The 56,596-nt window shown below is 37.0% G+C and carries 69 protein-coding genes (1 of these 69 cut by a window edge); 59 read left to right on the top strand and 10 right to left on the bottom strand.

The features are described from left to right. The 6 genes from QM928_RS04645 to QM928_RS04620 all read left to right on the top strand — a co-directional run. Positions 1-441 carry the 3' end of a LysM peptidoglycan-binding domain-containing protein gene (locus QM928_RS04645; RefSeq protein WP_414276369.1) on the top strand. It extends 693 nt beyond the left edge of the window, so only the last 441 of its 1,134 coding nucleotides appear in the window; the start codon falls outside the window, past its left edge; it ends in the stop codon at positions 439-441. Positions 442-674: 233 nt separating this feature from the next. Further along, positions 675-1,091 carry a MarR family winged helix-turn-helix transcriptional regulator gene (locus QM928_RS04640; protein WP_153225644.1) on the top strand — a complete coding sequence of 139 codons (417 nt, stop codon included), beginning with the start codon at positions 675-677 and terminating at the stop codon, positions 1,089-1,091. Between the two features lie 10 nt (positions 1,092-1,101). After that, positions 1,102-1,464 carry a DUF1304 domain-containing protein gene (locus tag QM928_RS04635; protein ID WP_153225645.1) on the top strand — a complete coding sequence of 121 codons (363 nt, stop codon included), beginning with the start codon at positions 1,102-1,104 and terminating at the stop codon, positions 1,462-1,464. Between the two features lie 355 nt (positions 1,465-1,819). Then, on the top strand, positions 1,820-3,598 hold the full coding sequence (locus tag QM928_RS04630) for a phosphotransferase (RefSeq protein ID WP_153225646.1): 1,779 nt from the start codon (positions 1,820-1,822) through the stop codon (positions 3,596-3,598). Position 3,599: 1 nt separating this feature from the next. Next, positions 3,600-3,785 (top strand): hypothetical protein, encoded by a 186-nt coding sequence (locus QM928_RS04625; RefSeq protein WP_153225647.1) that lies wholly within the window; start codon positions 3,600-3,602, stop codon positions 3,783-3,785. Continuing rightward, on the top strand, positions 3,785-5,212 hold the full coding sequence (locus tag QM928_RS04620; RefSeq protein WP_153225648.1) for a cytosine permease: 1,428 nt from the start codon (positions 3,785-3,787) through the stop codon (positions 5,210-5,212). The genes QM928_RS04625 and QM928_RS04620 overlap by 1 nt, the downstream gene beginning before the upstream one ends. 52 nt (positions 5,213-5,264) lie before the next feature. Here QM928_RS04620 and QM928_RS04615 read toward each other — a convergent pair whose 3' ends face one another. The 5 genes from QM928_RS04615 to QM928_RS04595 form a co-directional block, all read right to left on the bottom strand. Next, entirely contained in the window at positions 5,265-6,122 is an 858-nt protein-coding gene (locus tag QM928_RS04615) for a DUF975 family protein (RefSeq protein ID WP_075228139.1), read from the bottom strand. Between the two features lie 106 nt (positions 6,123-6,228). Then, the gene (locus tag QM928_RS04610; protein ID WP_414294625.1) at positions 6,229-7,374 is read right to left on the bottom strand and encodes a tyrosine-type recombinase/integrase; all 1,146 of its coding nucleotides are present in this window, start codon (positions 7,372-7,374) and stop codon (positions 6,229-6,231) included. Positions 7,375-7,736: 362 nt separating this feature from the next. Continuing rightward, complete coding sequence (locus tag QM928_RS04605) at positions 7,737-8,549, bottom strand: HIRAN domain-containing protein (RefSeq protein WP_414294624.1); 813 nt, start codon at positions 8,547-8,549, stop codon at positions 7,737-7,739. Positions 8,550-8,586: 37 nt separating this feature from the next. Further along, entirely contained in the window at positions 8,587-8,970 is a 384-nt protein-coding gene (locus tag QM928_RS04600) for an ImmA/IrrE family metallo-endopeptidase (RefSeq protein ID WP_414294623.1), read from the bottom strand. A gap of 12 nt (positions 8,971-8,982) precedes the next feature. Beyond that, positions 8,983-9,345 carry a helix-turn-helix domain-containing protein gene (locus tag QM928_RS04595; protein WP_414294622.1) on the bottom strand — a complete coding sequence of 121 codons (363 nt, stop codon included), beginning with the start codon at positions 9,343-9,345 and terminating at the stop codon, positions 8,983-8,985. 286 nt (positions 9,346-9,631) lie between these two features. On the opposite strand from QM928_RS04595, the gene QM928_RS04590 reads away from it, so the two are divergent. Continuing rightward, positions 9,632-9,841: a helix-turn-helix domain-containing protein gene (locus QM928_RS04590; RefSeq protein WP_000082680.1), complete on the top strand. Its 210-nt coding sequence runs from the start codon at positions 9,632-9,634 to the stop codon at positions 9,839-9,841. A 3-nt stretch (positions 9,842-9,844) separates the two neighbouring features. Continuing rightward, positions 9,845-10,075 (top strand): hypothetical protein, encoded by a 231-nt coding sequence (locus QM928_RS04585; RefSeq protein WP_414294621.1) that lies wholly within the window; start codon positions 9,845-9,847, stop codon positions 10,073-10,075. 11 nt (positions 10,076-10,086) lie between these two features. On the opposite strand, the gene QM928_RS04580 is transcribed toward QM928_RS04585, so the two are convergent. Further along, on the bottom strand, positions 10,087-10,296 hold the full coding sequence (locus QM928_RS04580) for a hypothetical protein (protein ID WP_075230933.1): 210 nt from the start codon (positions 10,294-10,296) through the stop codon (positions 10,087-10,089). Positions 10,297-10,355: 59 nt separating this feature from the next. Here QM928_RS04580 and QM928_RS04575 point away from each other — a divergent pair, with 59 nt between their 5' ends. The 39 genes from QM928_RS04575 (at position 10,356) to QM928_RS04385 (ending at position 39,655) form a co-directional block, all read left to right on the top strand. Beyond that, positions 10,356-11,060 (top strand): ORF6C domain-containing protein, encoded by a 705-nt coding sequence (locus QM928_RS04575; RefSeq protein WP_414294620.1) that lies wholly within the window; start codon positions 10,356-10,358, stop codon positions 11,058-11,060. A gap of 97 nt (positions 11,061-11,157) precedes the next feature. After that, positions 11,158-11,448: a hypothetical protein gene (locus QM928_RS04570; RefSeq protein ID WP_414294619.1), complete on the top strand. Its 291-nt coding sequence runs from the start codon at positions 11,158-11,160 to the stop codon at positions 11,446-11,448. A 10-nt stretch (positions 11,449-11,458) separates the two neighbouring features. After that, complete coding sequence (locus QM928_RS04565; RefSeq protein ID WP_414294618.1) at positions 11,459-11,887, top strand: hypothetical protein; 429 nt, start codon at positions 11,459-11,461, stop codon at positions 11,885-11,887. 18 nt (positions 11,888-11,905) lie between these two features. Beyond that, entirely contained in the window at positions 11,906-12,730 is an 825-nt protein-coding gene (locus tag QM928_RS04560; RefSeq protein WP_414294617.1) for a phage replisome organizer N-terminal domain-containing protein, read from the top strand. Further along, positions 12,718-12,876, top strand: a complete 159-nt coding sequence (locus QM928_RS04555; RefSeq protein ID WP_254725451.1) for a hypothetical protein — start codon at positions 12,718-12,720, stop codon at positions 12,874-12,876. The genes QM928_RS04560 and QM928_RS04555 overlap by 13 nt, the downstream gene beginning before the upstream one ends. Then, positions 12,870-13,640 (top strand): ATP-binding protein, encoded by a 771-nt coding sequence (locus QM928_RS04550; protein ID WP_212575604.1) that lies wholly within the window; start codon positions 12,870-12,872, stop codon positions 13,638-13,640. The genes QM928_RS04555 and QM928_RS04550 overlap by 7 nt, the downstream gene beginning before the upstream one ends. A gap of 14 nt (positions 13,641-13,654) precedes the next feature. Continuing rightward, entirely contained in the window at positions 13,655-13,885 is a 231-nt protein-coding gene (locus tag QM928_RS04545; RefSeq protein WP_265531342.1) for a hypothetical protein, read from the top strand. Positions 13,886-13,988: 103 nt separating this feature from the next. Beyond that, complete coding sequence (locus QM928_RS04540; RefSeq protein ID WP_371608286.1) at positions 13,989-14,465, top strand: Cas9 inhibitor AcrIIA9 family protein; 477 nt, start codon at positions 13,989-13,991, stop codon at positions 14,463-14,465. Then, the gene (locus tag QM928_RS04535; RefSeq protein WP_371608285.1) at positions 14,462-15,817 is read left to right on the top strand and encodes a PcfJ domain-containing protein; all 1,356 of its coding nucleotides are present in this window, start codon (positions 14,462-14,464) and stop codon (positions 15,815-15,817) included. The genes QM928_RS04540 and QM928_RS04535 overlap by 4 nt, the downstream gene beginning before the upstream one ends. A 19-nt stretch (positions 15,818-15,836) precedes the next feature. Then, a complete protein-coding gene (locus QM928_RS04530; protein ID WP_414294616.1) occupies positions 15,837-16,163 on the top strand; it encodes a hypothetical protein in 327 nt (108 codons plus the stop codon). Continuing rightward, entirely contained in the window at positions 16,156-16,650 is a 495-nt protein-coding gene (locus tag QM928_RS04525; RefSeq protein WP_414294615.1) for a DUF1642 domain-containing protein, read from the top strand. Before QM928_RS04530 ends, QM928_RS04525 begins: the two co-directional genes overlap by 8 nt. Beyond that, positions 16,650-17,036: a hypothetical protein gene (locus QM928_RS04520; RefSeq protein WP_414294613.1), complete on the top strand. Its 387-nt coding sequence runs from the start codon at positions 16,650-16,652 to the stop codon at positions 17,034-17,036. The genes QM928_RS04525 and QM928_RS04520 overlap by 1 nt, the downstream gene beginning before the upstream one ends. After that, positions 17,033-17,293, top strand: coding sequence for a DUF1372 family protein (locus QM928_RS04515; RefSeq protein WP_075231270.1), 261 nt, complete (start codon positions 17,033-17,035; stop codon positions 17,291-17,293). Before QM928_RS04520 ends, QM928_RS04515 begins: the two co-directional genes overlap by 4 nt. Next, on the top strand, positions 17,290-17,775 hold the full coding sequence (locus QM928_RS04510) for a MazG-like family protein (protein WP_414294612.1): 486 nt from the start codon (positions 17,290-17,292) through the stop codon (positions 17,773-17,775). The genes QM928_RS04515 and QM928_RS04510 overlap by 4 nt, the downstream gene beginning before the upstream one ends. Before the next feature lie 40 nt (positions 17,776-17,815). Beyond that, positions 17,816-18,052: a DUF3310 domain-containing protein gene (locus QM928_RS04505; protein WP_414294611.1), complete on the top strand. Its 237-nt coding sequence runs from the start codon at positions 17,816-17,818 to the stop codon at positions 18,050-18,052. Further along, the gene (locus tag QM928_RS04500; protein ID WP_186822536.1) at positions 18,042-18,206 is read left to right on the top strand and encodes a hypothetical protein; all 165 of its coding nucleotides are present in this window, start codon (positions 18,042-18,044) and stop codon (positions 18,204-18,206) included. The genes QM928_RS04505 and QM928_RS04500 overlap by 11 nt, the downstream gene beginning before the upstream one ends. Positions 18,207-18,222: 16 nt before the next feature. After that, positions 18,223-19,086, top strand: a complete 864-nt coding sequence (locus QM928_RS04495; protein ID WP_414294610.1) for an SPFH domain-containing protein — start codon at positions 18,223-18,225, stop codon at positions 19,084-19,086. Positions 19,087-19,131: 45 nt separating this feature from the next. After that, a complete protein-coding gene (locus QM928_RS04490; RefSeq protein WP_414294609.1) occupies positions 19,132-19,596 on the top strand; it encodes a hypothetical protein in 465 nt (154 codons plus the stop codon). Between the two features lie 108 nt (positions 19,597-19,704). Beyond that, positions 19,705-20,247, top strand: coding sequence for a site-specific integrase (locus tag QM928_RS04485; RefSeq protein ID WP_001028147.1), 543 nt, complete (start codon positions 19,705-19,707; stop codon positions 20,245-20,247). A gap of 429 nt (positions 20,248-20,676) precedes the next feature. Further along, a complete protein-coding gene (locus QM928_RS04480) occupies positions 20,677-20,994 on the top strand; it encodes an HNH endonuclease (RefSeq protein WP_414294608.1) in 318 nt (105 codons plus the stop codon). 137 nt (positions 20,995-21,131) lie between these two features. After that, the gene (locus QM928_RS04475; RefSeq protein WP_000601030.1) at positions 21,132-21,617 is read left to right on the top strand and encodes a hypothetical protein; all 486 of its coding nucleotides are present in this window, start codon (positions 21,132-21,134) and stop codon (positions 21,615-21,617) included. Beyond that, entirely contained in the window at positions 21,610-23,322 is a 1,713-nt protein-coding gene (locus QM928_RS04470) for a terminase TerL endonuclease subunit (RefSeq protein ID WP_414294607.1), read from the top strand. The genes QM928_RS04475 and QM928_RS04470 overlap by 8 nt, the downstream gene beginning before the upstream one ends. Before the next feature lie 8 nt (positions 23,323-23,330). Further along, positions 23,331-24,473, top strand: coding sequence for a phage portal protein (locus tag QM928_RS04465; RefSeq protein WP_414294606.1), 1,143 nt, complete (start codon positions 23,331-23,333; stop codon positions 24,471-24,473). Between the two features lie 46 nt (positions 24,474-24,519). Next, complete coding sequence (locus QM928_RS04460) at positions 24,520-25,062, top strand: HK97 family phage prohead protease (RefSeq protein WP_050253681.1); 543 nt, start codon at positions 24,520-24,522, stop codon at positions 25,060-25,062. A gap of 13 nt (positions 25,063-25,075) precedes the next feature. Beyond that, positions 25,076-26,329, top strand: a complete 1,254-nt coding sequence (locus QM928_RS04455; protein ID WP_414294605.1) for a phage major capsid protein — start codon at positions 25,076-25,078, stop codon at positions 26,327-26,329. A 25-nt stretch (positions 26,330-26,354) separates the two neighbouring features. Then, positions 26,355-26,690 (top strand): hypothetical protein, encoded by a 336-nt coding sequence (locus QM928_RS04450; protein WP_414267714.1) that lies wholly within the window; start codon positions 26,355-26,357, stop codon positions 26,688-26,690. Next, on the top strand, positions 26,687-26,992 hold the full coding sequence (locus QM928_RS04445) for a head-tail adaptor protein (RefSeq protein ID WP_414294604.1): 306 nt from the start codon (positions 26,687-26,689) through the stop codon (positions 26,990-26,992). Before QM928_RS04450 ends, QM928_RS04445 begins: the two co-directional genes overlap by 4 nt. Continuing rightward, complete coding sequence (locus QM928_RS04440; protein ID WP_001074487.1) at positions 26,992-27,339, top strand: hypothetical protein; 348 nt, start codon at positions 26,992-26,994, stop codon at positions 27,337-27,339. The genes QM928_RS04445 and QM928_RS04440 overlap by 1 nt, the downstream gene beginning before the upstream one ends. Next, complete coding sequence (locus tag QM928_RS04435) at positions 27,326-27,670, top strand: HK97 gp10 family phage protein (protein ID WP_414294603.1); 345 nt, start codon at positions 27,326-27,328, stop codon at positions 27,668-27,670. The genes QM928_RS04440 and QM928_RS04435 overlap by 14 nt, the downstream gene beginning before the upstream one ends. Before the next feature lie 13 nt (positions 27,671-27,683). Further along, the gene (locus tag QM928_RS04430; RefSeq protein WP_414294602.1) at positions 27,684-28,352 is read left to right on the top strand and encodes a phage tail protein; all 669 of its coding nucleotides are present in this window, start codon (positions 27,684-27,686) and stop codon (positions 28,350-28,352) included. Position 28,353: 1 nt separating this feature from the next. Further along, the gene (locus QM928_RS04425) at positions 28,354-28,830 is read left to right on the top strand and encodes a hypothetical protein (RefSeq protein ID WP_038804320.1); all 477 of its coding nucleotides are present in this window, start codon (positions 28,354-28,356) and stop codon (positions 28,828-28,830) included. A gap of 186 nt (positions 28,831-29,016) precedes the next feature. After that, a complete protein-coding gene (locus QM928_RS04420; RefSeq protein ID WP_414294601.1) occupies positions 29,017-31,755 on the top strand; it encodes a phage tail tape measure protein in 2,739 nt (912 codons plus the stop codon). Then, positions 31,752-32,474 (top strand): phage tail protein, encoded by a 723-nt coding sequence (locus QM928_RS04415; RefSeq protein WP_414294600.1) that lies wholly within the window; start codon positions 31,752-31,754, stop codon positions 32,472-32,474. Before QM928_RS04420 ends, QM928_RS04415 begins: the two co-directional genes overlap by 4 nt. Beyond that, on the top strand, positions 32,475-37,301 hold the full coding sequence (locus QM928_RS04410; RefSeq protein WP_414294599.1) for a phage tail spike protein: 4,827 nt from the start codon (positions 32,475-32,477) through the stop codon (positions 37,299-37,301). Beyond that, entirely contained in the window at positions 37,298-37,507 is a 210-nt protein-coding gene (locus QM928_RS04405) for a hypothetical protein (RefSeq protein WP_414294598.1), read from the top strand. The genes QM928_RS04410 and QM928_RS04405 overlap by 4 nt, the downstream gene beginning before the upstream one ends. Next, positions 37,497-38,132, top strand: a complete 636-nt coding sequence (locus QM928_RS04400) for a hypothetical protein (RefSeq protein ID WP_414294597.1) — start codon at positions 37,497-37,499, stop codon at positions 38,130-38,132. Before QM928_RS04405 ends, QM928_RS04400 begins: the two co-directional genes overlap by 11 nt. A gap of 9 nt (positions 38,133-38,141) precedes the next feature. Further along, on the top strand, positions 38,142-38,420 hold the full coding sequence (locus QM928_RS04395; RefSeq protein WP_006154951.1) for a hypothetical protein: 279 nt from the start codon (positions 38,142-38,144) through the stop codon (positions 38,418-38,420). 14 nt (positions 38,421-38,434) lie between these two features. After that, the gene (locus QM928_RS04390; protein ID WP_414294596.1) at positions 38,435-38,665 is read left to right on the top strand and encodes a phage holin; all 231 of its coding nucleotides are present in this window, start codon (positions 38,435-38,437) and stop codon (positions 38,663-38,665) included. 3 nt (positions 38,666-38,668) lie between these two features. Then, positions 38,669-39,655, top strand: coding sequence for an N-acetylmuramoyl-L-alanine amidase (locus tag QM928_RS04385; protein WP_414294595.1), 987 nt, complete (start codon positions 38,669-38,671; stop codon positions 39,653-39,655). 100 nt (positions 39,656-39,755) lie between these two features. Here the strand turns inward: QM928_RS04385 and QM928_RS04380 are convergent, their stop codons facing one another. Further along, positions 39,756-39,947, bottom strand: a complete 192-nt coding sequence (locus tag QM928_RS04380) for a hypothetical protein (RefSeq protein WP_000109864.1) — start codon at positions 39,945-39,947, stop codon at positions 39,756-39,758. Between the two features lie 704 nt (positions 39,948-40,651). On the opposite strand from QM928_RS04380, the gene tgt reads away from it, so the two are divergent. The 3 genes from tgt to QM928_RS04365 all read left to right on the top strand — a co-directional run bounded on the left by tgt (position 40,652) and on the right by QM928_RS04365 (position 44,351). Then, on the top strand, positions 40,652-41,794 hold the full coding sequence (gene tgt / locus QM928_RS04375; protein WP_248035875.1) for a tRNA guanosine(34) transglycosylase Tgt: 1,143 nt from the start codon (positions 40,652-40,654) through the stop codon (positions 41,792-41,794). A gap of 132 nt (positions 41,795-41,926) precedes the next feature. Next, on the top strand, positions 41,927-43,744 hold the full coding sequence (locus tag QM928_RS04370; RefSeq protein WP_414294594.1) for an acyltransferase family protein: 1,818 nt from the start codon (positions 41,927-41,929) through the stop codon (positions 43,742-43,744). Positions 43,745-44,009: 265 nt separating this feature from the next. Then, positions 44,010-44,351: a metal-sulfur cluster assembly factor gene (locus QM928_RS04365; RefSeq protein WP_049530778.1), complete on the top strand. Its 342-nt coding sequence runs from the start codon at positions 44,010-44,012 to the stop codon at positions 44,349-44,351. Between the two features lie 43 nt (positions 44,352-44,394). Here QM928_RS04365 and QM928_RS04360 read toward each other — a convergent pair whose 3' ends face one another. Then, positions 44,395-44,763 carry a glyoxalase gene (locus QM928_RS04360; RefSeq protein ID WP_414294593.1) on the bottom strand — a complete coding sequence of 123 codons (369 nt, stop codon included), beginning with the start codon at positions 44,761-44,763 and terminating at the stop codon, positions 44,395-44,397. Positions 44,764-44,868: 105 nt separating this feature from the next. Continuing rightward, positions 44,869-46,572 carry a dihydroxy-acid dehydratase gene (gene ilvD / locus QM928_RS04355; RefSeq protein ID WP_414294592.1) on the bottom strand — a complete coding sequence of 568 codons (1,704 nt, stop codon included), beginning with the start codon at positions 46,570-46,572 and terminating at the stop codon, positions 44,869-44,871. Between the two features lie 183 nt (positions 46,573-46,755). Between ilvD and QM928_RS04350 the strand changes: the two genes are divergently transcribed. From QM928_RS04350 to QM928_RS04315, 8 genes are all read left to right on the top strand, one after another. Further along, complete coding sequence (locus QM928_RS04350; RefSeq protein WP_414294591.1) at positions 46,756-47,763, top strand: SPFH domain-containing protein; 1,008 nt, start codon at positions 46,756-46,758, stop codon at positions 47,761-47,763. A 2-nt stretch (positions 47,764-47,765) separates the two neighbouring features. Continuing rightward, entirely contained in the window at positions 47,766-47,966 is a 201-nt protein-coding gene (locus tag QM928_RS04345; RefSeq protein ID WP_000796543.1) for a PTS ascorbate transporter subunit IIC, read from the top strand. Positions 47,967-48,113: 147 nt separating this feature from the next. After that, a complete protein-coding gene (gene rpmF, locus QM928_RS04340; protein ID WP_000290417.1) occupies positions 48,114-48,296 on the top strand; it encodes a 50S ribosomal protein L32 in 183 nt (60 codons plus the stop codon). A 15-nt stretch (positions 48,297-48,311) separates the two neighbouring features. Beyond that, positions 48,312-48,461, top strand: a complete 150-nt coding sequence (rpmG, locus tag QM928_RS04335) for a 50S ribosomal protein L33 (protein WP_001265622.1) — start codon at positions 48,312-48,314, stop codon at positions 48,459-48,461. A gap of 598 nt (positions 48,462-49,059) precedes the next feature. Next, positions 49,060-50,439 (top strand): hypothetical protein, encoded by a 1,380-nt coding sequence (locus tag QM928_RS04330; RefSeq protein ID WP_414294590.1) that lies wholly within the window; start codon positions 49,060-49,062, stop codon positions 50,437-50,439. Then, positions 50,432-51,967, top strand: a complete 1,536-nt coding sequence (locus QM928_RS04325) for a hypothetical protein (protein WP_414294589.1) — start codon at positions 50,432-50,434, stop codon at positions 51,965-51,967. The genes QM928_RS04330 and QM928_RS04325 overlap by 8 nt, the downstream gene beginning before the upstream one ends. A 955-nt stretch (positions 51,968-52,922) precedes the next feature. Continuing rightward, entirely contained in the window at positions 52,923-54,920 is a 1,998-nt protein-coding gene (locus QM928_RS04320; protein ID WP_414294588.1) for an NACHT domain-containing protein, read from the top strand. A gap of 104 nt (positions 54,921-55,024) precedes the next feature. Continuing rightward, on the top strand, positions 55,025-55,729 hold the full coding sequence (locus tag QM928_RS04315; protein ID WP_414294587.1) for a hypothetical protein: 705 nt from the start codon (positions 55,025-55,027) through the stop codon (positions 55,727-55,729). Positions 55,730-56,165: 436 nt separating this feature from the next. On the opposite strand, the gene QM928_RS04310 is transcribed toward QM928_RS04315, so the two are convergent. Beyond that, on the bottom strand, positions 56,166-56,339 hold the full coding sequence (locus QM928_RS04310) for a FanG protein (protein WP_083936654.1): 174 nt from the start codon (positions 56,337-56,339) through the stop codon (positions 56,166-56,168). A 28-nt stretch (positions 56,340-56,367) separates the two neighbouring features. On the opposite strand from QM928_RS04310, the gene QM928_RS04305 reads away from it, so the two are divergent. Next, positions 56,368-56,596, top strand: a 229-nt coding sequence (locus QM928_RS04305) for a cadmium resistance transporter (protein WP_353505222.1), incomplete at its 3' end; no start/stop codon positions are given.

The raw sequence follows: 56,596 nt of genomic DNA, 5'->3' as shown, positions 1-56,596 counted from the left end.
CCATCAACTTATCAAGCTGAAGCAAGCCAAGGTTCATCAGCAACTTATGCAGCACCAGTAGCACCTGATTATGCAAGTATTGCAGCTTCAAAATCAGAAAATGCAGGTCTTCAACCACAAACTGCGGCCTTTAAAGAAGAAATTGCCAACTTATTCGGCATTACATCCTTTAGTGGCTACCGTCCAGGAGATAGCGGAGACCACGGAAAAGGCCTTGCTATTGACTTTATGGTTCCAGTAAGCTCAGCTCTTGGAGACCAAATTGCAGATTATGCGATCCAGAACATGGCGACTCGTGGAATTAACTATATCATCTGGAAACAACGTTTCTACGCACCATACCCAAGTAAATATGGACCGGCTTACACTTGGAATCCAATGCCAGATCGTGGAAGCATTACAGAAAACCACTATGACCACGTTCACGTATCGATGAACTAAGAATAATAAGAGGTTGGGAACTTGAGTTTCCGCTTCTTTTTTTATTTTCAAACTCTTAGATAGCGTAAATAAACTCCAGGCATAAAATAGAAAAACATAGCCTTGAGGGATTGTGACTAGGAGACTAATTTAACGGAGTAAGCAAAAGACTTGCAAAGTCAATTTATTTGTATTACACTTGATAAGTCAATAATTGATAAATCAAATGTTTGTAAAAGGAGAAAATACTAAAAATGCATGAATTACTGTACCAGCTCCATTTAACAGATCAGACCATCACTCAACTTTTTGAGAAACAATTGGGAATTAGTTTGACCCGCTATCAAATCCTGCAATTTTTACTGCAACAGTCACCCTGTAACCAGATTGCCGTTCAGGAGAAGTTGCAGATTGACCAGGCAGCCTTGACCCGTCATTTTAAGATACTGGAGTCAGAGGGCTATGTCAGTCGCAATCGGAATCCAATCAATCAGCGAGAAGTCTTAGTTGAATTAACCCAAGAAGCCAAGAATCAACTCTTGGTCAATCCGCCTAAACATCACTTGCGAGTGAAGGAGCAGATGGAGAACATCTTATCCTCTACTGAGCAGCAAGACCTGACAGCTTTGTTGACAAAACTAGTATCAGGATTAGAAAAAATAGAATTTTAAGGAGAAAACGATGTCAATCATTACTACTATTTTAGCAACTATTGTTGCCCTCGAACATTTTTATATCTTTTATTTGGAGAGTATGGTAACCCAATCAGACGCAACTAGCCGAGTCTTTAATATGGAAATGGAAGAGTTGACTCGACCATCTGTAACCTCACTTTTCAAAAACCAAGGAATTTATAATGCCTTGATTGGGGTATTTCTTATTTACGGAATTTATTTCTCACATAGCTTAGAAATCGTAACAATCTTTGTTTTATTTGTCATAGGAGCAGCGACTTATGGTGCCTTAACAGCAGATAAAAAAATCATTCTCAAGCAAGGTGGACCAGCAATCCTAGCACTCTTGAGTATCCTTTTCTTGAAATAAAAAGAGGAGGTGGAAAAAATATTGGATTTAAGAATCCATTATTATAAATCCTTATGCTTGATAAATTAAATAAAAAAAGCGGACAAGATAGAATTCTGAGTATCAGAAACAAGTATGGTTCGCTTTTTTATTTACGATTAGACTTTTATACGAATTTTTGTTTTTAAGTTGGTTCACTTCAGTGTGGTTAAGGAAGTGCTGTTTGTAAATTTTTTAAAACTAATGGAAATGCGTGGTCATGTTATTCAAGACTACTTCTTTACTATTAAAGTTTATTTGGATAATACTTGACAAAAGTGAATGTTCATACTATAATCTTTTTTAAACAAGCATTGAACAAAAAGAGGTTATCAATATGATTTCAGAAAAACAATTTAAACTACTGTCTTTTTTGCAAGAGCATCCACAAGAGGAGTTTACACAAAGACAGTTAGCGGAACAGTTGGAAGTTTCTTTAGGAACAATTAATTCCCTGCTTAAAGAAATGAAAGAAGCTAATTGGATTGATCAAGAAGGTCACCTATCTGAGTTAGGAAAAGAAGCTTTAGAGCCTTATCGAGTACAAAATGCAGTGATTATGGCTGCAGGAATGAGTAGTCGATTTGCACCATTGTCTTACGAAGTACCAAAAGGATTGTTAAAAGTCAAAGGGGAACGCCTGATTGAAAGGGAAATTGAACAACTACAGGAAGCAGGTATAGAAGATATTACGGTTATTGTAGGTTATTTACAAGAAAAAATGTTTTACCTTGCTGAAAAATATGGTGTAAAAATCGTTGTCAATAATGATTACTATAAATACAATAACTGTTCTTCATTAATGTTGGTTAGAGATCAACTATCAAATACTTATATTTGTTCATCGGACAATTATTTTGCCGAAAATCCATTTGAGAAGTATATTTATAGGGGCTACTATTCAACAATATTTGTGGAAGGCGAGACAGACGAATATTGTGCTACCGAAGACTCCAACAACATGATTGTTGACATACAGATTGGTGGTAAAGACACTTGGGCTATGGTGGGACATGTGTATTTTGACCGTGCCTTTAGTGAAAAATTCGTAAAAATTTTAGAAACTGAGTTTAAACACGAGCCCTATAAAGAACAGCTCTGGGAAGATTACTATACCCGTAATGTTCATGAATTGCATCTAGAAGCTCGTCATTATTCAGCGGATATTGTTAAAGAATTTGATTCCTTAGATGAGTTGCGTCAATTTGATGACCGCTACTTGATGAATTCTAATTCTGAGATTATTGATAACATCTGCAAGACCTTGAATTGTGATGCTTCGGATATTGTTCATATTAAACCACTCAAAGATGGTTTGACCAATACATCCTTTAGCTTTGATTGTCTTGATAAAAAATATGTTTATCGTCATCCTGGAAGAGGAACTGAAAAATATATCAACAGATCAAGTGAAGCGGCTTCTATGGAAATTGCAGCAAAACTGCAAATAGACAGAACATTTGTTGCAATGGATAAAAACGAAGGGTGGAAGATTTCAGAATTTATCCCTAACGCTAGACCGCTTGATTATGATAATTGGGATCATGTAGAAAAAGCTATGGGGCTCTTGAGAAAACTACATCAGTCTGGAGAGAAGACAACTCATAATTTTGATTTATTTGTAGGAATTGATGATTTTAGAGAAAAATTGAAGGCTAGCAATCGTTTTGAGTTTGATGGACTTGATGAACTCGATAAAAACATTTCAACTATTAGAGAATTTTTAAAACAGGATGACACTGAGAGAGTTTTATGTCATGGAGATTCCTATAGTCCTAATTTTCTCCTAAACGAACAAGAGGAGATGAGTCTGATTGATTGGGAGTATTCTGGTATGGGGGACCCTGCAGGGGATTTAGGTACCTTCATTGGTTGTTCGAATTATACTGTTGAACAAGCTGAGAAAGTACTTGAGATTTACTTGCAAGAAGTTCCAGATACAAAAACGAGACGTCATTATTTAGCCTATGTGGCAGTGACATCTTATTATTGGTTCTTGTGGGCCTTATTCCAAGAGAGTGTTGGAAAACCTGTGGGAGAATTTCTTTATACTTGGTATCGATTTACCAGACAATACGGACAACTTTCATTAGAGTTATATCTAGGAGAAAAATAAGATGAAATCTGTATCTGAAATTGAACAATTGGTAGCAGATGAAACGAAACGAAGACTGGAAGAAATGGAATCTCCAGACTATGATTTTGCGCAACCATTCTTAAAAAAAGATTTTGCTTTGATTGGTGTCATCATTGGAATTAATCTAATCTTGATTATCTTAGCTATGACAGGAGGAATTAAATAATGTCGAAAACGACCGACTTTATTCAACAAGAAACCATAACTGGGATTGTTCCAATGACTAGTAAGGATCGGCAATATTCCTTCTGGGATTTATTCTTATCAACAAGTGGTTTTGCGATTGCAACTTGGTGTTACACACAAGGAGCGTATGTTGCTCAATATTTGACCTTTAGCCAGATGTTAATCAATATTTTTAGCTTTAATATTATTTGGGTCTTTATCGAGTGTCTTCCCACCTTGTTTGCAGTGAGATACGGAATTGATTTATGGATTTGGCTTCGAGCGGTTTTAGGGAAGCGTGGAGTGGCATTTTTGTCAACAACTATCAGTTTAGCAAATTTTGGTTGGTATGCAGTTACTGCAAATCTTTTTGCCAGTTCTATGATTCATCTAGCTAATAATTTCGGCCTTGGACTGGAGAAGGGGATTTGGGCACCAATTCTTGGGACACTTTGTGTCTTATTAGGGACCTTGATTGCCCTTGGTGGACCGGAGGTTATAAAAGGTATTAATCGGTTTATGGTAATTGCTTTGCTAGTTGTTGGATTGATTATCGTTGGAATTTGTTTTGTAGCAGTTCCGATTACTGACATTATGAACGTTCAACCAGCGGTACAAGGAGATTTGAGCCCGCTAGAGCGATTTATGATTTCAGGAGAGGGGAATGTAGCGACTGCCTTTTCTTGGTCGACGCAAGCATTAATTTTACCACGTTTAGCAAAATCAGAACGTAGTGGGTATTGGGCTACTTCTTTATCTTATGGCGTGGTAGCACCATTCTTTGCTGCGACGGGTGGTGTTATGGCTCTAGCTATGTTTGTAAGAACAGGGGTTTACGAGAGTGATCCAACTGCGATGCTTTCAACCTTGAGTACTCCTACCTTTGCTCTTTTGAGTTTATTATTAGTAGCTTTTGCAAATATTGGAACTCAAGGGACAGGATCCTATGTGAACTGTATGATTGTTAAAAGCGGTATGCCTAAGGTGAGTTATAAACTAATGGTTTGGATTGCCATGATTTATGTGAGTGCGTTAACAATTTGGGGTGGCGTAGAAGAATATTTTGGTTCTTTTATCTCGCTTGCAGCTTATATTCAAGGACCTATTATTGGAATGATTGTTGTTGATTATTTCTTGATAAGAAAACGGAAATTAGATTTACGATCAGCTTATTTCTTAGATGGACATCAGGCTTATGAGTTTACTAAGGGATTTAATTTAGTTGGTTTGTCTTGTGTATTCGTATCTCTGTTAGTTGCGGTACTCTTTGTTTACAATCCCCTAACTAAACAAATTCAAAGTTCGATCTTCTTAATCACAACAGGTAGTGGCTTTACGGCGATTTTTGGTGGCTTCCTATATTGGTTGGCAAGCCTAACTCCATTAAAACACTATATGATTAAAGACAGAGATCAAGTAACCATTTAAATAAAAACAAACCAGCACTTTCTATTGAAGGTGCTGGTTTTAATCATTCACATTAAACTTTTCTCCGCTTGATTTCGAGTAATCTTTGATAAAAGAAGAATTGACTACTATAGATATAAGGGAAAGTAGGGATGCTCGCAATTCCGAAGCTGATCCAGATAAGGAGATACCAAGGAAGTAGCTGTAAATCAAGCACGAAGCGTTGGAATTTATAGCCTTTCATAAGGAAGCGACTGGTTTTGAGTACGCGGCTTGGCTTGGCAATTCCAATTGCAAGGGTATCACATAGGAGCAGCTCTACTTGGGAATAAGCGTAGTATTGCGGCAGATAGGCAATGGTTCCCAAAATCATCAGAAAGACGCTACCAAAGAAGTAGAGTGCAAAAGTGAGCAGAAAATGTTCGATATCTGAATTGGTGACGTCTACGGCTGGAAATTCGGGATGAAGTTCTACAAATTTACGGGCCATGGCACTGCTATAGAAGAGCAAGTAGACACCAAAAAGATTAGGGATGCTCCACAAAAAGAGATAGAAACGCTTGAGCAAGAGAGTCAAAAAGGTCTGGGTGAAGAAGCGATTGTCAAGTAAGGACAGACTATCTTTAAAGGAAAGCTCTATCTCGGAAATTCTGTAAAGATTAATGGTTGTAAAAAGAGCACCAGCTAGGATAATAGAACTTGTAAATCCGACTGCTAGAGGAAAGAGTGAAGACTGGATCAAGCTCATCAAAAAAGTAAAGAAGGATTGCTCAAGAATCCCCTCATCAAGTAGGGATAATGGACTTATAAAGCTGGATAGAATCAGGAAAATGCTTGGTAATAAAAAGACAAGCAATAGACGTGGATGTTCAGCTTGAAACTGTTTAGCTTGTTGACGAACTTCTTTTAAATCAATTTTTGGGTATTTCATTCTTTCATTATACCATAAATAGTACACAGCTTGCTAATCCTTTGAAACCAGTGGACTTCTAGCGTGTTAACCAAAAGTGAATACGATATTGAATACGACTTTACTTTTAGCTGGAGCGGATGAAATCCATGAGCTGGTCAACTACTTCAACACGTTGATTATCATTGATGTGGGTATACATATCAAGGGTGATTTGAACATTATTGTGACCAAGTCTATCTGAAATGATTTTCGCTGTAACACCAGCTTCAAATAGGAGAGAAGCATGTGTGTGTCTAAATCCGTGAGGTGAAATTTTTTTAAGTTCTTTGTGTTTACAAAAGAATCTGCTAAGCTTCACTTTCATAGTTGCAGCTAAAAGCCATCCCCCTATGTCATTCGTAAAAATATAATTCAAATCATGTTTGTAAGGCACACCAGCCTGAAAATATTCTTTTATTTGCTGTCGTTTCCAGAGTTTCAAAACATTCAGAGTTTCATCATCTAGGGTGATAACCCTCTTACTCCTTTTGGTTTTAGGATCCTGCACAGTTTGTTTTTTGTCAATCACGACAGCCGTGCGAGAAATGCTTAATCGTTTATTTTCAAAGTCAACATCTGACCACATGAGTCCGATAGCTTCTCCAGTTCTCAAGCCAGAAAAAGCGAGTAAGTGAAAAAAGGTATAGTCTACTGGCTTACAATTTGCTTTGTAAACTTTAAGGAACTCGGTTAGTTCCTGTTTTGTATAGTAGTTTTCTTTGCCTTTTAAGGGTTTATTTTTAGGCTTGATAATCTTGTCTAAGGGATTTGACTTAATGATGTCAATAGAAGTGGCATACTTGAAAATACGGCTAATGACAGAGTAGTAATTGGAATATAGGATATAGCGTTTACTTAACTTGATAGCAACCTTTTGACAATAAGCTACACTGATTTGCTGAATCTTCATATCTGTAAAATATGAGTCAATCATAACATCAAGTTTCTTCTTAGTGTTCTGATAAGTTGTTGGTTTTACAGTGCTCTTGTAGCTTTCAAGCCATAACTCAGCGACTTCGGCAAAAGTAGGGTTCTGGAAATCTTCATTGTTTGAAAAACCATTCTCTTCAATGTCTAAGAGAAGGTCACGTTCGGCAGCCTTTGCCTCTTTTATAGTTTTAAAACCACGTCTTGTTGTGCGTTTTTCTTTTCTAGTAGCTGGGTCTATGCCCAGGTATGTTTGAAAGAGATATCTAGTCTCTCCTTTTTTGGTAATGTATTTTTTTATCATAAAAAGTCCTTTCTTTTCGATTGCTTGCCCGCATAGTTGAAAAGGTGTAGAATTTATGATAAACTGTAAGTGTATTTTTTTATCATCTTTTCCATTGCTTGCTAGATGGAAGGTTGAAACCTCACACTCAAAAACTTGGCGGTCGGAGAGTGTGGGGCTTTTTTTATTTTTTATTCAACAAAAAACGGTAACTAAATTTATAGTTACCGTTTCTGCGTGGCAGCTTGTGCCAACCAGATTATTTGCACTAGGATTTCTCCTAGGTTAGTAACTATATATTATCAAATATATTTCATTTTGTCAAAAATGGAAAGTTGAATCCTTATATTCAAAGATTGCTGTTGGAGATTGTGGGGCTTTTTTTATTTTCTGAATAGTTTGTATAATTTATACAAACTCCAAACTGTCAAAGGGACTGCAAGGAATGGAGCAATTGGAATACCAACAACTCCAAAAAAGACTAAGAAAATATACAGTGCTGAAAATATGATTTTATTGGCATGAAGCTTTTTCTTAGGAGGTGTTTCTGAAAGATTAATCTCATTTACTATATCAGCGAAACTGTCACTAACAATATTTTGTTCAATATGTTCAGCTTCAGTTGTTTTAGTTTCAATAGATTCAATTTTCGTAACTTCTTGATTGGAAAGTTTATCATCAATTATCTCAGATGATTCACTCTGAATTACTTCTTTTTGTGAAGAATCAACAATTGTGAGGTAAATTTCAAAACCAACATCCAAATCATTATTTGTGACAACTTTTTCTTCATACTCGTCCCATTCTTTATATGGACCGCCCTTTATTTCTGCTTCAGAAATAAAAATATATTTATCATCATCAAAATAATGCCTAATATTTTTTGCTACCTTACCAGGAATGTATCCCACAAAATTATCAAATATTAGAACTTTGATGGCATTGGAATCATATTTATTAGTAGGTTCTGGGATAAGTTCAACTTCAGTAGTAGATAAATCTTGATACTTGAAAATTTGTCCACCAATTTCTTCAAGTTCTTCTCTAATTTCTTGTGTCGTAAGGTCTCCATAATATCTGGAATATTCTGGAATGTCATTATCTTCAGCAATATCATTGCACGCTTGTTTTACAGCTTTTTTATAATTTGTCACTCCAGCGACTCGGAATAATATTTTTTCAACAGTCTTTTGCATATATTTCCCCTCTATATAAATATCTTCAATGCAATTTTTAATTTACTAATGCCAAGTACTCTTCCTTGACCATGATTTCATTCGTCATAGTTTTTAGATCATAGTAGGACATGAATTTGAGGTAATCAAACTCTTTGGGGTCGTCTAAGCTTTCTAGTGCGTCTTTTACGAGATGATGGATCATATTCCTATCAGCTTCGTTTTCACAGCGTAGTCGAGCGTTCTGGTACTCTGAGCGTGTGTGATCCTTGTGTCCTAATTCATGCAGTAGGACTTTAACTCTCTCTTTTTTGCTGAGTTTACTCGACAGGAAAGCTGTATTGGTTTCTTTTTCGTAAAATCCAAGTTCATCAGGCATCAAATCTCCATCAAAATCGATAATACGAATCTGAAAATGACTTATAATTTCTTTTTCAGTCACTAAGCAATACCTCTAATCACCAGCTTCTTTTAGATAACCTTCAATGATAGACTGGATGATTTTCTTCTTTTCGTCTGTTAATTCTCGACCGCCGAACATCATGACATTAGATGCCATCTCTTCAACATTTAGTGCCTTCCCTTGCCAAGTGTACTTTGAATCACCAGCGATGGCAGGATTATCCGTGCGACCAAGCAAATAATCTAAAGATACATTTAAATAATCAGCGATTTCTTGCATTCTTTCCGTACTAGCTTTTTGTTTTTTCAAGGAGTAGAGTGTATTTCTACTATATCCAAGCTTTTCTTCTAATGCATTTATTGAAAGTCCTTGTTTATTTGCAAGTTCTTTTATTCTTTCAAATGTCAGAAACATTGTTTTATCAACCTTTCTAAGCATTACGAAAAAATAATTAAATTATTTAATTAAAACTGTTGACAAAATTAAATAAATAATTTAGAATTATATTCGTAAGCTAAAGAGTTAGCGAACAAGACAACTAAAAAATAAAGCCTAATGAAACTGATTGGCGTCCGTTTTTCTAGGTATAACCTTACTTTTAGTAGGTCTTTTCTCTATGTTTTGATTTTAAATCATTTATTTAAAAATGTCAAGAAGTTCGCTAACTTTTTAGGTAATTTTTTAAAAAAGGAGGTCAGGAATGAGCCAACAACATAAAAAATGGATTCGGTTAGTTAAGGATAAACTGAATTCAGAAGGAATGACACAAACACACCTTGCTCGTGCTTGTGGAGTGAAGAAATCTACCATTTCAGAATTATTGAAATACGGTAAAGGTAGCGACAAATTAAAGAACCGAGTTTGCGACGTTTTAAGAATTGACGAAACTTGGGTTGAGTTAGGAGAGTAGGATATGAACGAAAAGAAACAAAATAACGATCTTATCAAAGAAATCATTGAGAAACATTTTGAAAATATGGTTGATGATATTTTGGGACACACAGAGACCTACTATGAAGCTTTGGGTGCTGTTTCTTGCATCAAGGGAAGCAAGATTCCAAACATGACTCAACTAGCTGATTGTTTGGGGAAAGCTATCAGAAAACGTGCTATGCAACAAAAAACACCTAATCATCAAAATTAGGTGCTGGAAGATTACGCATTTGAACGAATGTGTACTACATAATCAAGATTGACTAGATGTCGAAAATCCGTTTCAACTTCTACAAGAACTATATGATTCGCAGTGTCAGAGCAATCATCATATACTTGGAAAAAATCAATCTTATCACCATTTGAGAAAGTGATTGTGATTGAATCATTCTCATCACTCTCATCAAAACAATCTTTGATGAATTGTTTCATATTCTCACCTCCTTTCTGCTTATATTATAGCAAAAGGAGGGAGCCTAGAAAGGAATACTATGAACGAAATTTTTAACTTTCACGGACAGGAAGTCCGTACTATGACAATCAATGACGAGCCTTGGTTTGTCGGGAAGGATGTTGCGGATATTCTAGGATACCAAAACGGTAGTCGAGACATAAACCGTCACGTAGATGAAGAAGATCGCCAAAACTACCAAAACGGTACTTTTGGAAATAGAGGTGTTACCGTTATTAACGAATCTGGGCTTTACTCTCTCATTCTTTCAAGTAAGCTTCCTCAAGCCAGAGAGTTTAAGCGTTGGGTGACATCAGAGGTCTTGCCAGCTATTCGAAAACAAGGCGGATTTATTCGAGAGGATTTGGACGAGGATGCCTTTATTGCTTTATTTACTGGGCAAAAGAAATTGCGTGAGCAACAAGCGACCATGCTGGAAGATATCGACTATCTCAAGAGTGAGCAACCGATTCATCCAAGCTATGCTCAATCGCTCCTGAAGAAGCGTAAGGCTAGGGTTGTGGCATGCCTGGGTGGTATTGATAGCCCAGCTTATGCGGATAAGATTTTTGCTCAGTCGGTATTTAGACAAGCTGAGATTGATTTTAAAGACCACTTCAACATTAGTCGCTATGACCTGCTACCGAAAAAGTTTGCAGAAGCTGCATTGGCTTACTGGATGACGTGGGAGCCAAGCACCAATACCAAGATGAAGATTATGGAACTGAACGCTTATGCTTCGTAGAGCAAAAAAGCACCTGACAGCAATCAGGCGCATACTTAAATAATTTAAACCATTATATCACAAAAATGCTTGCCCGCATAGTTGAGAGGATGAAAAAATGGAAGGTATAACGTTACAATTACGATTGGACGGCGAAAGTGCTGAATTGTTCACGAATCAATTATTGGCCTTTGCTGAAAAGCAGGTCAAGGAACAGTTAGAGAATGATCGCATGCCAATCAATCAACAGGCTTTGATGAAAAAGTTTGGCTTTACTCATAGCTATGTTAAGATGCTAGAACGCAAAGGATTAAGATTTCGTAAGCAGGGGAAAGATACTATGTACGATGTCAATGATGTTTATGAAATTTTGGAATTAGAAAAAGAAGTACGAAAATTGAGAGCATAAGGAGAACGAAATGACAGAACCAACTTTATCAAGCCAGTTGCTTGGCCTAGTGGCAATCTTTATTGGGATCTTTATCCTCATGCTACTGACTGCTAAAAATGAAAAATCGGATGAACAAAATGTAGTAGTCATTATTGAAAAAACAGAAGATTTCAGAGAAGTTGCTCGAAGAAACCTGAGAATGTGTGACAGAAAGTCAACCTATGACACACAACCACCTGTCGGACTTTCTTCAACGATTGAGGACGTGCCACAAGTTTTTCGGACATGTATCGAAGACTATGACAGGCTAGCTCAGGACTACCTGGAAGAAGCAGGTAACAATGATCTTCTAAGAAGTCAAAATGCGAATCTCTTAGAAGAAAATGGGCGTTTGCTTTATCAGGAAATGACCATGGATTTCCGTCAGAATCCAAGAAAATGGGGAGCTAGGGCATAATGCAGATTGGAGGAGACTATGTCTGACAATAAAAAATATTATTACTTAAAATTGCGAGAAAATTTTTTTGATAATGACGATGTAGCAATCCTTGAAAGCATGCCTGACGGGATACTTTATTCAAATATTCTACTAAAGCTTTATCTCAGGAGCCTTAAAAACAATGGGAAACTAATGTTTAATGACCGCATACCTTATAATGCGCAGATGTTATCTACGATTACTAGACAACCCGTTGCAGTTATAGAAAAGGCAGTAGGGATATTTAAGGAGATGGGATTGATTGAGGTATTAGATAACGGTGCCATCTACATGCTTGATATCCAAAATTTTATTGGTTCATCAAATACTGAAGCGGATAGAAAGCGTGAATATAGACGAAAAATCGCTTTAGAAAAAGACCAAAAACTTTTGGGACATTTGTCCGGACAAATGTCGGACGAACAGGCACCAGAGATAGAGAAAGAGATAGAGATAGAGAAAGAGATAGATACAGAGATAGAGATAGATTCCGCAAAGGACAATTCTCCTGCTGCTATTGCTGAATATTATCAATCTCGTATCGGGGTGCTTGATGGGAAACAATTTCAACAACTACTTGACTACATTAGATTTGATCATATGGAGTGTGAATTAGTAAAACTTGCGATTGAAAAGGCTGCTGATAATTCAAAACGAAGTTTTGGATATGTAAATAGTATTTTGAAGAATTGGGCGCAAAATGGCATCAAGACTACTGCACAACAAGAAGAAGAACAATTAAACTTTAACAGGTCAAAGGGATTTAGTACTTCTCGTGGGAATCAATCAGGACAGGGGGCTAAGGACGAATGGGGATTTTAGAACTTATCGAGCAATTTGAAGATGACTTTTATCCGATAAGCGAAGAAAAGAAGTCACTGCTTGCAAAACAATCTCTTTCTACCGTTACTGCTTGCCTGTCAGATATGGCTAGCTGGAAAGCTTGTGGAGGTAAGGTATCATGGTAACTGATGCACTCGAGGAGATGGCCTTATCTTACCATAGAAATACTGAACAGCAGGCTGAAATTTGCGAAAAGCATGGGATTCCCTTGATCAAAATCCTCCGGACAAATGATGTCCTTTGTCGCTTATGTGAATCGGAACGGATCCATGCAGAGAATCAAATAAAGGTCAATGAGCTGGCTGATGCAGAACATGAGCGAGAGCGGAGGTTTTATCTTGAGAAATTCTCTCTCTATGATGATGTGCTGAAAAATGCTACTCTTGACAACTTCGACACACCGACTGAAAAAGAGGCGGAAAAGCTAGCTTTTGCAAATAGGATTTGCCAGGAGTGGTCTGAAGGGGCCAGAAATAATGTTGTTTTTCAGGGAGAAGCTGGAACAGGTAAAAGCCATCTTGCTTTTGCGATAATGAAAAAGTTATCCGATGTAACAAAAGAAATTGCTATCTTTATCAATGTCACTGACTTACTTATGAAAATCAAGGCGGACTTTAGTCAGGAAGAGTTCCTGGTCAATAAAATCGCTAGTGCAAAGTTTTTGGTATTGGATGATCTTGGTATGGAGAAGGACAGTGAGTGGTCCTTCAGTATTCTTTACAATATTCTCAACAAAAGGGCTAATACGGTTATCACGACTAATCTGACTGCACAAGAAATTCAGAAACGATATGGTCGGCCGTTTATGAGTCGGTTGATGAAGGGTGTAGACAATGATCATCTGATGGTATTTAATGACTTGAAAAACAAAAGGAAAGATTATTTCTAGAAAGGCGGTGTCTCTTGTTATTAAAACTATATTTCATCTACAACGGGCACCGCAAGTTTTTCCTTGGAAGTTTTAACAATGTGGATGAGCTTATCGAACGGATGAAAGACCATCAATGGGCTTTCTCAGGCATTACCAGACCAAGATTCAAAAAATATATCGGAAAAGACGATGTACGTTTTGATTATGGCGCTGTAGATTGCTACTACTTAGCGACTAAATCAACGTGCCGCGAACCACGTTAAAAGCGAGCTAGGAATGTGTCAGTAAAGGTCATGTGACCTTGGACGAGCGGCTGCCCGTATTTAGCCAAACTCACAAAGGCAGTCGCATTTTTTGGAAAATGATATGAATGACATTAAAGAAAAAGCTCTGGCTAAGTTGCTGGATGAATTAAATCAACCACATGATACCGCCCTTGACCGTGTTCATAACTGGATATGCGATCAGGAGGATGAGGAATTATTTAAAGGAATCTTAAAAGAGCGATACTCTCTGAAGTGTGCTTTAAGCCATGCTAAAGAAAAAGCTCGTAAATTTGCTGAAAACGGAGTCGCTTGCATCGATGATGCTACTGTCTTCAGATGGGTTAGAGAGTACTTTATCTCAAATTCACAAGTATCTAACATCAAGCAGGTGCCTGTTGAGCCCGTCAAGAAGAAAAAGGAAGACAAATCTCAGGCTTCTCCTGAAGAAAAGGTTGATGTCGCCAAAATTAGGAAAGGCGCTGGTCCAGATGATGATATCATCATGAAACCTAAAATTAAAAAAGAGAAAGGAGTAGTCGAAAAGCAAATGAGCATTTTCGATTTCTTGGATGAATGAAACATGAACAATGCAAGCGAGAAGCCGATAGACGATTGAAACCACCTGCAAACTTCTGGAGCTGGTGCTATTCGCAAATTACAACGTACAAATGGACCAATAAGGACAAGACTATAATCGCTTCAGATTTAAACCTTGGCCATTGTATCGAGAAACGACTGACAAAGTCGTCACGGCTCACTTTTTATGACAAGGCTTATTTTTTCTCTATCATTCTCAGCACTTCGAAACGTATCGAGATTCAATCTTATGTATTTTGGTCGAAGTTGGTTGAAGGGAAACAGTTTATCGATTGGCAACTTACTAATCTAGAGCGATTCGAAAATGACAAACACACAAAGATTGGCCAAGGTTACAACGGACAATTTTATCCGTGTCTATTCGCTAATTCATTTAGTAGCGGTTTTTACACAGGAAATATTTTTTATCCAAACAATTGGGAAAAGAGACTTCAAAAAGTATCCGAACTCAAGTATTTGAAGTTTAGGAATATCCGATACTGGGAAATTGAACGGTTTTACAAATATAAGTTTGAAATTGAATTTGCTCAGAAAATTCATGCTTATAAACTGGCCAATGAAATTATGTACCCAGGTTATACTGGATTCACCAAAAATGTAGATATGCGAACCTTAAACCGCAGATGGCTTCAGAAGAATAAACAATTTTTCAAGAATTCAGATCGTAGTTTTAATGAATTTGAGTTGAGCCGTCGATTAAAAGAACGGAACGGCCAGCTGATACCTGGCATTGAGTCTTATCTGACTTACCACGATATCAAGCATATACCGAAAGGTATCGGGATCAATAAGTTTCAGAATTGGGTTATCAAGAATCATATTGACTTCAATGAATATCTTGACTATCTCAAGATGCTACGAGAAATGGGCATTGAGCCTGAAGGTGATGCTATGCTTGTGCCAAAGGATTTCACGTCCATGCATAATCACACGGTTGGATTATACAATCAATTCGTCGAAGAAAAACAAAAACTGGAAGATAAGAAGAAACGCAAGCAACTTGAAGCTGAGTTTAAACTTAGAGAAGGAATGGATAAGACAATCAATGGATACGCATTCCATGTCCCTAGAAAAGTGGCTGAGCTGATCTATGAGGGCAAGAAGCTACATCACTGCGTAAGCTCATACACAGACAAGCATTTTAAAGGTAATACCTTAATAGTGTTTGTCCGCCTGTCAAATCAACCTAAAAAACCTCTTTACACACTCGAAGTAAGGCAGGGGAAGATAGCCCAATTTCGTGGCAAGTATAACCAAGATGTGCCAGCTGAAGTCTGGGACATAGCCAATGAATGGATGAAGCAAACGAAATTAGTACCAAAGTCATCATAAAGGAAAAAGGAGTAGGAAGATGATGGAAGATTTAAAGAAAAAAGTTAATGGAGTATACGGCTGGTCGGTAGAAGATGGGAAACCTAAACCTCCCAAGCAAGATTTACCACAAGCGGTAAGAGACAGAGCAGACTATTTCTGGGAAATGACAGAAGATGGCATGACGTTTATGGGAGCGATGGAATGTATCTTCGCTGATGAAAAACCTAAAGACTATGATTTAGGAGCCACTAAGGATTGGTTGCCAAAATCTAAGGAGTTTGATGATTGGATTGGCTATTCACCAAGCATGTCTCAGTTAGTTATGGCAGTCTATTTGATTTATGGAGGAAGGGAAGATGAATAAGCAGGAATTGATTGAACGGATAGAAGGATTAAAAAACATTTTTGGCAACAAAGTAGAATATATTGAGATAGACCTGGCAATAGAACTTGTTTCTAAACTAGACGAACCAGAAACAGTCGCAATCCCTCAGTACGTGGCGGATTATATAGAGTTTAAAAAGGCAAACAATTTTCATGTTTATGGGGCGATGAGAGTGATTGAAGATCATTACGATAAGAGAGTCCCTGAGTGGTTTTACGAAGACAATATCGAAAAATTCTGTCTTGCTTGGATTCTAGGCTATGAGGTCGAGAAAGAGAGGAAATATATTGTAACTCTGAAATCAAGTGGACAAAAGTTGTACTATCACACTGAAGATGAGGATTATATTTTCTCTAGTTATGATGAAGTATTCTATTCAGGATATCATACTAAAACCGATCTAGAAGAAAATGACATGAGTTGGGTATTTGATTGCCCTGGTATGGAAATTCAAGAGGTGGAGTGATGAATAATGAAGTCTTTGAAGAATTAAAAAAACTCATGAGTTATTTTCCCGACTCTTTCATAAATAGACAATTGGAACTTATCCTCATCCCAAAAACGAACACATACTTTCCCTTAAAAGATTGTTTGACAAAGAAGGATGTCATTTCAAATGTCTTGATGTATTGCACTAGAGATATTACCAAAGCTATGCCTTATCAACAACAGAAAAGAAACATTGACTTCTATGTAGATAATAGAACACGCTTAGAAAAATATTTAGGGTTAAGTATTAATGTTAATGTGGTTTATCATTGTTTAGGGAATGGAATTAATAAAGAACTCACACACAGATTTATCGAAAGTGGTTTTGATATGAATTTACTTTATAAGGAGGTCATAGATTGAAACGATTCATAGCTATCTGGATTCTTCTGTCTGCTGGATTGAACATCTGGCAGATGGATAAAATCCGGAATTTAGAAGAGAAGAAGCCAGTGGTTATCTACAAGGCTGATAATCAAGGAGCAGAGATATTCGGAAAAGTCCTTGAAAAAGGACGACACGGAAAGCTATACACGCTTACGATTCGTGACTACGGGGTGTTCGTGGTTACGAAAGAAGTGTATGAGAAAGTGAAAATTGGGGATGAGGTGAGATTATGAACACATTAGAAAATGTAAAACAATGGTTTATAGACCGTGACCTTGAAAACGGTGGCCGGCTGAACAAGCAGTCATTAAAACTTAGCGAAGAGTTCGGTGAGTTATGCGCAGGCTATCTCAAAAAGAATGAGCAACTGACCAAGGACAGCATCGGAGATTGCGCAGTCGTGATTGTCGGTCTGGCCTTGCTGATTAAGGTAGACGTGCAGGAGATTTTTAAATCATCAGAAAATGATAGAGATGTAATGACATGTTTTGGTTTTTTAAATAAAAATATAAGCGAATTTCAATTATATCAAGATTACTTTGCTAAGGAAGTTCGTAAATCAAGCTTGATCCGTACAGTAATCTGGTTAAAATCAATCAGCAATGCTCTCGGTTATGATTTTGAAGAGTGTTTTGAACTAGCTTACCAAGAAATCAAAGACCGCAAAGGCCGTTGGATTGACGGAACTTTCGTAAAAGAGGAGGATTTGGCATGAGACCAAAATACAGAAATAAGGAGCTTTTGGAGGATAAAAAATGGAACTAGAAATAATTGACAACGTAAACAAGCCGAGCCACTACCAAGGTCGGTACGGTATGGAGTCCATAGATGCTTTAAGGAACTTCATGACACCAGAACAATTGAAAGGCTTCTTTTTAGGTAATAGCTTAAAATACCTACTAAGACACCAAAAGAAAAACGGTCTTGAAGACCTGAAAAAGGCTCGCAAGAACCTTGATTGGTTGATTGAGGAGATGGAACATGAGAATTAAGACATCAAATGGATCCATCATCAATGTTGACAAAATAAAGCATAGCATCACGATTGATGGTGTTGAATATGGTTCAGATTGTCGTGCTTTGGTCTCTAAGCATAGAGACGGGACAGGAACTATTACATTAGTATTTGAAGGAAAAATGATTTAAAAAAGGAGTAAAAACAATGTTTACACAATACGATCACGAAACAGGGAAAACTAAACTTACGAAACTTGCAAAAGGTGGCATCATCATGGTTGTTGCTATTACTTCACTTGGAATTTTTCGTCTCACGGCCGTGAAGCGCATCCCAGCTAATACGGTTGGAGTAAAGGTCAGTGCGATCGGAGGTGTTCAAGAAAACACCCTACAAACAGGCTATCATCTTAAAATTCCTTTCATCGATACCGTCTATACTCTTTCGACTTCAGTTCAGACGAAGACTATGGAAAAAATCACAACTCAGACCAAAGATGGTCAATGGTTGAATACTAATATCGATGTGAAATATCGTGTGAATAAAGAAAAGGCTATGACGATATTTTCAAACTACACAAAGCTAGAAAATGTGAATGAGAGTGTCATTGCGCCAGCAGTTCAACGAGCTATTGAATCTGTGACTGGAAATTACGACATCTATGATATTCTTGGAAATAAACGGACAGAAGTCTATGAAGAGATTGACAAGGCGCTAAAAGAAAAATTTGAATCTTATGATCTTGAATTTGTTTCATTCACAATAACTGATCAGGATGCAGGAGATGAGATTGAAGCAGCAATCAAATCTGAATCTGTCAAACAGAAGGAAATTGACACAGCTAAACAGGAACAGGAAAAAGCTAAGGTTGAAGCCGATACCAAGAAAGTTCAAGCACAAGCTGAAGCGGATGCTGGTATCATCAAAGCAGAAGGTGAAGCCAAGGCCAACAAAGCTAAGTCAGACTCAATCACAGACAACCTTATCCGTATGAAAGAAGCAGAAGCCAGAGAGAAGCATGGCTGGGTTACTGTTAATGGAGCCGGTGGCGTGATTACAAATCATGAGTAAAAATTATCAATTGAGCAATAATAAAAACACGTCAGGAGGTAAGGTTTGGGCAAAAAGAACCTAATAACAGCACGAAGAGATTATCTCGAGTTTGAACTCAATGATAAATACTTACAGATTGACAAATTGATTGGTCAACGAAGGCATGAACTAGAACGATTGTACGAAGTGAAACATCTCACTGTTCCTGGTATTGATGATACTGGTGCAAGCGGAAGTGGCACGTTCGTAAATAGGTCCGAGAATTTAGCAATCGCATACGCAAGTGATCCCATGATTTTAAGACTAGAAAATCTTCAAACAGCAATTTCAAAGCTACTCGATGTACTTGAACCTGATGATAAAAAAATCTTTTATTTGAAATGGGGAGAACATACAAGATACGATTGGATTCAAGTTTGGCATAAAATGGAGAATGGGGACACTGGGTATCTATACAGGCACAGTAAGCAGATTTACAGAAGACGTGAAATCATTCTTGATACACTTGCAAAGTTATTGTTCATGTAACTTGTCAAAAAAAAGTATAGCATTGACAAAAAGAATATGATAGATTGATACTATCCAAAGCACTGAGAAAATCTTAGTGCTTTATTTTTTTTTGAAAGGAGCAAAACTATGAATATTGTTGAACCGTTACGAGATAAGGATGATATCCAAGCCATGAAGGACTATCTATCATCTTGGAATGAAAAGTATTACATGTTATTTCTTTTGGGAATCAATACAGGTTTTCGTGTCGGAGATATTCTCAAACTAAAGGTTAAAGATGTTCAAGGTTGGCACATTAAAGTTAGGGAACAGAAAACAGGGAAATACAAGAGCATTAAAATGACAAGGCCACTCAAGAATGAATTGAGGGAATTTGTCAAAGATAAAGAATTACATGAGTATCTATTTCAGAGTCGTGTTGGAAAGAATAAGGCGCTCAGCTATAAGACGGTATACTGGTTTCTTAAAAGAGCTGCTGAAGACTTAGGAATCGATAATGTCGGAACCCACACGATGCGAAAAACATTTGGCTATCATTACTACAAGAAGTACAAGAACGTTGCAGACTTGATGTCATTATTCAATCATTCAAGTCCAGCAGTCACACTAATTTATATTTGTGTAAGGCAAGATGAACTTGATACTAAGATGAGTAATTTTAGCCTCTAATATTTTTTTGATTTTTTCAACTATCCATAACGAGGAAGTTTCTAGTTTATATTTTGAATAGGGCCTGAAGCATTGTCCGTATTAGTTTTTGAGTGTGAAACAAAATTGGATAAAATATAAGATATAACTAATTCAACAGAGATATTTTACATAAATTTAAAACTCAAAAATAAATCTTGTCAAAAAAAGATATAGAATTGACAAAATGAATCTGATATATTTGTATCATGCGAAAAATTCGGAGAGCAAGTCTAGATATGTTCTCTTTTTGCTGGAGGTAAGCATGAGACCAAAAAGGTATCCATACTCGTTGACTAGTGAGATTCTAGTTGACACATCAATAATTTATGCATGGGACAAGCCAATGTATAAGATGATTTCGTTCATGAACAGATACACAAAAGAAATCCGAGTTGAATCATTCAAGCTATGACATTCAAGAATCCTAAACACTCTGACTGGTTTAGAACTTGGCAGATTAAATTCTACAACTCGAAACCTTGGAGAACTCTGAGAAATAGAATCAGAAAAACAAAGCGTATGCGATGCGATATGTGTGGACGTTTAATTCATGGCAAGAGCATTGTTGACCATATTATAGAGATTGATGAAACTAATTATCAAGATGAGTCTATTACTCTCAACGAAGATAATCTGCAATTACTCTGTCTCGAGTGTCATAATACAAAAACATTTCAAAGTAAAATAAATTTAAATTTAGAAAATCGGAATATTAATTTATTTTGATTTTTTATTTTTTTGAATTTTTGATTTTTATCAGATCCCCCCTATTTTAAATTTTCACACACATAAAATAATAACGGTGTCAATCCTCTTATATACCTCTCCCCCAAAAATGACGAAAATTGATACAAGAAAGGAGCATGATTTTGAAAATCAATGAAGTTTTAGAAAAGCTAGGAATAAGTCGTGCTACCCTCACCAGGTATCGAAAAAAGCTAGGCATATTTGAAGAAACTCGGTCGAATATCACAAAAAGTCAGTTCAAAGAGTTAGAAAAGCTTGCAAATCAACGGCAAAAGTATACAAGAGAGGAACGTGTCGAGCTATCTCGTAAGACTTTCAAGTTGATTCCAAAAGAAAAAATGCTTGAAATCAATGACAATGATTCAGTAGGTTTGAAAAATCTTAAAACTCAATACAATCATAATCAAAAAGTGATTGAAAATTTCCAATTGGAAATCAATAAAGTCATCAATGACGGTGAGCTACCTGATAAGTATTTACTTGATGGAATGGAAAAGTATCAAAAGCTAAACATGCAGATTATGTCAACGATTGAAAAGCAAAGTCCACAGGGTGACAGTCTCAAAGAAATGATTCAGGAGAAGTTGGCTCGATATGGTTGAGATGAAATATTTTGATAAATATGCTCAGCTGGTCTACTCAGGTAAGATTCACGTTTGTGAACTTACGATGAAGTCGATTAAACGAGTAGAGAGGTACAAGGAGCAATACATCTTTAAACAAGAAGAAGCTGACAAACGGATTGAGTTCATTGAGGAAGAGTGCAGCAACACTAAAGGTCTTGCTGGAAAGTTACGCTTGGCTTTGCCTCAGAAGGTCTGGCTAGAAACAACGTGGGGTTTTTATCATACAGTTGAAGTTACAAAAACAGATCCCGATACACTTGAAGAATATAAAGATTTTGAAGAAAGGCGTCTCATTCATGAGGTGCCTATTATTGTACCTCGTGGTACAGGAAAAACCACCCTTGGTTCTGCCATTGGTGAGGTTGGTCAGATTATTGACGGTGAGTGGGGTGCTGATATTCAGCTTCTAGCTTACAGTCGTGAACAAGCTGGCTATCTGTTTAATGCTTCTAGAGCTATGCTGTCGAACGAAGAGAGCTTACTACACTATATGCGTGAGGCTGACATACTACGGTCAACTAAACAAGGTATCTTGTACGAGACAACTAATAGTCTTATGTCAATCAAGACTTCCGACTATGAAAGCCTTGATGGTACTAATGCTCACTACAATATTTTTGATGAAGTGCACACTTATGATGATGACTTCATCAAGGTTGTGAATGATGGTTCGAGTCGTAAGCGAAAAAATTGGATAACCTGGTACATCTCCACCAATGGGACGAAACGGGACAAGCTTTTTGATAAGTATTACAACATCTGGGTAGATATTCTTGATGAAAAGATTGTCAATGATTCGGTCATGCCTTGGATTTATCAGCTGGATGATGTTTCTGAAATTCACAATCCAGATATGTGGCAGAAAGCTATGCCTTTACTCGGTATAACGACTGAGAAGGAGACGATTGCCAAGGATATTGAAATGAGCAAGAATGATCCAGCACAACAGGCTGAGCTGATGGCTAAAACATTTAATCTCCCTGTTAATAACTATCTTGCTTACTTCAGTAATGAAGAGTGTAAGGGTTGGTCAGATAAGTTTGATAAGAGTTTGTTTGTCGGAAATGAGGAACGGAGTGCTCGCTGTGTACTTGGTGTTGACTTGTCGGATGTCAATGACATTTGTTCGGTCTCATTTATGGTGGTGCGTGGCGAAGAGCGTCAGTATTTGAACAAGAAATTCATGCCACGTCATACGATTGAAGGACTTCCGAAAGAACTGAGGGACAAATACGCTGAGTGGGAGCTTAGTGGACAGCTTCATGTTCATGAGTTGGACTACAATGACCAAGCTTATATCTTTGAAGAGTTAAGGCAGTTTATGAGTGAGAATAGAATCTTACCAGTTGCAGTCGGATATGACCGCTGGAATGCAAAAGAGCTTATCCGCTTAATTAATGACTACTACGGAGATATATGTCACGACATTCCACAAACGGTCAAGAGCTTATCTAATCCTTTAAAAGTGTATAAAGAAAAAGCTAAGATGGGGAAAATCATCTTTAACGATCCTGTGGCAACTTGGAACCACGCAAATGTTCGTGTCAAGATAGATGCGAATAACAATGTATTTCCAAATAAAGAAAAAGCAAAAGAAAAGATTGACGTATTTGCTAGTCAGCTAGATGCTTTTATCTGCTACGAAAATTTCAAGGAAGACTTGAGTTATTACTTTGATTGAGGTGAAGAATGAACAAATATATAAATAATCTAAGAGAGGTTTTTGCTAGGATTTTCAGACCAAGTAATAGAAAAACCACAAGGACCTATTTACAAAGAAATTTGAATTATTGGAGAAGAAATTCGATTTACTTAGACAATATCTACAATAAGATTTCAACAGATACTGCACAAGTTCGATTTAAGCATGTGAGAATCACTCGAAATCCGACAGGAGTTGATAAGATGGAGTGGTTTGAAAATAGTGATCTTGCAAATGTTTTATCTTTCTCTCCAAATCCTCTTGAAATACCAGTTGTATTTTGGGCAAATGTAACAAGAGCTATGCTGAAAGATGGTGTTGCAGTCGTTGTTCCACGTTGGGAAAATGGTCGACTGATTGAAATTTGGCTTGCAAAGAAAACAATATCATGGACTGCAGAGAGAGTTGAAATCATGATTGATGATGTAGAGATTGAGCTACCTCTTAGCGATGTCTGGGTTTTTGAGAATCCTAAATTAAACGTGACAAGTCAACTAAACCAAATCACAGAATTAATTGATATCAACCTTGATGCGTTAACCGAGAAGTTAGGCAGAGGGAATTCAAAGTTGAGAGGATTCTTAAAACTACCAACTAAAGCAGCAGATGAACATTTGAAGAAACAAGCTAAGAGTCGAGTTGATAGCATGATGGAACTTGCTGAAAATGGTGGCATTGCCTATCTCGAGCAAGGTGAAGAGTTTATGGAATTAAACAAAGATTACTCAACCGCTTCTAAAGAAGAAATGGAGTTTCTGAAATCTCAACTTTATCATGCTCATGGGATTAATGAAAAATTGTTTACTTGTGACTACACAGAAGAACAATATAGAGCTTACTATTCTAGCGTCATGAAATTATATCAACGTGTATTCTCTGAAGAAATTAATAGAAAATATTTCACGAAGACGGCAAGAACACAAGGAAACAAGATCTTGGTCTTCTTCGATATGGCTGACATGATTTCATTCAAGGATCTAGTAGAAGGTGGATTTAAATCTAAATACGCAGGTTTGATGAATTCAAATGAATTCCGTGAAACCTATCTAGGGCTTCCAGGATATGAAGGTGGAGAAGTATTCGAAACCAATCTAAATGCAGTCCGTATCGAGCCGAGCGAAAGTAATTAAAAATAGGGTGGGCGGTTGGCAGAAATTTTAAGAAAGGAGGTAGGTTATGGAAAAGTTAAAAACCTTTGTCGTCAAGTCAGTTGAGGAAGAGTCAGCTGACTTTCACTTTGAGGCTTATGCCTCCACCTATGGCAATACCGACAGAGATGGCGATGTGATGGCCAAGGGGTGTTTTGACAATACCCTGAAAACTAAGGCCGTCGTCCCTATGTGCTTAAATCACGACCGCAATCGTGTCATCGGTAAGCATGAGCTGTCGGTAGATGAAAAAGGTCTGCGAACACGGTCAACATTCAACCTAAGCGATCCAGAAGCTAAGAAAACCTATGATCTCATGAAGATGGGGGCACTGGATAGTCTGAGCATTGGATTTTTTATTAATGATTATGAGCCAGTTGACGCTAAGCAACCTTACGGTGGATGGATTTTTAAAGAAGTTGAAATTTTTGAAATATCTGTCGTGACTGTGCCAGCCAATCCTCAAGCAACCGTTGATAATATTAAGGGATTTGATATGTCTGTGGTTGACAAGCGAATCGCTCAGGCGAACATGAAGCAAGATATCATGAGTAAACTTGCAACAATTTAAAAAGGAGCAAAAAATGAAAACACTAGTCGAATTGATGGAAGAACGACAAAAACATGCAGATGAGTTATCTGAGATCAAATTTAAAAAAGCTTCAATCGAAGAGAAATTGAAGTCAGCAACTATTGGAGAAGAAGAACTTGCACAATTGAAATCAGATGCAGAAGAATTGGTGCCCAAAGCAGAGGAACTCAAGAAAACAATTTCTAAGTTAGATGTTGAGATTGAAGAAAAAGAGGATAATCTCAACAAAGCTGCTAAATCTATCAAGGAAGTACAGAAAGGCAAGACACAAATGGAATACTTAAAAACCAAAGAAGCTGCACTTGATTTTGCTCGAATCCTCATGGATAACGAAGGAAGCTCAAACAGCGCCCGCAAAGCGTGGGAAGCAAATCTAGTTGAAAAAGGTGTAACTGATGTTAACAAGATCTTACCTGAACCAGTATTGATTGCAATCCAAAATGCATTTAATGATTACGACGGTATCCTGAATCATGTAACCAAAGATCCTCGTTATGCAGTACGTGTTGCGCTTCAAACGCAACAAGCAAAAGCTAAAGGCCATCAGAATGGCAAAATAAAGAAAGATGAATCTTTTGTATTTATCGATTATACAATCAACTCTGCGGCTGTATACATCAAGTACAGTTTTGAGTATGCTGACTTGAAGAAGGATACAACAGGTGCTTACTTCAACTATGTGATGAATGAATTAGCACAAGGATTCATCCGTGCAGTTGAACGTGCTGTTGTTATCGGCGATGGTAAAAATAGTGATGATGATGACAAAATCACTGAAATTAAATCTATCGCAGAAGAAACACTTGCTCAACTATTTGATACACAAGAAATCAGTGTTGACGGAGAATTTGACACTACTGTTTTAGAAAACCTCGTCAAAGGGATTGATAAACTTGCTGCAAATACAACTCCAATTTTGGTAACTTCAAAAACCATTGCTCGTAAACTTAAAATGGTTAAGGATGGCGAAAAACGCTACATTGATCCACAACCATTCGCACCGATTTCACAAACAGGAAATGTCATTGCTGGTTACCAAGTATATGTCTATGACTGGATGGAAGATGCGACCAATCCAATTATCGCATTTGCTGACAAGGCTTATAAGATGATTGGTGATGATGTCTCTGCTGATCGCTTTGAAGATTATGATGTAACGATGAATCGCCGTCATATCGAACTTGCTAGCGTGCTTGGTGGCCGACTTGGTCAGTACAAATCAGCTGTAAAATTCACAAAAGGTTGATTTTAAATAGAAAGGGGAGTCTAAAATGACAATCCTTAACCAAATTAAAGAAATGGTTGAAGTTGATGTCGAAGAAGAAATCTTCGACACTCAACTTTTAAGCTACATAAATAGTGGGATTTCATATCTAACGAGAAACAACATTCCTATCACTCGCATCGATAAAGAAAGCGAATTGACAGAATGGAATGAGATTGAAGAGGATGATAAAGAAACAATTTTAGATTGGTTACATTTGAGATGTGTTCAGAGATTTGATAAATCCTTGATGACAGGAAACTCAACAACAATGAGCTGGATTGATGAAGAATTGACAAATATTCTCTATCAATTAAAAGCTATTTACGGAGTTAAATCATGAAATCATCTAGAGTATCAATCATCCTTTGTTACGATGAGCGTACAGAGGTCGAAAAAGGTGTTTTTGAAAAACAAGTTGTAGAAAAGAAAGTCAAAGCTGAAAAAGAGAAGATCTACCAACGTAGACTTGATAAAGCTTTAGCAGATGGTCAAGTTTTGACAGCAAGATTTCGGATACGTTCTAACTATGTGACAGATTCCTTAGACTACGTGAAGTACAAAGGGAAAGAGTACAAGGTAAATGTTGGAACTGAATCTGATGAGGGCCACTACACGATAATTGAATTGGGAGAATTGAAATAATGGCTAAGAAGTTCTTTACTAGGCAAGAGATTCAAGAAATCCTAGAAAAAAACACTTTAAAATCAAAAGTGTTCTATATGGAACGTGAGGAAAAGTCCTCTCCTGACAACGTTATTCTTTACTATCGTTTAACTCCAGGCAGTAGTATTACTGCTGATGATACAGTACACATGAGAAAAGTGACTATTCAAATCAGTCACTACCATAAGAAGAAACTAGATAGCATTGAGGAATTGATGTTGTCTAATTTTATGTGTGAACCTAGTCAGTTGAATCTAAAACAGCCTGATACAGATTATTTACTTACAACCTACAGAATCGAGGTATTCACAAGTGGGAAGTGGTAGCGTTAATGTGACAACATTAAAAATCGATATCCAGAATCAAGTTTTAGAAATCATAGAAAAAGCAGGGAAAAGCACCGCTGGAGACATTAGAGACGGAAGTCCTAGAAGAAACGGAGTATATGAAAAGGGATGGACTCACGAGACCATTGAAGATATCGCTGTAGTATATAACAATGGGAAAGAGAAGTCGCTTGCTCACTTGTTAGAAAATGGCCACGCAACAAAAAATGGTGGATTTGTAGCACCTCAAGAACACATCAGACCAGCTTATCTCAAAAATAAAGAAATCTTTCTCAATAATATGAAATCAATAAAAATCAGACCAAATTAAGGAAGGAGTCACAATGACTTATAAATATGACACACGAGAGGTTACTCACGGTAATGCCATGGGATTCTTTGCTAAGATTTCAAAAACAGAATCTGGCACACTCGATCTAAAAAAACCATACCCATTTACAGGATTGCGAAAAACATCTTTTGAAACTTCACAAGAATCAAATGCATACTACGCAGACAATGTGGAGCACGTTCGTCTTCAAGGTAAGAAATCAACTGAGGGATCCATTACGACTTATCAAATTCCTAAACAATTCATGATTGATCACTTGGGTAAAAAGTTGACAAATTCAACTCCTCCAGCGCTCATCGATACTGGTGTGAATGCGAATTTCATTTGGGGATATGCTGAAACAGTTACAGACGAGTTTGGTTCTGAGGTTGAAGAGTTCCACATCTGGACCAATGTGAAAGCATCAGCTCCAAAAGGCAGCACTACAACAGATGAAAGCTCTGCTACACCAAAAGAAATCGAAATTCCATGTACTGCGTCACCTAACAATTTCATTCTAGATTCAGATAAAAAACCTGTTTCAGAAATTGTATGGCGTGATACAGACAAGGGTGTTGTCCGTGCTAAATTTGATAAATTGTTCGCTTCAAGTACCCCAACGAAATTGATTGATTTTATCAATGAAGCTTTAGGAACAACAACCATCGTGCCAGGAGGCTAAAATGATTAAAAAAGAACTATCATTCACAGCGTTTGATAGTTATGGTGAAGAAAGAGAGCACACTGAAACAGTGCGCTTTCTTTACTCTTTACCAGCTATCAAGATGTATGAACAGCGAACAGGTCGCAACTTCTTTGATGACAACCAGAAAGCACTCACAGCTTACACACAGCTTGCACTTGCAACTGGTGTAAATGGTCGCTTATCTGCTTTAACTGATGAAGAAAAGGTCAAACTAATGCCATTACTTATGGAGCCAGATTTCATGAACTTCCTAACTGAAGTTATCCCATGTCTGTACGGTGAGGTTGAGAATGGTCGCTTTGTACAGAATGAGCTGACTGCTGAAACAGCCTCTCTTGCTCCTTGGTTTGGTGATTTGATTGATATTGGTTTTTTCTCAGACCTCTTTTATGAATTTAACCGAAGCAGAGCAAAGGTTCCTCAAGATAGAAAAAAGCCTCAACAGAAGTCATAACTTCTGAAAAAATTTATAAGGTTGTTTTTGAAAATCGGATGGATGTTTTTTGGGCAGAAAGTCAACACTTTAATTATCTGATGGGAACACTACATCAGATGAGTATCAATGAAAATGAGAAGAAAACTTTATCTAACGCAGAATTACTAAATGTAATGTCTGACTAAAATTGAAAGGAGGAAATCTATGGCTGAAACATTTGAAGGCTTATACGTCAAATTTGGTGCTAATACTGTTGAATTTGACAGGTCTGTAAAAGGTATCAACAATGCTTTATCTAGTTTGAAAAAAGATTTCAACAACATCAACAGAGAATTGAAGATGGATCCAGACAATGTCGACTTGCTGAATCGTAAGTTGCTCAACTTACAGGAACAAGCTCGTGTTGGCGCTATGAAAATTGTTGAACTCAAAAAGCAACAAAAGGAACTGGGAGAATCTGAAGTTGGTTCAGCACAGTGGAATAAGCTTCAACTTGAAATTTCTAAAGTTGAATCACAGATGAAGGTTGTTGACCAGGCAATGAATTCAACCAAAAAACATATCGAAGATGTAGGAAATCCAAAGTCTATTTTAAATCTCAACAAAGAAATCAACAATGTTGCAAAAGAACTTGATATCGTCAACCAGAAGCTCGAATTAGATCCTAAAAATGTAGAGTTGTCCGAAGAAAAAATGAAGTTATTAGGTAAACAATCTTCATTAGCCAAGGATAAGGTCCAGGAGTTGAAACGGAAACAAGAGGAATTAGGAAAGGAAAAAATCGGAACAGAGGAATGGCGACAACTTCAAAATGAAATTGGGCAAGCAGAAGTTGAGGTTTTAAAGATAGATAAAGCCATGGGGAATCTAGGGGATTCGAGCCGTTCAGCAACAGGAAACATCAAGGAAGCTACAGGATACTTAAAAGCTGATGTAATGATGAACGTTGCTGAAAAGGCAGGACAACTAGGTCAAAAAATGGTTGATGCTGGTAAAAAAACAGTAGATGCATGGTCTGAAATCGACGAAGCGATGGATACTGTTACGACGAAGACTGGATTGACTGGCGAAGCCTTGTTAGGACTTCAGGACATTGCAAAAGGAATCGCTACATCCTTACCATCGGCTACATTTCAAGAATCTGCTGACGCAGTTGGTGAGTTAAATACACAATTTGGACTCACTGGAGATACTTTGCAATCTGCAGCAGAGTACCTATTGAAATATTCGAAAATAACTGGAGAAGATATTTCAAATTCCGCAATAAATGCCAAGAAAGCAATTGATGCTTACGGTTTATCTAATGAGGATCTAGCGAGAGTATTGGACTCAGTAACAAAGGTCGGCCAGGATACTGGTCAATCTTATGACTCTATCTTTCAAAAAGCAATCGATGGAGCTCCACAGATTAAGATGCTGGGATTATCTTTTGAAGAGGGGGCTACATTAATTGGTAGATTTGAAAAAAGTGGGATTGACTCTTCTGCAGCTTTAGCTTCACTTTCAAAGGCTACAGTAAACTATGCTAAAGACGGAAAGACATTGACTGAGGGGTTGAACGAGACTGTCAATGCAATTCAGAACGCTACTAGTAAGACAGAAGCAATAAGGATTGCTTCTGAAGTTTTCGGAAATAGAGCCGCTCCTAAAATGGTGGATGCTATCCAACGCGGAGCATTTAGTTTTAATGATTTAGCTGAAGCAGCACAAAACTCATCAGGAACTGTAGCAACAACATTTGATGAGACAATAGATCCGATTGATAAACTAACAACCTATTCCAACAAAGCGAAAGAAGGGCTTGGTGAGATAGGTGGTACACTACTTGAGACTGTTATACCAGCTTTAGAACCTTTGATGGGCATACTTGAATCTGCTGTGAATTGGTTTACCAGCTTAAATGAAACTGATCAACAGACTATCGTGATTCTTGGCCTCGTTACAACTGCTGTAATGCTACTGCTTGGTGCAATAGCACCGCTAGTCATTGCTATAGGTGCAATAGGTGCGCCTGTCGGAATTGTCGTAGCGGCAATAGTTACTGCTATTGCCGCTATTACACTCATCATTCAGGCCATCATGAACTGGGGGACTATATCTGAATGGCTTCAGTCGACGTGGGATGCTTTCGCCGCTTGGCTTTCTGAATTGTGGACTAATATTGTCACGACTGCTACTACAGCGTGGTCAAGTTTCACTGCTTGGCTTTCTGAAATTTGGTCTTCAGTAGTCTCAACTGGACAGTCTTTATGGTCTAGCTTTACTAGCATCTTGTCCAATATTTTCTCAAGTTTGATTTCAGGAGCTCAGTCACTGTGGTCAAGTTTTACTTCTACCCTTTCCAATTTATGGTCTGGCCTGGTCTCAACCGGGTCAAATTTGTTTAATAATTTGGGTAGCACGATTTCAGGAATTTTTAATGGTATCTTATCCACTGCTAGCAGTATTTGGAACTCTATCAAATCAACTATTTCAAATGCTATTGATGGTGCTAAAAATGCAGTATCTAACGCTATCGAAGCTATTAAGAATCTATTCAATTTCAATATCAGTTGGCCACATATTCCATTACCACACTTCTATGTAAGTGGTTCAGCCAATCCATTGGACTGGTTAAGTCAGGGCGTTCCAAGCATCGGTATTGAGTGGTATGCGAAGGGTGGTATCATGACCAAACCAACTTTATTTGGAATGAATGGGAATAGAGCAATGGTTGGTGGAGAAGCTGGTGCAGAAGCAATCCTTCCACTCAATAAGTCAACTCTTGGTGCCATTGGACAAAGTATTGCTAATACGATGAATACATCGAATAGCATCAATGTCAACTTCTCAGGTGTGACCATCCGAGAAGAAGCGGATTTGAATAGACTAGCTGATGCAGTCGGAACACGTATTGCTGAAGAACTACAAAGAAAAACTAATTTGAGAGGAGGTTTCGCATGACAAAAATTAATGAGTTAACCATTGACGGAGTGAAAACATCATCATTCAAATGTGAGATTCTGGTTGAAACACGACCACAAGTCATCGTATCCTCTTCAAAAACTAGTCTTTTAGAACATGATGGGATCAGTGGTGCAATTGTTCAATCAAATAGGCATCGTAGGTTGATTGAAAAAAGCTACCACATCAGCTTGATTAACCCAACAGATGAAGACTTATACCGTTTTTCTTCTCTGTTAAATCGTGAAAAATTTTGGTTGGAAAATGAACAAGAGCCAAGCGTGAAATATTGGTGTTATAAAGTGGATGATTTCAAAATTATTAAAGATGATTTTGGTGCATGGACGGTAGATGTGAAATTCACTTGCCACCCTACAAAATACTTCAAAACCACTGACACGCAGAGATTGACAAGAAGTGGGACTTTGACCGTTCAAGGTTCTGCTCTTGCATTTCCTAAAATCACAATCGTTGGCCAGAGCGCTTCTGAGACTTCATTTACAATTGCTGGTCAGGTCATTAGGCTTGAAAGGCTTGCTGAGTCGCTTGTGATGGTCAATAATCCTGACAACCCTAGCTTTAAAACGACAACAGGGAAGCCAGTGAAATGGTCAGGGGATTTTATCACAGTTGATCCAGCGAAAGTGAAGAATGTTGGGGTTGTTCTAGGCTCAGGTATTCAATCGCTTGAAATTGAGACGGTTTGGGGGTGGGCATAATTGCTTTATCTACTTAATAAAGATGTAAGAACTGTTCAATGGAACGGGGAGCCACTTCATGAAGCGACTTCAGCTATTGTTAAAGAGACCATGAATGGCGATTTCACCTTAACTCTGAAATATCCTATTTCTGACTCTGGTATTTATCAGCTCATCCAAGAAGATATGCTGATAAAAGCGCCGACTCCTGTTCTTGGTGCGCAGCTATTTCGCATCAAGAAACCTGTTGAGAACAATGACCATCTGGAAATCACAGCCTATCACATTTCAGACGATGTGATGCAACGTTCTATCACACCAGTGAGCGTGACTAGTCAGAGCTGTGGCATGGTTCTTTCTCGCATGGTTCAAAACACCAAAACAGCTTTGGGTGATTTTTCTTTCAATAGTGACATCCAGGACCGTAGGACCTTCAATACGACTGAAACAGAAACTCTCTACTCTGTATTGCTTGATGGCAAGCATAGTATCGTCGGGACATGGGAAGGCGAGCTGGTTCGTGATAACTTCGCAATGACTGTCAAGAAGAGCCGTGGCGAGAATCGTGGTGTTGTTATCACGACACACAAGAATCTGAAGGACTACCAACGCACAAAAAACAGTCAGAATGTTATCACAAGAATCCATGCTAAATCGACTTTTAAACCTGAAGGTGCTGAAAAAGAAACGACTATCAGAGTGACTGTTGATAGTCCTCTTATCAACTCATACCCTTATATCAATGAAAAAGAGTATGAGAACAACAATGCTAAAACTGTCGAAGAGTTGCAGAAGTGGGCACAGGCTAAATTTACAAATCAAGGCATTGACAAGGTCTCTGATGCTATCAAAATTGAAGCTTATGAACTTGATGGGCAAGTTGTTAACATGGGTGATACGGTCAATCTCAAGAGTTGGAAACATAATGTCGATGCATTCAAGAAAGCTATTGCTTATGAGTTCGATGCCTTAAAAGAAGAATACATCTCTCTGACTTTCGATGATAAGGCAGGCACTGGTGGTTCTAGAGCTTCTGGTGGGCTATCTAGCGCAGCGGATGCCATCCTTGGAGTAACAGAATCTGCACAAGAAATCGCCCTAGAAAAGGCTCTTCAAAATACAGACTTAGGCTTTGATCACCAAGCTGAATTGTTAAGACAAGAAATTGCGGACGGTATCGAACTTGCCAGAGCTAAAGCCGAAGAAGTCAAGCAAGAACTGTCTGACACCATCGACCAGCGATTTAGTAGTTTTGAAAATGGTCCTTTACAAGATGCTAAACGTAGAGCTGAAGAAGCCTTGAGAAACGCTGGCGCCAGCAGCTTACTCGCCCAGGAAGCGAAGCGGATTGGGTTGGATTCTGTTGCCAAGCTTGAAGAGTTCAAAAGACAGGCTACGAGCGCTCAGATAGCTCTGTCGGGCGATTTGGATGTTCTGAAACGAACCATCGCAAACGATATTCGACCGAAGCAAGCGAAGGTTGAGACCGAGATTGCCAAGCAAGTTGAAGCACTTGTTCAGACAAAAAAAGAACTGGCTGGTGTGAAGTCAGCGCAAGCTACCTATGAAGAGTCGACGACTCGTAGGCTGGCAGAACTGGCCAACGTGGCTGATGGTAAGGCTAGTAAGTCAGAGCTTGTGCAGACAGCCGATGAACTAGCTAGTCGGATAGCGAGTGTGCAAGCAGGTAGTTCACGGAATTATTTCAGGAATTCGCGTTCAAGGACGTTTACCATAGGAGATCAAGCGATATACGACTACCGAACATTCATAGTACCTGATTTCTGGAAGAACGGTGATAGGTTCAAGCGTGATTATGTCCGCTTATCATTTGATGTGACTTTCCCTGTTGCCTTATCCAGTGATACACAAGCCAATGTTCACTTTAGCGCCCATCCGTGGTATGGCTATAAACTCACGTTTAAAGGTGGGACTACCGAACGTCAACATTTTGAGTTCACAATTGACTTGTCTGGCTCTTCTGAAACCTATCAGACTAATAATGTATTCATACGTTTTGGGACGAATTACGGCTTTCCAGCTGGTTTGCAGGTCGTCATTGAGAATGCTATGTTATCGGTTGGCAATTATTTTCCAGCCTATCAACCAGCGTATGAAGACCAGGAAGACCGTGTGTCAGCAGTTGAATCCAACTTCAGACAGCGTGCTGATGCGCTTGATGCTGGGGTGAGCCGTCTTACTGAAGGGTTGAGAACCAAGGCGGATATAAGCTCACTCAACGTGACTGCTGAAAATATCAGGCAGTCCGTGAAGAGTTTGGAAACAAGCACGCAGAATAAGCTGGACCAGAAATTGAGTATGGCTGAATTTGAGGTGCGGGCTAGCTCAATTCGTCAGGAAATCCTGAACGCAACTAAGGACAAGGCAGATAAGACTCTGGTCGTGGCTGAAGCAGGGAAATTGCGAGAAGAATTTTCCGGATTGCGAATCGGTGGTAGAAACTATTATCTAAACTCTGACAAGTTAGTTACACGCCCACGCTTTATTCAATTTAACATATATCCTTATTTAACTGCTGATAACATCGGACAAGATTGGACTTTTTCATTTGATTTAAAAATCAACGAAACTGGTACAGTCAGACAACTTCACTTTTATCACTATCAACGAAATGGATTGGGGATAGGGGTTGATACATTTTTCAATCCGTCAAAAGAATGGAAAAGATATTCTTTTACTGGGAAGGTTGTTCAAGGTGGTACTAATCCTGCGTATGCAAAAGGTGCCATGGCTATTTACGACCATGCAGGAGACAATAATATTTCAATTCGAAATGTTAAATTTGAAAAAGGTACTCTAGCTACCGACTGGAGTCCATCGATTGAAGACACTGACGGCCTTATCACTGAAGCTAAGGCTACCTTTGAGCGAACAGCTCAGGGATTACGAACCGACTTATCAGCTATTCAAGAATATGTCAATAAAGACGGTCAGCGACAGGAAGCTTTACAGCGTTATACCCGTGAGGAAAGCGCTAAACAAGCGACAGCAGTCCGTGAGCTTGTCAATCGTGATTTTGTTGGTAAGGCTACTTATCAAGAGGATGTAAGAGGCATTGAGCGTAGGTTTGAAGTTATTACCAACCCCAAAAATGGCACGATAGCGACTCAGATTGTCAACTACAAGCAATCAGTTGATGGCAGATTCACAGAAATCACTTCATTGATTTCTGGTAAGGCTAATCAGACTGACTTCCAGCGAGTTAAGGAAACTAGCCAACTCTACGAGCGTATTCTGGGCAATACAGATAATGGAATTGCCAACAATATCGCTCGTATGGCTATGACCAATCAGCTGTTCCAGGTTGAGGTTAGTAAGGTCTTTGAAAATCATCGAAATTTATTTTTGAGTTCGACCGCAACGAAAGGATACTTAGGGAATGCTGGGACCATTTATGCTGCGAATAGTACACAAAAAGAAATCACATCCGATTTTATTTCCGTAGAACCAAACGAAAACATCATTTTTCAGCATTGGGTAACTCTTCCCGATAATGGAATGGCTTGGACCGCTTGGCAATTTTTCGATAAAAATAAAAATCCTATTGATAACCGTAAACCAGGCTTAAATGCTTATAAAACAACTGTAGGCAAACAACACAACATCAATCAAATCACTGTACCAACGAATGCTTATTTCGTCAGATTCTCAGCTCGTATGTACGATGATGGTTTGATAAAAGTAGAAAAGGGCTCAGCTCCATCTGATTACTCAGTAGCACCAAATGATGCTCTTGAAGCTGTGAAAACCGTCCAAAGACAGTTGGATGGCTCATGGTCGGTTCAAAATCTGACGAATGCAGGGGCTATTGTTTCGCAAATCAATGCGACAACCAATCAAATTTTGATTGAGGCTGAAAAGATTCGATTAAAGGGTAAGACCTTGCTGGACGAACTCACGGCTATTCAGGGTTACTTCAAACGATTGTTCGTAGGTGATGCCAGTGTTGGAACGCTCAATTCAGACATCATTAGATCTAACTCTATCACGGCAGATAAGTTGGTCATGGATATTGCCATGGCAAGACGGTTCGTCTCAAGTGATATCTTCACAGATACGCTTGCTGCTAAAGAAGCCTTTATCAATAAATTGCGGTCAGTCGTAGTTACAGCGACCTTGCTCGAAGGTTACAAGGGTCGTATTGGTGGATTCCAGATTGGTACACATGAGAAAGATTCGTCGGTGTACTGGATCACTGGTCAAAACCAATTTTCGGTCGGTATGAGTAATGGATCTGGCCAATGGTCACAAACGGCTTTGTGGGTCAATTGGGGTAATAATTGGGGCTATCCTGGTGATTATGCTTGGTACGTCAAAAACAACGGTAAGATGTATTGTTATAATACAGCAGAATTTTGGAACACGCCAGTCATCCACGGGAATCTCCGTGTAACTGGTCACATTTACTACAACAATGAGAATTCAGGAAAATCCGGGTACTGGATTCACTCGTCTAAATACTCAAATTTTGAGCCTTCGAATAACTATCTTTACCTTTATTACAGCGGTTCAGGTTACGACTGGATCCCGATGAATAAGGAGATTTCGGATCGTCGATATAAGCACAATATCGAAGTCAGTACAGTCTCAGGTCTCGATGTAGTCAAAAATCTGAAGACGTACAGCTATCGCAAAGAATACGATGGCAAAATTGAGGACATTTCTTGCGGTATCATGGCTCAGGATGTCCAGAAGTACGCTCCTGAAGCGTTTTACGAGAATCCCGACGGCGCATACTCTTACAACACATTTGCTCTTGTACCTTATCTTATCAAGGCTATCCAAGAGCTCAATCAAAAAATAAAAAAATTGGAGAAAACAGCATGAACGAACAAGACAAACAAATCAGCACCTTAACAATTAAATCACTAAGTGAGAGAGTCGGTAATGAAGCCACTCAATCAGCTACGCTAGAAGCCCTCTACACAGTAACTGCGATGGAACTTGAGCAGATGAAACGAATCATCGAATCTGATGAAGAACTCAAGGCGAAATTTGAAGAAGTGAAAGGACAAATGACAAATGGCAATTAACAATTACGAACTAGCGACCAAACCTTATACTCGTGGTTTTGGAGACAATGTTACAACCGTTGTAGAAATCCGTTTGCAAGACGGGAATCGTTATAGCACTAACCAGCGGGAATTGGCTGGTGACCGTACACAAGACCAAGAAGACGTCTTGATTCAAGCTGTGATGGATATCCTGAAGGCAGAATTAGATCCAGGAAGCGCCATCGTCAAAGCACAGGCGCAACTTGAACAGGCCAATCAGAAGATTGCACAAAACGAGAGTGAACAGAACAAGCTTGCAGCTCTTATTAAGCAGACTGAAGAGAATTCGAAAGTGAATCAGAAGGTCATCCATGTTCTTGTGTTGAACTCTGTCATGAGCAAGAATATTAGTTATGGAACGACCTACAAAGAGCTAATTGAGTTGATTCCACTAGCTGAAGTTGGTAAGACTTACTTACCACATGACTTGATTACCATTGAAGACCCTGAACACGTAGAGGTCAATGGTGAAGGGAAGCGCATCTTGGTTCAACTTAACAAGGAATTTACCTATAATGGTGAGCCTGTCAGCGCATTTGTGACAAATGGTACTTTGGAACAAAACGGAACGGGTGTCGCTTGGAAATTTGAAGGGAAAGAGTAGGAGGTGTGTATGCCAGGATATGAACGATTTCTCGTACAGATCTTCATCACCCTTATCCCTGTGATTGGTCTTTATTTTTCGATGAAAGATAAAGCAACCAAACAAGAGAATCGTCTTACGATTTTAGAGAAAGATATCGAAAATCTGAACGAATTCAAGACATCAGCCAACAAGCGGCTCGATAACCACGATGAACAGAATAAGGCTATCTTAGTACTAGCTGAGCAAGTGAAATCACTTGGTGAAGACGTAAGAGAGCTTAAAAATTTAATTCAAAACAAACAATAAAAGGAGAAATGTACATGATTAACTGGAAATTGCGTTTGCAAAATAAAGCAACACTTATTGCCCTTTTGGGGGCAATCTTCTTGATGGTTCAACAATTCGGTCTTGAAATTCCCAAAAATATCCAAGACGGTGTGAACACATTCGTTTACATCCTTGTATTGATTGGTGTTGTTAACGACCCAACAACCGCAGGGATTACAGACAGCAAACGTGCGTTAGAATATTACGAACCAAGAGAGGACTAGACCATGGTAGAAATCATTAACCATACAATTTTTAATGGGATTTCAGGATCACGTCCAACTGAGCGACCAAAATATTATGTTTTACATAATGATGCTGGTTCAAAAAGTGCAAAGGCCTATATCGAATGGCTCCAAGAACGATATGATAATGGCCAGTCTGAACTTGGTTTTGCTCATTACTACATCACAAGAGATGCAATTGTGCGAGTCGAAGACACATACAATGGTTCGTGGTCTGCTGCTAACTATGATGCCAACATGAACTCTCTTAGCTATGAAGTATGTCAGCAGTTAAGCGCATCAGATGCCGAGTTTATCGAAAATGAAAACATGGTATTGCGCCAAATGGCCGAAGACATGACTTACTACGGTGATACTCCGAGCTATTCAAATATCAAGTTTCACAATGAATTTTCTAGCACCTCATGCCCTGCTCGATCTTTGGAATTGCACGGTGGCTATAATGACAGCTTGCGTGACTATGTGATTGCTAAAATCAAGCATTATCAGTCGCTCGGTTCAACTGTTCAAGAAATGTTCGATAATGAGGGCAACCAGGAAGGCTGGAAGAAAAACGCGACTGGTTGGTGGTATGTCAACGCAGATGGAAGCTACCCAACGAATAAATGGCAGAAGATTGACAATGTCTGGTATTACTTCGACAGCAACGGTTACATGAAGGCTAACGATTGGCACAAGCATACAGACGGCTACTGGTACTACTTGCTCCCAAGTGGAGCCATGGCTACTGGTTGGGCACTTATTGCTAACAAGTGGTACTACTTCAAAGAAACTGGAGCAATGGCCACTGGATGGATCAAATATAAAGACCACTGGTACTACCTCGATGCCAAGGATGGCGACATGAAATCCAAGCAGTTCATCAAATCAGCAGATGGTACAGGTTGGTACTACCTTAAATCAGACGGAACAATGGCAGAAAAACCAGAGTTTACTGTGGAGCCTGATGGCTTAATCACCACAAAATAAAATAAAAATAAAATAGAAAGGCAAAAATATTGTACACTAACCGCAGGCAGTAGCTTGCGGTTTTTTTGTTTACTCAAAATAGAAAAAACAGTGATGGTGCTCACTGTTTTTCTTGTAGTGTATGGGCGTAAGAAGTCATGCTGATAGCGTGTTTTAAACGCATGTTCATAATATCTGATACACCGTTTTTATACTTATCTACGGCCTGAATAGATACGCCACAGTTTTTGCTGATCGCATAGGCTGTGGCGTTGTCTAAAAGCCAGCGGATAGCTTTAATATCTACTGACATATATTACCTCATAAAATACCAAACTGCAAATAGGAGTAGAAGAAGTCCAATAATAAATTCAACTTTTTCACGCTTGGTGGTTTTTCTAATTTTAAGATTTACTTTCATTGTTTTTCCTGTTATAATTTAAGTACACCCCCGAAGGGGTGGATAGTGATTTCTCACTATCCAAATTCGATGTGCCATTCAAAGCTGATTATAAATAAGTTTATTTTGATGACTAGCTTATTTGTTTTGACTTTGAGTGGCTTCTTTTTGAACTTAAACATTTTGTTTTCCTTTCTACTAGTTTCCTTGTCTAAGGTTTCCTCCTTAACCTTATGTATCTATTATACAACTAAAGTTGTATAAAGTCAATAGTTTTGATAAATTTTTTTCAAAAAAAAACAGTGAAATTACTCACTGATCATTTTGTAAACTATTAGAATTAAATTACAACCTTCTCAACTATACGGGCAAATGTGGTATGAAAATGAATACGAAGATGAATACGATTTAAAAAAATGACAGCAATTAATGAAAATGATTTTAAAGGAAAATAAATAAAAACCCAACTGTTGACAAATAACGGAAAGTATTTGTAAATACCAATTCTTTATACCATAGTTCGTGACAGTTCCTGTTTTTTTTGATAGAATCATACAGTATGCCCTTGGGCACAAAGTAAGAACTGGGACTGTCTTTCCCAGCTTCGGAGGTAAAAAATGTCAGATTCACCAATCAAATATCGTTTGATTAAAAAAGAAAAACACACGGGAGCTCGTCTGGGTGAGATTATCACGCCACATGGAACTTTCCCAACTCCTATGTTTATGCCAGTTGGAACTCAAGCAACGGTTAAAACCCAATCGCCAGAAGAATTGAAAGAGATGGGGTCAGGGATTATCCTCTCTAATACCTATCACTTGTGGCTACGTCCTGGAGATGAGTTGATTGCTCGAGCAGGTGGGCTTCATAAGTTCATGAACTGGGACCAACCTATCTTGACGGATAGTGGCGGTTTCCAAGTATACTCTCTAGCTGATAGCCGTAACATTACAGAGGAAGGGGTAACCTTCAAAAACCACCTCAATGGTTCTAAAATGTTCCTATCACCTGAAAAGGCTATTTCTATCCAGAATAATCTAGGCTCAGACATCATGATGTCCTTTGATGAATGTCCTCAGTTCTACCAACCCTATGATTATGTGAAAAAGTCAATCGAACGTACTAGCCGTTGGGCTGAGCGTGGATTAAAAGCTCATCGTCGTCCACATGACCAAGGATTATTTGGGATTGTGCAAGGCGCAGGATTTGAAGATCTTCGTCGTCAATCAGCTCGCGACCTTGTTAGCATGGACTTCCCAGGCTACTCTATCGGTGGACTAGCAGTTGGAGAAACTCACGAAGAGATGAACGCAGTTTTGGACTTCACCACTCAACTCCTTCCTGAGAATAAACCTCGCTACTTGATGGGAGTGGGAGCGCCAGATAGCTTGATTGATGGGGTTATTCGTGGGGTCGATATGTTTGACTGTGTCTTGCCGACTCGTATCGCTCGTAACGGTACTTGTATGACTAGCCAAGGACGTTTGGTTGTCAAGAATGCCCAGTTTGCGGAGGACTTTACACCACTTGATCCTGAGTGCGATTGCTACACATGTAAGAACTATACCCGTGCTTATCTTCGTCACTTGCTCAAGGCCGATGAAACCTTTGGTATCCGCTTGACCAGTTACCATAATCTCTACTTCTTGCTCAATCTGATGAAGCAGGTTCGCCAGGCTATTATGGATGACAATCTCTTGGAATTCCGTGAGCATTTTGTTGAAAAATATGGCTATAATAAATCAGGTCGTAATTTCTAAGTTTAGTAGACTAAAGCTGAAATCCTAAGTTTTCTCTTAGGATTTTTCTTCTTTTTTTGATAAAATAAAGGTAGTATGGAATGAACATTAGATGGTTTTTTTACTACTCTAATGAACGGAGAATAAACTCGTATGCGTATAAAATGGTTTTCCTTGATTAGGATTACAGGCTTACTCTTGGTACTCTTGTACCATTTTTTTCAGACGGTTTTCCCAGGAGGTTTCTTTGGGGTTGACGTCTTCTTCACCTTTTCAGGTTTTCTAATTACGTCACTCCTGTTAGAAGAATTTGGACAAAAAGGTAAGATTGATATTCTAGGATTTTTTAGGAGACGTTTTTATCGGATTTTCCCTCCAGTCGTCTTGATGATTCTTGTCGTTATGCCCTTTACTTTCTTAGTTCGCCAAGATTATGTAGCCGGGATTGGTAGTCAGATAGCTGGTGTTCTTGGTTTTATGACTAACTTCTATGAAATGTTAACAGGGGGAAGTTATGAATCTCAGTTCATCCCCCATCTCTTTGTTCATAACTGGAGTTTAGCGGTTGAAGTTCATTACTATATCGTGTGGGGCTTGGCGGTTTGGTTCATGTCCAAGCGGGTAAAATCATCTGGACAATTAAGAGGTCTAGTCTTTCTTCTATCATCAGCTGTCTTTATCATCGGTTTTCTTTCAATGTTTATCGGTAGCTTTATCGTTTCTTCCTACTCGACGCTCTACTTTTCTAGCTTTACTCACGTCTATCCTTTCTTTCTAGGCAGTATTTTGGCATCTTTGGTAGGTGTTCGTCAAACGACTACTCTTGTTAAGCGTTTAAATAATACCTGGGATTTGAAAAAGACCTTGCTAGTATTCGGGGCAGGTCTCGGACTTTTGCTCTTATTGACCTTCTTTGTAAAATTTAATTATCTCTTTGCCTACTTGCTTGGTTTCTTGTTGGCAAGTTTAGCTGCTCTTCTGATGATCGTTGCAGCACGACTTTTGCATGAGAAAACTCCGACGATTGAAGAACCAAAGGTAATTAGCTTCTTAGCTGACACCAGCTATGCCGTCTATCTTTTCCACTGGCCGTTTTATATCATTTTCTCTCAGTTGATGAGCAATCTACCAGCTGTGATTCTCACCACTATCTTCTCTTATCTCTTTGCAAGCCTTTCCTTCTATGTGATTGAACCTTTCATTGCAGGGAAGAACAGTAGCTTATTGCAAAAGGTAAAAGAAATTCCGCATATTCAACCAATCTTTGTGGGTGGCGTCGGATTTCTTAGCTTGCTGACACTGATTGTGATGTTTATTGCTCCCCAAGTCGGTGCTTTTGAAACGGATTTGATGGTAAATGGCCTTAATCAAGCTCAAACCAATATCACCCGTACAAAAACCATGGCGGATCAAGCAGAAGCCAGTCGCTACAATATTGCCGAAGGTGTATCCATCATCGGAGATTCTGTAACCTTGCGTGCAACACCTGGACTTAAAGAGGTTCTACCAGACGCTCAGACAGATGGTCAAGTAAGCAGAAATACCAAGCAAGCCAATGCTATTATGCTCAATCACAGTCAGAATAAAGTCCTCCCTAAAATAGTCGTTATTGCTACTGGAGTGAATAACCCTGAGGATTATAAGGCTGATATCGATTCTTTGATAACAAATCTACCTAAGGGGCATCAACTTGTACTTATGACACCTTATGAGGGTGATACAACTCAAGCAACTCAGCCTTATGTCGAACAGTATGCTAGCTATGTGCGTGAAGTGGCTCAAAAGTATCCTTACATTGAGGTTGCAGACTGGAATCAGGTATCTAAAGATCATCCAGACATCTGGAAAGGAACGGACCAGGTTCACTTTGGAAGTGATAATGCCAAACTAGAAGAGGGAGCTAAGCTCTACGCAGAAACGATAGCATCAGCTATCAAGGCCTTGGCAGATAAACCTGTGAAGTCAAAATAATATTTAAAAAGTAGAGATGACCGTTCTCTACTTTTTCTTTTTAGAAAGTATTTCTTAGAAGCTCAATCATTCTCTAAGTTTATCTCTCTAACCTATGCCGATATCCCCTTGCTCTAGGTTGTTAGCTCTTTGGGCAGTTTGGTCCAAACTATGACTAATTTCTAGTCTGTAGTTTTTATGGCGAATCCAGTCTTGATGGGGAAAGACTTGCCAAATTGTCAGAATTATGAGAAAATAGGTGCAGTTTACAAATGGAGGGAATGCAATGAGAGAAGATATCAAAATCAATGATCGTGCTCTAGCATTAGGAGAACAAATCATTGAAAAACTAGAAAAAGTTTACGATACAGATGTGGAACTAGATGTCTATAATCTTGGCTTGATTTACGAGATTCATTTGGACGAGGCTGGTCTTTGTACAATTGTCATGACCTTCACCGATACTGCCTGTGACTGTGCAGAAAGTTTACCAATCGAAATCGTGGCAGGTTTGAAACAGATTGAAGGAATTGAGGATGTCAGGGTTGAAGTTACCTGGTCACCTGCCTGGAAGATTACACGCATCAGTCGCTATGGTCGTATAGCACTTGGACTACCACCACGCTAAAATACAAGAGCTCTCTGCTAATAAACAGAGAGCTGCTTTGTTATTAGATTCCTCTAACTGCGAAATAGTGTCCACTTGGATTTGCAAAGTTAAAGTGAGGGAAAGGTTGGGTATTGATCGAACTTGTGGTATCAGTCACTGCAGCTATGCGCTCGTGAAGACTGCAAAGGTCCGCTGATTCAAAGAGTAGGCTAGGTTTCATATCAACTACCTCTGGCGATACCTGACGAATAAAGTCTTTGGCGTAGACAGTAAAAGTCAGTGTACTGTCCGTGTGAGGTTTCATTTCAAAAGTTTCAAACCCCATAATTTCTGATTGATTAAAAACTTCAAAACCGATAGCAGACCAAAAGTCTCTCTCAGCTGCTATATCATCTACGTAGAGCATAATTCCTGTATTTTTTGAAAACATTGTCTCTCCTTCATAATCATAGTTAGAGCAATTATCTTATCACATTTCACGAGATAAGACAAAGGATTAGAAAAAGCAGTCATTTAGCGACTGCTTATTTTCTAGTTATTTTTTACCAGATTGTTCCATATTCCAGAAATCTGTCACGGCACCACGTGATGCAGAAGATACGGTGTGGGCATACTTACCAAGGACACCACGGCTATAGAGTGGTGGCAAGGTTGTTTCTGCCTTACGTTTTTCAAGTTCTTCTTCGGATACGGCCATAGAAATTTCTTTAGTATCTTGGTCGACAGTGACGATATCGCCTGTACGGAGGTAGGCAATTGGTCCTCCATCCTGGGCTTCAGGGGCGATATGTCCGACAACCAGACCATAAGTTCCACCAGAGAAGCGTCCGTCTGTCAAGAGGGCAACCTTGTCTCCTTGACCTTTACCAACAATCATTGATGAAAGTGACAGCATCTCAGGCATACCAGGACCACCCTTAGGTCCAACGAAACGCACGACGACAACGTCGCCATCAACGATTTCATCTGACAAGACAGCTTGGATAGCATCTTCTTCAGAATCAAAGACCTTAGCTGGTCCAACGTGACGACGCACTTTAACACCTGATACCTTGGCAACTGCTCCATCAGGTGCAAGGTTCCCGTTCAAGATAATCAATGGTCCATCTGCACGTTTTGGATTTTCCAATGGCATGATGACTTTTTGACCTGGTGTGAGGTCTGCAAAGTCAGCTAAGTTTTCAGCGACAGTCTTACCAGTACATGTGATACGGTCTCCGTGAAGGAATCCATTTGCCAACAAGTACTTCATAACCGCAGGCACACCACCAACTTCGTAAAGGTCTTGGAAGACATACTGACCAGATGGTTTCAAGTCGGCCAAGTGAGGCACACGTTCTTGGATTGTATTGAAGTCCTCAAGTGACAAGTCAACATTAGCCGCGTGGGCAATGGCAAGCAAGTGAAGAGTAGCATTTGTAGAACCACCGAGAGCCATAGTTACAGTGATAGCATCTTCAAAGGCTTCACGAGTCAAGATATCTGATGGTTTGAGACCAAGTTCCAACATCTTAACAACAGCACGTCCTGCTGCTTCGATGTCTTCTTTCTTATCAGCAGATTCTGCTGGGTGAGAAGAAGAACCTGGCAAGCTCATCCCCAAAACTTCGATAGCAGTCGCCATAGTATTGGCAGTATACATACCACCACAGCCACCAGGGCCAGGGCAGGCATTACATTCCAGACGTTTCACGTCCTCCGCTGTCATATCGCCGTGATTCCACTTACCGATTCCTTCAAATACAGAAACCAAGTCGATGTCTTTGCCATCCAGTTTTCCAGGGGCGATAGTACCACCGTAAGCGAAAATAGCTGGGATATCCATATTGGCAATAGCAATCATGGAACCAGGCATGTTCTTGTCACAACCCCCGATAGCTACAAATGCATCGACGTTATGACCGCCCATAGCAGCTTCGATAGAGTCCGCGATGATATCACGTGACGTTAGAGAGAAGCGCATACCCGGCGTTCCCATGGCAATACCATCGGCTACCGTAATGGTTCCAAACTGCACAGGCCAAGCATCAGCAGATTTGACACCTTCTTTTGCAAGCTTACCGAAGTCATGCAAGTGAATATTACATGGTGTATTTTCTGCCCAAGTCGAAATGACTCCCACAATTGGTGTTTCAAAGTCCTTATCTGTCATACCAGTCGCACGAAGCATGGCACGGTTTGGTGATTTAACCATGCTGTCATAAATGCTACTGCGGTGACGTTTATCTAATTCTGTCATTTGTTCCCTCCCGATTCAGTTTGTATCATTATAGCACATTTTAAAAGCAATGAACAGAAGAAAATTCTTGAATTTTCAGAAAATTCTATACAGAAATATTTTCTTTAAAAATTTTGCATTTATTTCTTGATTTTATAAATTAAAGTGATATCATTTAGATATCAAAAACAGGAGGTCATTCTGATGACTGAAAAACTAATCAATTCAAAGCCAAATGGTGTAGTAGCATTGGTACTCATTGAGTTGGCATTCGTACTTGGTGTCTTTATATTTATCATGGGCGCTGGTTCAGAAAACATTTTTGGAATTATTATCGGACTTTTATTAAGCTTAATTGCAGGTCTAGCTCATGCTGGTTTAAAAGTTGTTAAACCTCAGGAAGCTCTGGTTTTGACTCTCTTTGGTAACTATACTGGGACCATCAAAGAACCTGGTTTTTACTTTGTCAATCCCTTTAGCATAGCGGTCAACCCTGCAAATCACACTCGACTTGGTCAAAGTGGTGACGTTAGCACGAAATCCCCTTTTTCAGGGATGAAATCATCAAATGGTAATGACGTAAATCTTGAAATTGGCAAGAAACAGATTTCCCTCAAGGTTATGACTTTGAGCAATTCTCGTCAAAAGATTAACGATTGCTTAGGGAACCCTGTGGAAATCGGCATCGCGGTAACTTGGAGAGTTGTCGATACAGCCAAAGCAGTCTTCAACGTTGATAACTATAAAGAATATCTTTCATTGCAGTGTGATAGCGCCCTTCGTAATATTGTCCGCATCTATCCTTACGATGTGTCTCCGAATGTGGATACTACAGGTGATGGGCAAGCAGATGAAGGCAGTCTCCGAGGCTCTAGTGAGATTGTAGCTAAGCGTATTCGTGAAGAAATTCAGAGTCGTGTTGAGGATGCTGGCTTGGAAATTCTTGAAGCACGTATTACTTACTTAGCTTATGCACCGGAAATTGCAGCTGTCATGCTTCAACGTCAACAAGCATCAGCCATTATTGATGCACGTAAGATGATTGTTGATGGCGCTGTAGGAATGGTTGAAATGGCACTAGAACGTCTCAATGAAGGAGAATTAGTAGAACTTGACGAAGAGCGTAAAGCAGCGATGGTTTCAAATCTCCTAGTCGTTCTCTGTGGCAATCATGATGCACAACCAATTGTCAATACAGGAAGCCTTTATTAGAAATGGCAGAAGCTAAAAAAAAGCAAATCCCCCTTCGACTCTCGAATAAGTTATATGCTGCACTCGCATCATGGGCAGAAGATGACTTCCGATCAGTTAACGGGCAAATCGAATATCTTCTCACCGAATGCGTCAAACAACGAAAAAAAGACGGGAAATACGTCTCAGAAACCATTGATGAACCATTCGAGATTGATATTTAATCTATTTTCCTATCCAGAACCTTGGATAGGAATTTTTTTTCATCTTTTTTTGTCAAGTAACTTTACTTTACAAAAAAGTTTTGATATACTATTAAAGTTGATGAAAATCAAACCTAACTGAATTATATCTTAAAAGGAGAAATCAAAATGGCAGTACCTGCACGTCGCACTTCAAAAGCGAAGAAAAACAAACGTCGTACACACTACAAAGTAACAGCTCCATCTGTAAACTTTGACGAAACTACTGGAGATTACTCACGTTCTCACCGTGTATCACTTAAAGGATACTACAAAGGACGTAAGATCGCTAAAGCTGCATCAGCTGAATAATAGAAGGGAGATACCATGCGCGTAAATATTACACTTGAACACAAAGAATCTGGTGAACGCTTGTACCTTACTTCTAAAAACAAACGTAACACTCCAGACCGTCTTCAATTGAAGAAATACTCACCAAAACTTCGCAAACACGTTGTGTTTACAGAAGTGAAGTAAGCATTTAATACGAATCAATACATAGAAAACGCTGATTTTAAGCGTTTTTTCTTTTGTTAATTTTACTATATTTCAGTTCAATCTCTACCTTTTTTTAAGACCTGGTTTGAGAAGTATATATTTTAATTGAATTAAAAACAGTGCAATATCAAGGATTTTTAGAACGATATCTACTAATTGATTTCATAAAATATGAATTAATAGATTTTAAATAGGGAAATAATTTAGTTTTGTAAATATAAATATAATGCACCTACAAATCTTATTATATCAGATTTTCCCTAGTTTTAGAAAAATATATAGAAATTTAAATAACATCAGATTTTACAAAAATTTTTACCCAACTTATAATTTAATAAGAAATTAAATCAATTTATGTCCTATTAAAGGTCCCATCACTATAGTATATCTTATAAGCATTTACAATATTAAATACAACAACTACTTCATCTCTTTCTCTTTCTGAAGATTTCATTGAATCAATAATATGTCTATGAATAAATTTCATTTTGTGTCTACACAACTTATTTTACAATAACTTTTGCAACTTGTTGTATGATATAATTAACTATAAGAATATTAGTTAAGGACAACATAAATGAAAAATTATTTGCTCAAAATTTTAGCTTTTCTATTTAAAAATAATCCTTCTGACGACAATTCAAGTGTAAAACTTGAAAGTCTAGCTCCAATAGACTACACTCAAATTGCTTCTGATGAATTTGAAACAAAATACTATAAGAGTTATAAAGATGTATTGAATAATGTAACTCAAGATAAACTTATAAAAAATGTTGGAGTAACTGGAGGATATGGAACTGGAAAAAGCTCTTTAATTCATAGTTATTTTAATGAATTAAAGGGTAAAACAAGTATTTATATCTCATTAGCACATTTTGATAGTTTAGCAGGAAATACTATTCCTACTCTCCAAGATGATAAGAAAATAAATAGTCATATAGACAACATTTTAGAGATGAAAATTGTCAACCAATTAGTAAATCAAATCAAACCAAATAAAATACCAAAAGCAAACTTTTTTACTAAAAAAAATATCGAAAATTATAAAATTTTCTTTTATTCATTATCAATTATTTATTTAATCCTTTATTTTAAATTTTTATTACCAGTTATAACTGAAAAAATAACATCTGGCATCAAAGATTTCTCACCTAATCTTGAATCTAATGATTACATTCTCATCATTATATCTATCATAGCTATGATTATCTTATATTACCTTTTTTCAAATACAATTAAGAAAATAATATATAAAGGAAATTGGTCAAAACTTACAATAAACACTATGGGAATTAACGTAAACATGGAAAATAGAGACTTTTCTACAGTCTCATATTTTGATAATTTTCTATCTGATGTTATTTATCTTTTTGATGAATCTGATGCAGATTTTGTAATTTTTGAAGACTTAGATAGATTTAACGACCATTCAATATTCGAAAAATTAAGAGAAATTAACTTAATGGTTAACCAAAGAAGGAAATCTGCGAAGCTTAAGAAATTGATGTTTTTCTATGTAATAAGTGATGAAGTATTTTCTGAAAAAAATGTTGATTCTGCAAATAACACTGAAAATATTTCTGCAACAGAAAAAACAAAATTTTTTGATGTAATTATTCCAATTATCCCTATTGTCAACAATACAAATTCATTTGATTATCTAAAATCAAGGTTGCTAGATGACCCAGCAATTACGGATAAAAATGACTTCGAAACTTTTTTATATCAAATTTCCATATTTATTGATGACCTCAGAGTTCTTAAAAATATAGTAAATGAATTTAAAATTTACAAAAAAATTTATAAAGATAATATTGATATGGATATAGATTACAAACAACTACTTGCACTAATAGTCTACAAAACTCTAAACTCCAGTGATTTTAACGACTTAGTGAAATCTAAAGGAGACTTGTACACTCAAATAAAAAAATTGTTGGAGGATAATGATGAGTGAGATAGCAAAATTTTTGATAAAAAATAATCTTATTGATGAAACATATACAGATTACTTAGTTAGACAATCCCCAAATGGTCTTCGTGGAGAGGAAAAAAAATTTTTTGTTTCTGTATTATTAAAGGATAGTGAGGAATTAAAAAAAATAGAAGATCTTAAACAGGATAAAATTTATGAAATATTCTTAAAATTATCTGATCATCACTTTTCTGTAGATAATTTTTTTAATGAAGCAATTTATAATTATTTTAATAAAGCATTTGCTGATAACAATGAAAATATTATTAATGGTATAGAAAATTACTTTAAAAAAATAATCTTCCTTCAAGATGTAAATGACCCCCAAAAGATTACACTAAATATAAATAGCATATCTAGAATACTTTATAATAAATTGGTAAATCCACAAGAAGATCATCTCTTCAACAAAATGAAGAGCTATCTTTCATATAATCAAATAAGTGATAGCATAAATAATGATGTAAAATTACTACTATTAATTCTAGATAAAAAAATAAATTTAGATTTTAAATTCAATTTAGACGTCAGTGCCAATACTCTTCTTGAAAAAATACAGAATATTTCCAAGGAAGCAGATAAACAGACTCTAGAAAAGAAATTATTAGATTTAATTAGTAAAAAAATAAATAATAAAATACCAATAATAATATTTGATCCCTCTAATTTCCAAAAAGTTGGACCGGAGCGAAAGGAATTTTACAAGACTTTGTGGGAGAAGGAAAAGATTTCATTAAATTCTTTAACTTTATTAGCTATTTTATCTATTTTTGAAAATAAACAAATCGATAGCTATGAAAATATTTATGATAAACTAGACACTCCTGATGCCAAAAATACTATAATAAAATTATTAAATGATATAGATTCTAAGATTTTCAGCAATATCGAAATTCCCTCACATGAATCAGATAACTTGTACATTACCTCTAATATTGATTCTTTCAGATCTATAATCCGAAACTACATGAATCACGAGGATAAAAAATTCCCATTTAATCTTTTCAACCCTATCATTTTATGGAAAGAACTAACTAATGTTCAAAGTGAGATTTCTAGAGAACATTATAAAGAAATATTTAATACTTTAGATAAAGATTTTATCACCAAACAACTAAATAAATCTTCCTTTTCCTTAACAACCTTTAAAGAACTGATAGAAAACTACAAAGATTCATTTATAAATAAAATTAATATCAAAACTCTAGAAAATGGCGAGATGAAATCTCTAATTCCAAGACCAAATAGAAAACCTGATAATAGAAAAGATAAACAGAATAAACTAGCAGAATACATTAATCAACATTCTAACATTGATGATATTAAAGAGAAAGTTATCAACCAATATCGAGTAAGAGACTTACTGAGTATAAAAAACTCAATAAACAACATTGATTTATATATAAAAATTCTGAATAAAAGAAAACTTTCTGCTAAAAACAGTAAAAATAAAATAGAGAAGCTAATAGCAGAATTAGAAACTAAAAATGAACTACCTTCAAACATATAAGTAATTTATTAAGTCAATAAATCATATAAAGTATATATAGAAAACCTTAACTCTTTCACTTCAAACCAGTTATCCTTAACTACTTTTTACTTAGAAAGGATTAATAAAACTGTTTACTTTTTATAAGAAAAGATTTTTACGAAAAATATATAAGGGGTTTAAAATGAAATTGGGAAAAAATAATTAAAATAAGCAAAGTAAAAAAAGATTATTAGATATCTTTCAGAAAAATATAAATTTTTCGGAAAGTTAATAAAACCCTTTGAATTTGAACATAAAAACAATGGAAATTCCATTGTTTTTTGCTATAATGACACCATAACACTATAAATAGTAAAGAGATATAATATGTATTGAGCTCCCTTTATCTATAACAGAAATTATAAACTTTTCATTTTTGTTAGTTTCTTTATTTATTATTCTACATTATGATTACATACATACAAACAAGTTAAAAAGTATTGAGAAATTTCCATATTTCAATCAAATTTATTCAAATTTTCTAAAAAAAGAAAACAGGAACTCTTTGGAAAATGTTGATATCAAAATGTTTTCAAACTCTCCAAGAAATATTTATATCAAACTAGGATTAGAAAAGTCTCTTAAAGAGTCACAATTAAAAAAATAGAGAGATGAAAAAAAGGAGAAACTAAGAAACTTAAAGAGAGATTTATTAAAGATTCTCGTGAAATGCCGAAATTAGAAAAAAGTTTCTATCAGACTTTTATTGTTATTTTATAATGAGCGAGTTTTGAATCAAGAGAGATATTTTCAGTTGAAAATGGGACAACATTAATCGGCACTTGGCTTAGTAACTACTGTTTCAAATGCTGTTGATAATTTATATCTTCATCAAAAATCTAAAAATACTAGTATCAGAGATAAAATTGAGATATTAAAAAAGCATTGGATAATGCTTACATGGAATACTATCGAATATAGAAGGAGATTATGTATGCTTGTTATTTCTTTAATAGAAAACCTACTGATAGAAGAACTAGGAAATTATTTTAGAGGAGTATTTGGGAAGTTAAGACTGAAGCTTTTCAGTAAAAAACTAAAAAAAGAAGTCGAAGTCTCGATATTAGAGAAATATGGAGATAGGATATATTATCTTGATTTTGATAGATTTTTAATTGAACAAAATGTTCTTGAAAAGATAATAAAAAATTTTCTTAACCAAGATGTTTTGCAATCGAAAACAATAAATCAATCAGTAGATTTTTACATCAATTTGTTTATTGAAAAATATCCTAAATATAAACTATATGATGGGGATTTAAAACAAATTCTTCAAAAATATTTTGAAGTCATATTTAAACAACTTAATAAAATCGGTACTTCTGAATCACAAGCACTGTGTCGAACTATTAGAGAGATTGTTGATGGATTAGACAGACGGTTGCAGTACATATCGGCGACTGTGGATGATAGTAATGCAATGTTAAAGCAGGTTGTAAATGGAAATTTTAGAATATACCTCTATATTAAAACCATGTTAGAAACGTCTAGTGCTTCATTTGTTCAGTCTGACTATTTTGATCGTTATCTATTTCAGGATACAGTAGACAGTAAGGTGAAAGACTCGTTAGATATCCTTTTACAACACCATAAAGTTGTATTAAAAGGAGAAGCAGGATTTGGGAAAACATTTGAAACTTTTAAGCTAATAAATCAATTGTGTACAAAATATTCTACCTATCAATTAATTCCTGTCTATGTTCCATTAATAGAGTATGGAGGTAGTTTAGGAACATTATTCGAGATTATTCAATCGAAAATGGAACCATTCTGTGAAGGAAACTCTAAACAAGCCATTAATCAGCTATTTGTTAATAATCAATTGGCATTGTTCTTTGACGGGATTGATAATATTGTGGATGAGAGAAAGAGATTAAAATTTTTTTCTGAAGCAAATCAATTAATGACACAATATAATCAAAATTTTTTCTTTTTCACAACACGAAATAATCGATATAATCATGAGCTTGGAGAAGAAAAGAGTTTCTTTCTAACAAATCTTTCCGATAGTATAATTCAAAGTAGTTTAATTAGACTTTGGGAGTATAGCAAGTTTCCTAAAGCATATCTTGAACTGTTTAGGAACCCTTTATTGTATAAAATTGGTAAGACTATTCTGACTGATAGACAGAATAAAGAGTTGCTTAATAGAACCCAAATTTTTACAGAGTATTTCGAAAAGAATTATCGCTACAAAAATAGTTATTCAGAATTATCCCTTCATGAAACATTAAATCTTTTTGGTAAATTTTCTTACGAGAATTTTAATCAATCTAGTTTTACATACAGTGAAGTAGATAAAATAATAAGTGCTTATCCAGTTTCTACACCAAATAAAAGAAATCTAATTGATTATTTTATAAATTTTGGAATTTTTAGTACTTCAGATAGAATTACTTTTTCTCATAAGCTATTTAAGGAGTTTTGTGCTGCATACTATATTACAAATAACCTAATAGTTTCATCAGATACAGCACTTCTAGAAAAACTTATCCATAATGAAGAATGGCGAGAAGTAGTCATTTTTATCTCTGGATTGTTTTCAACCATTGAAGAGCAGGATAAATTTTTAGATTTTATTCTACAACATAACTTGCCTCTTTATGTTGAATGTGTTAATTCTAAAAATGATTTATTGAGGAGTAATGGGATTACAGATTTCTCTAGGGAAGATAATGTAGAAAGAATATTATCAGAGATTCTCAAAACATATAAATTTATAGTAGAAAACTATTTCTCCTCTATATCAGAGCAATTTGAACCATTTATCATGGAAAATTGTAGATTGGAATCAAAAATAGGAATTGCTGGAGGTGTGGAAGAAAACACCCTTTATTATTGGTTTGATATCGTGGACAAAGGTGTTCCAGATGTAAAAATTATCAGCGCTGAATTGTTGAGTCAAGCGATTCAAGAATATCAGGCCTTATAGGAGATAGTGGTAGAAAAATAGCAATAGATATTATTAAAGATAATCTGAAAACTATTTTAGAAAAGAAATCATTACCTGCAAGTAATTATATTTTATGTGAACTTTTGAAAGAAATAAAAAATAAATTACCTTGGCTTAAAGATATTGATGAAATATCTTTAATGAGTAAAAATGTTAGAAAAAGGATAGATGAAATTCTTCAAGATTGTCCTGAGGTTGCAAGTTATACTACTTCTGAAGGAGTAGAGCTGTTTAGTTTAAATAAACTGATAACTATTTTGCTGCAGTCTGATGTAGATTATAGAAGTTTTGTCATACCTGATCGTGATAGAGAATATTCAGAGTCAAATGGCTTAGTAATGAACTTATATTCTACAAAAAGAAAAATAAAAATAGTTGAGACATTTTTTAATTTCGCTGAGGCGAGTTATTTGGAAATTGTAAAATATAACTTTCCTAATATTTATAGATATTTTTCGAAAATTCAAGATATGCCATACAAACTACTGGTCACTTATAAGGATGATGAAAGAAATCCGTGGATAGGTTATTACCATGTGGCATATTCCGGAGATAAAAATTTAATTGAAGTATCGCTAGGTGATTTAAGTAAGTGTTATGAAAAAATATATGATGAAATACTACAAAGCTATCACTCATTAAACAGAGTCCCTAAAGATGTTTCTAGTCGTAGTAGTGATTTTTCAACTCTTTTATTCTCAAGAAATTCTAGTGGAAATACACCATTAAGTGATTATGTTCATAAAGAAATAGAAAAGAGTTTAGAAGAGATATTCGGAAAAATGTAACAAATCAGTTTTCAAAATAATATTTTTGAGTAGTTAGAGCTTAATATACAGTTTTAATAATCCATTTAGAAAAACAGGTGGATAATTCAAAGACTAACAATATTCAATCTTTATTATTCGTCAATTTGAGTAAGTTTTTGTACGCTCAAGGTTTAAGTAACTGTATAACGAAAATACAAGGTGGAAACAGAGTTATCAGAGTGATTAAAATATAGAGAGGGAAACTGTGATCGCTGAATTTCTACTATTATTTCAATCTCTACCTTTTTCTCTACCTTTTTTTCTCAGACTTTTATAAAGTCTGCCAGAATAAGCTTTGTAGGTGTAGAAGTTAATTTCATAATAAAAATACCCCAAAAGTTAGATTTTTATGTCTAACTTTTGGGGTGCAGTTCATTTTAAGCGTTTTTTCTTTTTTCAATTTCAATATATTTCACTATATTTCAGTCCAAACTCTACCTTTTTTAGATAAATATATCATCTGGATATTGAAGTTGAGCCCTGCTATCATTTCGATGGCAGGGCTTTTTAATGTTTGGTACACTACCTTCTTATCTATATTTTGATGGAGCTGAAGTTGACATCTACAAAGTTTAATGTTAAAATACATTCAAAAATATATTTGAATGAGGTGTTTTATGATTCAAAATGTTGTTACTTCAATAATCCTGTATTCTGGGACAGCCGTAGACTTACTTATTATCCTAATGTTATTTTTTGCCAAAAGAAAAAGCAGAAAAGACATCATTAACATCTATTTAGGACAATTTCTAGGCTCTGTTAGTCTAATATTGCTAAGTTTACTTTTTGCATTTGTCTTAAATTATATTCCTAGTAAAGAGATTTTAGGTTTGCTCGGTTTGATTC

Source organism: Streptococcus infantis (genome assembly GCF_047460405.1).
Taxonomy (GTDB): Bacteria; Bacillota; Bacilli; order Lactobacillales; family Streptococcaceae; genus Streptococcus; species Streptococcus infantis_Q.
Note: the sequence above shows the minus strand (reverse complement) of the source record. Positions and strands in the feature narration are given on the sequence as shown.

What these genes read in the sequence shown, in the direction of transcription:
- QM928_RS04610 (WP_414294625.1), bottom strand. Translation starts at nt 7,374, where the DNA reads ATGATAAAAAAATACATTACCAAAAAAGGAGAGACTAGATATCTCTTT.
- QM928_RS04330 (WP_414294590.1), top strand. Translation starts at nt 49,060, where the DNA reads ATGAAAAATTATTTGCTCAAAATTTTAGCTTTTCTATTTAAAAATAAT.
- QM928_RS04565 (WP_414294618.1), top strand. Translation starts at nt 11,459, where the DNA reads ATGACAGAACCAACTTTATCAAGCCAGTTGCTTGGCCTAGTGGCAATC.
- QM928_RS04420 (WP_414294601.1), top strand. Translation starts at nt 29,017, where the DNA reads ATGGCTGAAACATTTGAAGGCTTATACGTCAAATTTGGTGCTAATACT.
- QM928_RS04485 (WP_001028147.1), top strand. Translation starts at nt 19,705, where the DNA reads ATGAATATTGTTGAACCGTTACGAGATAAGGATGATATCCAAGCCATG.
- QM928_RS04390 (WP_414294596.1), top strand. Translation starts at nt 38,435, where the DNA reads ATGATTAACTGGAAATTGCGTTTGCAAAATAAAGCAACACTTATTGCC.
- QM928_RS04470 (WP_414294607.1), top strand. Translation starts at nt 21,610, where the DNA reads ATGGTTGAGATGAAATATTTTGATAAATATGCTCAGCTGGTCTACTCA.
- QM928_RS04405 (WP_414294598.1), top strand. Translation starts at nt 37,298, where the DNA reads ATGAACGAACAAGACAAACAAATCAGCACCTTAACAATTAAATCACTA.
- QM928_RS04460 (WP_050253681.1), top strand. Translation starts at nt 24,520, where the DNA reads ATGGAAAAGTTAAAAACCTTTGTCGTCAAGTCAGTTGAGGAAGAGTCA.
- QM928_RS04450 (WP_414267714.1), top strand. Translation starts at nt 26,355, where the DNA reads ATGACAATCCTTAACCAAATTAAAGAAATGGTTGAAGTTGATGTCGAA.
- QM928_RS04510 (WP_414294612.1), top strand. Translation starts at nt 17,290, where the DNA reads ATGAACACATTAGAAAATGTAAAACAATGGTTTATAGACCGTGACCTT.
- QM928_RS04555 (WP_254725451.1), top strand. Translation starts at nt 12,718, where the DNA reads ATGGGGATTTTAGAACTTATCGAGCAATTTGAAGATGACTTTTATCCG.
- QM928_RS04370 (WP_414294594.1), top strand. Translation starts at nt 41,927, where the DNA reads ATGCGTATAAAATGGTTTTCCTTGATTAGGATTACAGGCTTACTCTTG.
- QM928_RS04535 (WP_371608285.1), top strand. Translation starts at nt 14,462, where the DNA reads ATGAAACATGAACAATGCAAGCGAGAAGCCGATAGACGATTGAAACCA.
- QM928_RS04550 (WP_212575604.1), top strand. Translation starts at nt 12,870, where the DNA reads ATGGTAACTGATGCACTCGAGGAGATGGCCTTATCTTACCATAGAAAT.
- QM928_RS04590 (WP_000082680.1), top strand. Translation starts at nt 9,632, where the DNA reads ATGAGCCAACAACATAAAAAATGGATTCGGTTAGTTAAGGATAAACTG.
- QM928_RS04395 (WP_006154951.1), top strand. Translation starts at nt 38,142, where the DNA reads ATGCCAGGATATGAACGATTTCTCGTACAGATCTTCATCACCCTTATC.
- QM928_RS04595 (WP_414294622.1), bottom strand. Translation starts at nt 9,345, where the DNA reads ATGTTTCTGACATTTGAAAGAATAAAAGAACTTGCAAATAAACAAGGA.
- QM928_RS04540 (WP_371608286.1), top strand. Translation starts at nt 13,989, where the DNA reads ATGAATGACATTAAAGAAAAAGCTCTGGCTAAGTTGCTGGATGAATTA.
- QM928_RS04380 (WP_000109864.1), bottom strand. Translation starts at nt 39,947, where the DNA reads ATGTCAGTAGATATTAAAGCTATCCGCTGGCTTTTAGACAACGCCACA.
- QM928_RS04365 (WP_049530778.1), top strand. Translation starts at nt 44,010, where the DNA reads ATGAGAGAAGATATCAAAATCAATGATCGTGCTCTAGCATTAGGAGAA.
- QM928_RS04625 (WP_153225647.1), top strand. Translation starts at nt 3,600, where the DNA reads ATGAAATCTGTATCTGAAATTGAACAATTGGTAGCAGATGAAACGAAA.
- QM928_RS04605 (WP_414294624.1), bottom strand. Translation starts at nt 8,549, where the DNA reads ATGCAAAAGACTGTTGAAAAAATATTATTCCGAGTCGCTGGAGTGACA.
- QM928_RS04620 (WP_153225648.1), top strand. Translation starts at nt 3,785, where the DNA reads ATGTCGAAAACGACCGACTTTATTCAACAAGAAACCATAACTGGGATT.
- QM928_RS04430 (WP_414294602.1), top strand. Translation starts at nt 27,684, where the DNA reads ATGACTTATAAATATGACACACGAGAGGTTACTCACGGTAATGCCATG.
- QM928_RS04560 (WP_414294617.1), top strand. Translation starts at nt 11,906, where the DNA reads ATGTCTGACAATAAAAAATATTATTACTTAAAATTGCGAGAAAATTTT.
- ilvD (WP_414294592.1), bottom strand. Translation starts at nt 46,572, where the DNA reads ATGACAGAATTAGATAAACGTCACCGCAGTAGCATTTATGACAGCATG.
- rpmF (WP_000290417.1), top strand. Translation starts at nt 48,114, where the DNA reads ATGGCAGTACCTGCACGTCGCACTTCAAAAGCGAAGAAAAACAAACGT.
- QM928_RS04500 (WP_186822536.1), top strand. Translation starts at nt 18,042, where the DNA reads ATGAGAATTAAGACATCAAATGGATCCATCATCAATGTTGACAAAATA.
- QM928_RS04360 (WP_414294593.1), bottom strand. Translation starts at nt 44,763, where the DNA reads ATGTTTTCAAAAAATACAGGAATTATGCTCTACGTAGATGATATAGCA.
- QM928_RS04585 (WP_414294621.1), top strand. Translation starts at nt 9,845, where the DNA reads ATGAACGAAAAGAAACAAAATAACGATCTTATCAAAGAAATCATTGAG.
- QM928_RS04440 (WP_001074487.1), top strand. Translation starts at nt 26,992, where the DNA reads ATGGCTAAGAAGTTCTTTACTAGGCAAGAGATTCAAGAAATCCTAGAA.
- QM928_RS04615 (WP_075228139.1), bottom strand. Translation starts at nt 6,122, where the DNA reads ATGAAATACCCAAAAATTGATTTAAAAGAAGTTCGTCAACAAGCTAAA.
- QM928_RS04325 (WP_414294589.1), top strand. Translation starts at nt 50,432, where the DNA reads ATGAGTGAGATAGCAAAATTTTTGATAAAAAATAATCTTATTGATGAA.
- QM928_RS04570 (WP_414294619.1), top strand. Translation starts at nt 11,158, where the DNA reads ATGGAAGGTATAACGTTACAATTACGATTGGACGGCGAAAGTGCTGAA.
- QM928_RS04580 (WP_075230933.1), bottom strand. Translation starts at nt 10,296, where the DNA reads ATGAAACAATTCATCAAAGATTGTTTTGATGAGAGTGATGAGAATGAT.
- QM928_RS04465 (WP_414294606.1), top strand. Translation starts at nt 23,331, where the DNA reads ATGAACAAATATATAAATAATCTAAGAGAGGTTTTTGCTAGGATTTTC.
- QM928_RS04520 (WP_414294613.1), top strand. Translation starts at nt 16,650, where the DNA reads ATGAATAATGAAGTCTTTGAAGAATTAAAAAAACTCATGAGTTATTTT.
- QM928_RS04525 (WP_414294615.1), top strand. Translation starts at nt 16,156, where the DNA reads ATGAATAAGCAGGAATTGATTGAACGGATAGAAGGATTAAAAAACATT.
- QM928_RS04345 (WP_000796543.1), top strand. Translation starts at nt 47,766, where the DNA reads ATGGCAGAAGCTAAAAAAAAGCAAATCCCCCTTCGACTCTCGAATAAG.
- tgt (WP_248035875.1), top strand. Translation starts at nt 40,652, where the DNA reads ATGTCAGATTCACCAATCAAATATCGTTTGATTAAAAAAGAAAAACAC.
- QM928_RS04445 (WP_414294604.1), top strand. Translation starts at nt 26,687, where the DNA reads ATGAAATCATCTAGAGTATCAATCATCCTTTGTTACGATGAGCGTACA.
- QM928_RS04480 (WP_414294608.1), top strand. Translation starts at nt 20,677, where the DNA reads ATGACATTCAAGAATCCTAAACACTCTGACTGGTTTAGAACTTGGCAG.
- QM928_RS04415 (WP_414294600.1), top strand. Translation starts at nt 31,752, where the DNA reads ATGACAAAAATTAATGAGTTAACCATTGACGGAGTGAAAACATCATCA.
- QM928_RS04635 (WP_153225645.1), top strand. Translation starts at nt 1,102, where the DNA reads ATGTCAATCATTACTACTATTTTAGCAACTATTGTTGCCCTCGAACAT.
- QM928_RS04475 (WP_000601030.1), top strand. Translation starts at nt 21,132, where the DNA reads ATGATTTTGAAAATCAATGAAGTTTTAGAAAAGCTAGGAATAAGTCGT.
- QM928_RS04640 (WP_153225644.1), top strand. Translation starts at nt 675, where the DNA reads ATGCATGAATTACTGTACCAGCTCCATTTAACAGATCAGACCATCACT.
- QM928_RS04630 (WP_153225646.1), top strand. Translation starts at nt 1,820, where the DNA reads ATGATTTCAGAAAAACAATTTAAACTACTGTCTTTTTTGCAAGAGCAT.
- QM928_RS04530 (WP_414294616.1), top strand. Translation starts at nt 15,837, where the DNA reads ATGATGGAAGATTTAAAGAAAAAAGTTAATGGAGTATACGGCTGGTCG.
- QM928_RS04400 (WP_414294597.1), top strand. Translation starts at nt 37,497, where the DNA reads ATGGCAATTAACAATTACGAACTAGCGACCAAACCTTATACTCGTGGT.
- QM928_RS04455 (WP_414294605.1), top strand. Translation starts at nt 25,076, where the DNA reads ATGAAAACACTAGTCGAATTGATGGAAGAACGACAAAAACATGCAGAT.
- QM928_RS04505 (WP_414294611.1), top strand. Translation starts at nt 17,816, where the DNA reads ATGGAACTAGAAATAATTGACAACGTAAACAAGCCGAGCCACTACCAA.
- rpmG (WP_001265622.1), top strand. Translation starts at nt 48,312, where the DNA reads ATGCGCGTAAATATTACACTTGAACACAAAGAATCTGGTGAACGCTTG.
- QM928_RS04425 (WP_038804320.1), top strand. Translation starts at nt 28,354, where the DNA reads ATGATTAAAAAAGAACTATCATTCACAGCGTTTGATAGTTATGGTGAA.
- QM928_RS04495 (WP_414294610.1), top strand. Translation starts at nt 18,223, where the DNA reads ATGTTTACACAATACGATCACGAAACAGGGAAAACTAAACTTACGAAA.
- QM928_RS04320 (WP_414294588.1), top strand. Translation starts at nt 52,923, where the DNA reads ATGCTTGTTATTTCTTTAATAGAAAACCTACTGATAGAAGAACTAGGA.
- QM928_RS04385 (WP_414294595.1), top strand. Translation starts at nt 38,669, where the DNA reads ATGGTAGAAATCATTAACCATACAATTTTTAATGGGATTTCAGGATCA.
- QM928_RS04575 (WP_414294620.1), top strand. Translation starts at nt 10,356, where the DNA reads ATGAACGAAATTTTTAACTTTCACGGACAGGAAGTCCGTACTATGACA.
- QM928_RS04310 (WP_083936654.1), bottom strand. Translation starts at nt 56,339, where the DNA reads ATGTATTTTAACATTAAACTTTGTAGATGTCAACTTCAGCTCCATCAA.
- QM928_RS04350 (WP_414294591.1), top strand. Translation starts at nt 46,756, where the DNA reads ATGACTGAAAAACTAATCAATTCAAAGCCAAATGGTGTAGTAGCATTG.